The 57671-nt window shown below is 47.1% G+C and carries 50 protein-coding genes and 3 tRNA genes (2 of these 53 cut by a window edge); 27 read left to right on the forward strand and 26 right to left on the reverse strand.

All coding sequences use genetic code 11. From position 1 onward, the window contains the following. The 3 genes from BUB18_RS26735 to dnaE all read right to left on the reverse strand — a co-directional run. A protein-coding gene (locus BUB18_RS26735) for a M43 family zinc metalloprotease (RefSeq protein ID WP_083550853.1) crosses the window boundary here: on the reverse strand, positions 1-208 show its 5' end (the start). The gene continues 1922 nt to the left of window position 1, outside the view; the window shows 208 of its 2130 coding nt (coding positions 1-208); the start codon lies at positions 206-208; its stop codon lies off the left edge, out of view. A gap of 208 nt (positions 209-416) precedes the next feature. Next, positions 417-734, reverse strand: a complete 318-nt coding sequence (trxA, locus tag BUB18_RS26740) for a thioredoxin (protein ID WP_073087077.1) — start codon at positions 732-734, stop codon at positions 417-419. Between the two features lie 127 nt (positions 735-861). Continuing rightward, on the reverse strand, positions 862-4503 hold the full coding sequence (dnaE, locus tag BUB18_RS26745) for a DNA polymerase III subunit alpha (protein ID WP_073087079.1): 3642 nt from the start codon (positions 4501-4503) through the stop codon (positions 862-864). 141 nt (positions 4504-4644) lie between these two features. On the opposite strand from dnaE, the gene BUB18_RS26750 reads away from it, so the two are divergent. From BUB18_RS26750 to BUB18_RS26775, 6 genes are all read left to right on the forward strand, one after another. Further along, complete coding sequence (locus tag BUB18_RS26750) at positions 4645-5328, forward strand: C40 family peptidase (RefSeq protein WP_083550855.1); 684 nt, start codon at positions 4645-4647, stop codon at positions 5326-5328. Positions 5329-5483: 155 nt separating this feature from the next. Beyond that, the gene (locus tag BUB18_RS26755) at positions 5484-6422 is read left to right on the forward strand and encodes a hypothetical protein (RefSeq protein ID WP_073087081.1); all 939 of its coding nucleotides are present in this window, start codon (positions 5484-5486) and stop codon (positions 6420-6422) included. Continuing rightward, positions 6415-7113, forward strand: coding sequence for a methyltransferase domain-containing protein (locus tag BUB18_RS26760; RefSeq protein WP_073087083.1), 699 nt, complete (start codon positions 6415-6417; stop codon positions 7111-7113). Before BUB18_RS26755 ends, BUB18_RS26760 begins: the two co-directional genes overlap by 8 nt. After that, the gene (locus BUB18_RS26765) at positions 7100-8098 is read left to right on the forward strand and encodes a polysaccharide deacetylase family protein (RefSeq protein ID WP_073087085.1); all 999 of its coding nucleotides are present in this window, start codon (positions 7100-7102) and stop codon (positions 8096-8098) included. Before BUB18_RS26760 ends, BUB18_RS26765 begins: the two co-directional genes overlap by 14 nt. Before the next feature lie 3 nt (positions 8099-8101). Then, positions 8102-9346 carry a glycosyltransferase gene (locus BUB18_RS26770; protein ID WP_073087087.1) on the forward strand — a complete coding sequence of 415 codons (1245 nt, stop codon included), beginning with the start codon at positions 8102-8104 and terminating at the stop codon, positions 9344-9346. Between the two features lie 7 nt (positions 9347-9353). Then, positions 9354-10112, forward strand: a complete 759-nt coding sequence (locus tag BUB18_RS26775; RefSeq protein WP_083550858.1) for a glycosyltransferase family 2 protein — start codon at positions 9354-9356, stop codon at positions 10110-10112. Here BUB18_RS26775 and BUB18_RS26780 read toward each other — a convergent pair. Beyond that, positions 10109-11611 carry a lipopolysaccharide biosynthesis protein gene (locus tag BUB18_RS26780; RefSeq protein ID WP_073087089.1) on the reverse strand — a complete coding sequence of 501 codons (1503 nt, stop codon included), beginning with the start codon at positions 11609-11611 and terminating at the stop codon, positions 10109-10111. The two genes, BUB18_RS26775 and BUB18_RS26780, sit on opposite strands and share 4 nt — an antisense overlap. A 381-nt stretch (positions 11612-11992) precedes the next feature. Here BUB18_RS26780 and BUB18_RS26785 point away from each other — a divergent pair, with 381 nt between their 5' ends. Continuing rightward, positions 11993-12601, forward strand: a complete 609-nt coding sequence (locus tag BUB18_RS26785; RefSeq protein ID WP_178372220.1) for a class I SAM-dependent methyltransferase — start codon at positions 11993-11995, stop codon at positions 12599-12601. 72 nt (positions 12602-12673) lie between these two features. On the opposite strand, the gene BUB18_RS26790 is transcribed toward BUB18_RS26785, so the two are convergent. Further along, positions 12674-15220: a YfhO family protein gene (locus BUB18_RS26790; RefSeq protein WP_073087093.1), complete on the reverse strand. Its 2547-nt coding sequence runs from the start codon at positions 15218-15220 to the stop codon at positions 12674-12676. A 343-nt stretch (positions 15221-15563) separates the two neighbouring features. Between BUB18_RS26790 and BUB18_RS26800 the strand changes: the two genes are divergently transcribed. Continuing rightward, complete coding sequence (locus BUB18_RS26800; protein WP_073087098.1) at positions 15564-16361, forward strand: queuosine precursor transporter; 798 nt, start codon at positions 15564-15566, stop codon at positions 16359-16361. A gap of 21 nt (positions 16362-16382) precedes the next feature. Next, entirely contained in the window at positions 16383-17096 is a 714-nt protein-coding gene (locus BUB18_RS26805) for a hypothetical protein (protein ID WP_143160116.1), read from the forward strand. Between the two features lie 52 nt (positions 17097-17148). On the opposite strand, the gene BUB18_RS26810 is transcribed toward BUB18_RS26805, so the two are convergent. From BUB18_RS26810 to BUB18_RS26825, 4 genes are all read right to left on the reverse strand, one after another. Next, positions 17149-17601, reverse strand: coding sequence for an NUDIX domain-containing protein (locus BUB18_RS26810; protein WP_073087102.1), 453 nt, complete (start codon positions 17599-17601; stop codon positions 17149-17151). Between the two features lie 11 nt (positions 17602-17612). Continuing rightward, positions 17613-18551, reverse strand: a complete 939-nt coding sequence (locus BUB18_RS26815; RefSeq protein WP_073087104.1) for a magnesium transporter CorA family protein — start codon at positions 18549-18551, stop codon at positions 17613-17615. Positions 18552-18573: 22 nt separating this feature from the next. Next, positions 18574-19359 (reverse strand): diaminopimelate epimerase, encoded by a 786-nt coding sequence (gene dapF, locus BUB18_RS26820; protein ID WP_073087106.1) that lies wholly within the window; start codon positions 19357-19359, stop codon positions 18574-18576. 138 nt (positions 19360-19497) lie between these two features. Further along, positions 19498-20376 carry a nucleoside phosphorylase gene (locus BUB18_RS26825; protein WP_073087108.1) on the reverse strand — a complete coding sequence of 293 codons (879 nt, stop codon included), beginning with the start codon at positions 20374-20376 and terminating at the stop codon, positions 19498-19500. 201 nt (positions 20377-20577) lie between these two features. On the opposite strand from BUB18_RS26825, the gene BUB18_RS26830 reads away from it, so the two are divergent. Together BUB18_RS26830 and BUB18_RS26835 are read left to right on the forward strand one after the other, a co-directional pair. After that, positions 20578-20648, forward strand: a tRNA-Cys gene (locus BUB18_RS26830). 49 nt (positions 20649-20697) lie between these two features. Beyond that, positions 20698-20768: transfer RNA gene (locus BUB18_RS26835), tRNA-Cys, on the forward strand. Between the two features lie 145 nt (positions 20769-20913). Here BUB18_RS26835 and BUB18_RS29755 read toward each other — a convergent pair. Next, positions 20914-21171, reverse strand: coding sequence for a hypothetical protein (locus BUB18_RS29755; protein ID WP_178372221.1), 258 nt, complete (start codon positions 21169-21171; stop codon positions 20914-20916). Here BUB18_RS29755 and BUB18_RS26845 point away from each other — a divergent pair. From BUB18_RS26845 to BUB18_RS26870, 6 genes are all read left to right on the forward strand, one after another. Continuing rightward, positions 21150-21734: an RNA polymerase sigma factor gene (locus BUB18_RS26845; RefSeq protein ID WP_073087112.1), complete on the forward strand. Its 585-nt coding sequence runs from the start codon at positions 21150-21152 to the stop codon at positions 21732-21734. The genes BUB18_RS29755 and BUB18_RS26845 overlap by 22 nt on opposite strands. A gap of 72 nt (positions 21735-21806) precedes the next feature. After that, positions 21807-22958, forward strand: a complete 1152-nt coding sequence (locus BUB18_RS26850) for a FecR family protein (protein ID WP_083550861.1) — start codon at positions 21807-21809, stop codon at positions 22956-22958. A gap of 258 nt (positions 22959-23216) precedes the next feature. Beyond that, positions 23217-26669 (forward strand): SusC/RagA family TonB-linked outer membrane protein, encoded by a 3453-nt coding sequence (locus BUB18_RS26855; RefSeq protein WP_178372222.1) that lies wholly within the window; start codon positions 23217-23219, stop codon positions 26667-26669. Positions 26670-26683: 14 nt separating this feature from the next. Beyond that, complete coding sequence (locus tag BUB18_RS26860; protein ID WP_073087118.1) at positions 26684-28141, forward strand: RagB/SusD family nutrient uptake outer membrane protein; 1458 nt, start codon at positions 26684-26686, stop codon at positions 28139-28141. Between the two features lie 30 nt (positions 28142-28171). After that, positions 28172-29359 carry a thioredoxin family protein gene (locus BUB18_RS26865; protein ID WP_073087120.1) on the forward strand — a complete coding sequence of 396 codons (1188 nt, stop codon included), beginning with the start codon at positions 28172-28174 and terminating at the stop codon, positions 29357-29359. A gap of 153 nt (positions 29360-29512) precedes the next feature. After that, a complete protein-coding gene (locus BUB18_RS26870; RefSeq protein WP_083550867.1) occupies positions 29513-29986 on the forward strand; it encodes a GNAT family N-acetyltransferase in 474 nt (157 codons plus the stop codon). A 123-nt stretch (positions 29987-30109) separates the two neighbouring features. On the opposite strand, the gene BUB18_RS26875 is transcribed toward BUB18_RS26870, so the two are convergent. The 3 genes from BUB18_RS26875 to BUB18_RS26885 all read right to left on the reverse strand — a co-directional run bounded on the left by BUB18_RS26875 (position 30110) and on the right by BUB18_RS26885 (position 34273). Further along, complete coding sequence (locus BUB18_RS26875; protein ID WP_073087122.1) at positions 30110-31408, reverse strand: Gfo/Idh/MocA family protein; 1299 nt, start codon at positions 31406-31408, stop codon at positions 30110-30112. Between the two features lie 243 nt (positions 31409-31651). Continuing rightward, positions 31652-33148, reverse strand: a complete 1497-nt coding sequence (locus tag BUB18_RS26880; RefSeq protein WP_073087124.1) for a sigma 54-interacting transcriptional regulator — start codon at positions 33146-33148, stop codon at positions 31652-31654. Positions 33149-33181: 33 nt separating this feature from the next. Then, positions 33182-34273 carry a vWA domain-containing protein gene (locus tag BUB18_RS26885; protein ID WP_073087125.1) on the reverse strand — a complete coding sequence of 364 codons (1092 nt, stop codon included), beginning with the start codon at positions 34271-34273 and terminating at the stop codon, positions 33182-33184. A 122-nt stretch (positions 34274-34395) separates the two neighbouring features. On the opposite strand from BUB18_RS26885, the gene BUB18_RS26890 reads away from it, so the two are divergent. After that, complete coding sequence (locus tag BUB18_RS26890) at positions 34396-35241, forward strand: sugar phosphate isomerase/epimerase family protein (protein WP_073087221.1); 846 nt, start codon at positions 34396-34398, stop codon at positions 35239-35241. A gap of 109 nt (positions 35242-35350) precedes the next feature. Here BUB18_RS26890 and BUB18_RS26895 read toward each other — a convergent pair whose 3' ends face one another. The 5 genes from BUB18_RS26895 to BUB18_RS26920 all read right to left on the reverse strand — a co-directional run bounded on the left by BUB18_RS26895 (position 35351) and on the right by BUB18_RS26920 (position 43493). Continuing rightward, the gene (locus BUB18_RS26895; RefSeq protein WP_073087127.1) at positions 35351-37774 is read right to left on the reverse strand and encodes a TonB-dependent receptor; all 2424 of its coding nucleotides are present in this window, start codon (positions 37772-37774) and stop codon (positions 35351-35353) included. A 198-nt stretch (positions 37775-37972) separates the two neighbouring features. Beyond that, on the reverse strand, positions 37973-41185 hold the full coding sequence (locus BUB18_RS26905; protein ID WP_073087131.1) for a glycosyltransferase family 117 protein: 3213 nt from the start codon (positions 41183-41185) through the stop codon (positions 37973-37975). A gap of 139 nt (positions 41186-41324) precedes the next feature. Continuing rightward, positions 41325-41621, reverse strand: coding sequence for a putative quinol monooxygenase (locus tag BUB18_RS26910; protein WP_073087133.1), 297 nt, complete (start codon positions 41619-41621; stop codon positions 41325-41327). Continuing rightward, the gene (locus BUB18_RS26915; protein WP_073087136.1) at positions 41618-42445 is read right to left on the reverse strand and encodes an SAM hydrolase/SAM-dependent halogenase family protein; all 828 of its coding nucleotides are present in this window, start codon (positions 42443-42445) and stop codon (positions 41618-41620) included. Before BUB18_RS26915 ends, BUB18_RS26910 begins: the two co-directional genes overlap by 4 nt. 235 nt (positions 42446-42680) lie before the next feature. Continuing rightward, entirely contained in the window at positions 42681-43493 is an 813-nt protein-coding gene (locus tag BUB18_RS26920) for an SDR family oxidoreductase (protein WP_073087138.1), read from the reverse strand. A 143-nt stretch (positions 43494-43636) separates the two neighbouring features. Between BUB18_RS26920 and BUB18_RS26925 the strand changes: the two genes are divergently transcribed. From BUB18_RS26925 to BUB18_RS26935, 3 genes are all read left to right on the forward strand, one after another. Continuing rightward, positions 43637-43709, forward strand: a tRNA-Lys gene (locus BUB18_RS26925). Between the two features lie 115 nt (positions 43710-43824). Continuing rightward, on the forward strand, positions 43825-45171 hold the full coding sequence (locus BUB18_RS26930; protein WP_073087140.1) for an AAA family ATPase: 1347 nt from the start codon (positions 43825-43827) through the stop codon (positions 45169-45171). 6 nt (positions 45172-45177) lie between these two features. Then, positions 45178-45843 (forward strand): hypothetical protein, encoded by a 666-nt coding sequence (locus tag BUB18_RS26935; RefSeq protein WP_073087142.1) that lies wholly within the window; start codon positions 45178-45180, stop codon positions 45841-45843. 103 nt (positions 45844-45946) lie between these two features. Here BUB18_RS26935 and BUB18_RS26940 read toward each other — a convergent pair whose 3' ends face one another. Beyond that, positions 45947-46723, reverse strand: coding sequence for an SDR family oxidoreductase (locus BUB18_RS26940; protein WP_073087143.1), 777 nt, complete (start codon positions 46721-46723; stop codon positions 45947-45949). 73 nt (positions 46724-46796) lie between these two features. After that, on the reverse strand, positions 46797-47375 hold the full coding sequence (locus BUB18_RS26945; protein WP_073087145.1) for a TetR/AcrR family transcriptional regulator: 579 nt from the start codon (positions 47373-47375) through the stop codon (positions 46797-46799). A gap of 56 nt (positions 47376-47431) precedes the next feature. Here BUB18_RS26945 and BUB18_RS26950 point away from each other — a divergent pair, with 56 nt between their 5' ends. Together BUB18_RS26950 and BUB18_RS26955 are read left to right on the forward strand one after the other, a co-directional pair. Continuing rightward, positions 47432-48037: a Crp/Fnr family transcriptional regulator gene (locus tag BUB18_RS26950; protein WP_218588115.1), complete on the forward strand. Its 606-nt coding sequence runs from the start codon at positions 47432-47434 to the stop codon at positions 48035-48037. A 75-nt stretch (positions 48038-48112) separates the two neighbouring features. Then, a complete protein-coding gene (locus BUB18_RS26955; RefSeq protein WP_073087147.1) occupies positions 48113-48853 on the forward strand; it encodes an SDR family NAD(P)-dependent oxidoreductase in 741 nt (246 codons plus the stop codon). Between the two features lie 91 nt (positions 48854-48944). Here the strand turns inward: BUB18_RS26955 and BUB18_RS26960 are convergent, their stop codons facing one another. Both BUB18_RS26960 and BUB18_RS26965 read right to left on the reverse strand, forming a co-directional pair. Then, a complete protein-coding gene (locus tag BUB18_RS26960) occupies positions 48945-49337 on the reverse strand; it encodes a RidA family protein (RefSeq protein ID WP_073087149.1) in 393 nt (130 codons plus the stop codon). A 90-nt stretch (positions 49338-49427) separates the two neighbouring features. Continuing rightward, a complete protein-coding gene (locus BUB18_RS26965; RefSeq protein ID WP_073087151.1) occupies positions 49428-50117 on the reverse strand; it encodes a helix-turn-helix transcriptional regulator in 690 nt (229 codons plus the stop codon). Between the two features lie 136 nt (positions 50118-50253). Here BUB18_RS26965 and BUB18_RS26970 point away from each other — a divergent pair, with 136 nt between their 5' ends. Next, entirely contained in the window at positions 50254-50898 is a 645-nt protein-coding gene (locus BUB18_RS26970) for a nitroreductase family protein (RefSeq protein WP_073087153.1), read from the forward strand. A gap of 43 nt (positions 50899-50941) precedes the next feature. Then, positions 50942-51760, forward strand: coding sequence for a helix-turn-helix domain-containing protein (locus tag BUB18_RS26975; protein WP_073087155.1), 819 nt, complete (start codon positions 50942-50944; stop codon positions 51758-51760). Positions 51761-51800: 40 nt separating this feature from the next. Here the strand turns inward: BUB18_RS26975 and BUB18_RS26980 are convergent, their stop codons facing one another. The 3 genes from BUB18_RS26980 to BUB18_RS26990 all read right to left on the reverse strand — a co-directional run bounded on the left by BUB18_RS26980 (position 51801) and on the right by BUB18_RS26990 (position 53305). Continuing rightward, positions 51801-52307, reverse strand: a complete 507-nt coding sequence (locus tag BUB18_RS26980) for a cupin domain-containing protein (RefSeq protein WP_073087157.1) — start codon at positions 52305-52307, stop codon at positions 51801-51803. Between the two features lie 79 nt (positions 52308-52386). Beyond that, a complete protein-coding gene (locus tag BUB18_RS26985) occupies positions 52387-52959 on the reverse strand; it encodes a Crp/Fnr family transcriptional regulator (protein WP_083550873.1) in 573 nt (190 codons plus the stop codon). Between the two features lie 7 nt (positions 52960-52966). Further along, the gene (locus BUB18_RS26990) at positions 52967-53305 is read right to left on the reverse strand and encodes a winged helix-turn-helix transcriptional regulator (protein WP_073087159.1); all 339 of its coding nucleotides are present in this window, start codon (positions 53303-53305) and stop codon (positions 52967-52969) included. Positions 53306-53413: 108 nt separating this feature from the next. Here BUB18_RS26990 and BUB18_RS26995 point away from each other — a divergent pair, with 108 nt between their 5' ends. Continuing rightward, positions 53414-53788, forward strand: a complete 375-nt coding sequence (locus BUB18_RS26995; protein ID WP_073087161.1) for a DoxX family protein — start codon at positions 53414-53416, stop codon at positions 53786-53788. Between the two features lie 195 nt (positions 53789-53983). Next, complete coding sequence (locus BUB18_RS27000; protein ID WP_073087163.1) at positions 53984-55207, forward strand: OprO/OprP family phosphate-selective porin; 1224 nt, start codon at positions 53984-53986, stop codon at positions 55205-55207. A 48-nt stretch (positions 55208-55255) separates the two neighbouring features. Here BUB18_RS27000 and BUB18_RS27005 read toward each other — a convergent pair whose 3' ends face one another. Further along, positions 55256-57671, reverse strand: partial view of an arylsulfatase gene (locus BUB18_RS27005; RefSeq protein WP_083550876.1) — the 3' portion only. The gene runs 26 nt beyond the window's last position; the window shows 2416 of its 2442 coding nt (coding positions 27-2442); the start codon falls outside the window, past its right edge; its stop codon occupies positions 55256-55258.

Consider the following 57671-nt stretch of genomic DNA (forward strand, 5'->3'; position numbering starts at 1 on the left):
TGGTAACAGCCTGTGGAACGGCTTCTGTTTTAAGCTGCTGCTGAACCTGACCACGCAGCAGTTTTGTTTGCCAGGTCTGGATACGGGCAGCCATAACAGGGCTTTCGGCTGCCATTTGCTGCAGCACTTCGCTGGTTCCACATTTTCGCTGCGCCTGCAGCGTCGATACGGTTAGAAAGGTAAGGAGGATAAAAAAAAGTTTGCGCAACGGCTCGGGTATTTGGTTGTGAAATTGTCGACGTAAGATAACGTTTCTTTGTTATACTTATTTTGAAGGACAGGTTAAAAGGCTGGTTTTGCCTGTGTATCGACAGCTGCCGCCGCGTGGTGCGCTGTGCGCTGACAGCCTGTAAAACAAAACAGGCCTTCCGGTACCGGAAGGCCTGCCTTAGATATTTTACTTCAGTGCGTCCTGATTAGAGGTTTGCCTGGATTTTCTTTTCCAGTACAGATTTAGGAACTGCACCTACCTGTTTGTCAACTACTTTGCCGCCTTTTACAAAAAGAATAGCAGGGATGCTGGTGATACCGTAGTTTACAGATAACTGAGGATTGTGGTCCACGTTAACTTTACCGATGTTTACTTTACCTGCGTAGTCTTTAGACAGCTCTTCAATTACCGGACCGATTGCACGGCAAGGACCGCACCATTCAGCCCAAAAGTCGATAACAGTTAATTTATCGCTATTCAGAACTTCAGTTTCGAAGTTCGCATCTGTGAATTCTAAAGCCATATACTCTGATTTAAAATGATTTGTTATGATTGTTTTGATTTTCTGCTGCTTTGTGTTTTTCTGTTCAATCAGTGACTAATTACTGTCAAATCTTGATCCATGTGCAAATTACTGCATTTTTGACATCTTACTTATTGATTATGTCTATATACACATCGATATCCGGTTGTTTAGCCAGATACTGTGCCAACTCGTCATTCATTTCAATATTACGGTTGAACGTATGGAGTTTAGCCTGCAATTGTGTATCGATATCGGTGAGGTGTACATGCATGGTGCTGCTGCCGGGGTAGCGGTTGACGTTCTCTACCAGAAAATCCACCGTCTGCCGGGTGATGGATTTCGGAGAGGTCATCAGGAATACCTGCTTGGTATGGGTCTTTTTAACCTCCTGGAGCAGCTGGATGCTGTTTACCTTAAATTCATATTCATTGTCGTTAAAACGTTTGGATTTGAAGCCGCCATTGATAAACAGGCACAATCCCGGCTTGAGATAGGGAGCGAATCGGATGAAGTCCTCACTCCACAGGGCAAATTCGAATTTTCCGGTATAATCCTCAATGGTCATAATGCCGAACTGGCGGTTATTCCTGGAGATTCTTTCCTGGGCGTTGGTAATGAATACGGGCAGGCGGAAGTTCTTTTCCCTGGCGCGGCCACCGGTGCTACCGGGGGTACTGATGTCGGCCTGGTATTCAACGAGTTCCTGCACAGTGTTCATCTGGTAGTGCTTCATTTCGAAGCGGTAGTCGTCCAGCGGGTGGCCGGAGATATAGATACCTGTAACATCCCGTTCATTGTTGAGCTTCATGATCAGTGGCCATGGGTCGCAAGGGGGGATTTTAGGAGGTTCCACGTCCGGGAGTTCATCCGCACCAAAGAGGCTGCCGATGGAAGATGATCCTGCACTTACCTGCTGGCCGAATTTTACGATGCGGTCGAGGCCGGAGAGGGGATCATTTTCCGGTTTATGGAAATACTGTGCCCTGTGTAATTCAGGGAAGCAGTCGAAGGCGCCTGACATGGCCAGGGCCTCCAGCGATTTCTTATTTACAGCGCGTTGGTTAACGCGTTTAATAAAGTCGAATATAGTTTTGAAGTTGCCTTCTTTTTTACGCTCTTCAAGCAGGTTTTCCACGGCGGCTTCACCCACGCCTTTGAGGCCACCGAGGCCGAAGCGGATCTGGCCTTGTTTGTTTACGGCAAAGCCTTTGAATGATTCGTTTACGTCCGGCGGCAATACGTCGATGCCCATACGCTTACACTCTTCCATGAAGAAGGTGATTTTTTCAATATTGCTGGCGTTGTTCAGAACGGCAGCCATATATTCAGCAGGGTAGTGGGCTTTGAGGTATGCGGTTTGGTAGGCTACGAATGCATAGCAGGTAGCGTGGGATTTGTTGAACGCATAGGATGCGAAAGCTTCCCAGTCGGTCCATACTTTATCACAGATTTTGAGGTCATGCCCGTTTTTCTGGCAGCCTTCCATAAACTGTGATTTCATTTTATCCAGTACGGCCTTTTGTTTTTTACCCATGGCCTTACGGAGTACGTCGGCATCTCCTTTGGAGAAGCCGGCCAGTTTCTGGCTCAGCAACATCACCTGCTCCTGGTATACCGTGATACCGTAGGTATCGTTGAGGTATTCCTCCATTTCGGCGAGGTCGTAGGTGGTGGGCTCCAGTCCGTGCTTACGGCGGATAAACGCAGGGATGTACTCGAGTGGTCCCGGGCGGTAGAGGGCGTTCATGGCAATCAGATCGTCGAAACGGTCCGGCTTCAGTTCGCGGAGGTATTTTTGCATACCGGCCGACTCGAACTGGAACGTGGCGTTGGTTTCACCTTTCTGATAGAGCTCATACGTCTTTTCGTCGTCCAGCGGGATATAGTCGATATCAATTACTACACCGTGGTTCTGACGGATCAGTTCCAGGGCGTTTTTAATGATCGTAAGGGTTTTGAGCCCGAGGAAGTCCATTTTGATAACGCCGGCGTTCTCAATGATGCTACCTTCAAACTGGGTAACGAGGAGGTCGGAGTCTTTCGCGGTGGAAACGGGGATGAGGTCGTAGAGGTCCTGCGGGGCGATGATAATACCTGCCGCATGGATACCGGTGTTACGTACGGAGCCTTCGAGTACGCAGGCTTCGCGGAGTACTTCCCCTTGGAGGTCTTCCCCTTTGATGAGCTCACGGAGTTTTTTGATGTTCTCAATATCTTCACCGGCGAGGCCTTCTTTATCGGCCAGACTTTTATCACCTTCCAGTGGTGCGTTGAAGATACGGTCCAGCTGAATGCCTGGTTTATCGGGCACCAGTTTGGCCAGGGCATTGGAATCCGGCAGTGGGAGGTCCATTACACGGGCAACGTCCTTGATACTCATTTTAGCGGCCATGGTACCATAGGTGATGATTTGTGCCACCTGGTTACGGCCGTATTTCTGTACAACGTAGTCGATTACTTTCTGACGGCCTTCATCATCGAAGTCCGTATCAATATCGGGCATGCTCTTACGTTCCGGGTTAAGGAAACGCTCAAACAGGAGGTTGTATTTAATGGGGTCGATGTTGGTGATCCCGATGCAGTATGCTACTGCGGAACCGGCAGCCGATCCACGGCCAGGGCCGATGAATACACCCAGATCGCGGCCTGCTTTGATGAAGTCGGACACGATGAGGAAGTACCCGGCAAATCCCATGTTTTCAATTACCTGCAGTTCGAAGTTGAGGCGTTCCTCTACTTCAGCTGTCATTTCCGTGTATCGGGTGCGGGCACCTTCGAAGGTCAGGTGGCGCAGGTATTGGTCCTGCGTGAAAAACTCTTTAGGAATGGGGAAGTTAGGCAGCAGGATATCTCTTTTGAGGTCCAGCAGCTGTACTTTATCTACGATTTCGTTGGTATTGTCAATGGCCTGCGGAAGATCGTGGAACAGGGCCGACATTTCATCCGTGGTTTTGAAATAGAACTGATCGTTGTAGAAGGCGAAGCGTCTGTTTTTCATGGACACGTCGTCGTCTGAGAACTCCTTCATGGTAGGCGTACTTTTCTTTTCGCCGGTGTTGATACAAAGGAGGATGTCATGGGCATTGGCATCCGACTGATCCACATAGTGAGAGTCATTGGAAGCAATGACTTTTACATTATATTTCTGTGCGAAGCGCAGCAGCACTGCGTTTACCTGTTCCTGCTCGGGGATGCCGTGGCGCTGGAGTTCTACATAGAAGTCCTCACCAAAGAGGTCGAGCCACCATCTGAATTCCTTTTCACCTTCCTCTTCGCCTTTGCGGAGGATGGTTTTGGGTACGGAGGCACCGAGGCAGCAGGTGGTGGCTATCAGGCCTTTATGATACTGGAGTACCAGTTCTTTATCGATACGCGGGTATTTACCATACAGCCCTTCCATATAACCCAGGGAGCAGAGTTTGATGAGGTTGCGATAACCTTCATCATCTTTGGCAAGTAATACCTGGTGGTAGCGGATATCTTTTTCTTCACGGGTGAAAGCACGTTTATGGCGGTTTTCCACGAGATAAAATTCGCAGCCCACAATAGGTTTTACTTTCAGGCGTTTATCCTTTGGATCGGCGGGGTTCAGTTTGTTATTGTAAGCTTCTGCCACAAACTGAAATACACCGAACATATTTCCGTGGTCTGTAATAGCCAGTGCGGGCTGATTAGAAGCCATCGCTTTTTTATACAGCGATTTTATGTCGGCAGCACCATCCAGCAGGGAAAATTGCGTGTGTACGTGTAAGTGGGAGAAATTCATCTTGCTATCCTCTTTTGTCAGACAGCAAATGTCGTAAAATATTCCTTAAAGCGTTCTATGTGAGTAAATTTAGCAGGAGACTGCTCATGGAAATTCGAAAATCTTAAATATTTTAGCGAAAAATTAACCAGTCCAGAAATTATGAAGCGTGTAAAGAGGAATTTAATTGTGAAATTATCGGTTTGTGCACTGTCACTTAGTTCCTGTTCGACACTTCATAAAAGTACCTCCAAGAACACCGGAAAGGCGGCTTCGGCCACTGCCAGCAGGGGTTCATCATCCCAGGTACAATTTATTGAAGGCATTTCAACAAGACAAAAACCTAAAGAGGTTGTAAATCCCAATCACAATAAAAATGTAGCCATCAGCTCCAATGTGAGTGTGGGCAGCACTATCATTGAAAACGCCTCCAGCTGGCAGTTTAAGTATTCCCAGTTGCTGGATGTACCGGTTGAATCGGTGCTGAACGGCAGGCTGTATGGCTTTATTGAAGACTGGATGGGTACTCCTTATCGTATGGGGGGCAAAACCAAAGATGGTATTGATTGCAGCGGTTTTGTAAATATGTTGATGAATACGGTATTTCAGCTGAATCTTATCGGTAACTCCGTACAGTTATATAATCAGGTAACCCGCTTAGGCAAGCAGCAACTGCGCGAAGGGGACCTGGTGTTCTTCAAAATTCACCACAAAAGAATTTCGCACGTAGGCATCTACCTCAATAATGACAAATTCGTGCACGCCAGCACCAGTAATGGGGTGATGATCAGTGATCTGAAGGAGATGTACTGGAAAAAATACTACGCCGGCGGAGGCAGATTATAACGCATTACATTTTTCGTATAGCCTGATACGTTAGTGGATTGTGCTGCACAATCCACCCACGCAGCCTTTCCGGCCATGCCGGTATGGCTGCGTTTATTTGTTTAATTGTGGGTTTTGTGCTATTTTCACGGCTTTGTAATTATAGAATATCCTGGATGGAACTGGCTCCCGTAGTATTATTTGTTTATAATCGTCCTGAACTGACGCTCAGTACTTTAGAGCATTTAAGTCGCAATGAACTTGCTGCAGACAGCACTTTATATATCTTCTGTGATGGTCCCAAACCGGGATCGTCTGAAGCGCAACTCGCATTGATCGAGCAAACGCGGAAAATTGTGCGTAGCCGGCAGTGGTGTAAGGAGGTGATCATTGAAGAAGCGGCGCAAAACAAAGGCCTGGCAAATTCCATCATCTACGGTGTTACCAAGATCGTGAACCAGTTTGGTAAAATTATCGTGCTGGAAGATGACCTGGTGGTAGCGCCACATTTCCTGGCCTATATAAACGAGGCGCTGGTTAAATATGAGCATAATGATAAAATGCTCGCGGTACATGGATACATGTACCCGATTGAAATACCGGCTGATTACCCGGATGAAACTTTGACCATTCACGATCCGGGATGCTGGGGTTGGGGTACCTGGGCACGCGCCTGGAGTAAGTTTGAGCCGGATTCAGCCAAACTGATTCAACAGATCAAAGACCGTGGGCTGAAAGCGGAATTTGATTTCTGGGGAGGTTATCCTTTCTTCAGAATGCTGCACCAGCAGCAGCAGGGGAAGGTAAGCTCCTGGGCAATACGCTGGAGAGCAACAGCCTACCTGCACGACATGCTGACACTGTATCCTACGAAATCACTGGTGAGGCATGATGGGAACGTACCCAGCGCCACCCACCATTACACAGTGCATGATTATACCTACACTGAACTCTATCCCGGTGTGATTCCGGTGAAAGATATTCCCGTGGTGAATAACCTGGAAATTGAAAAGCGCTTCGGAGTTTTTCTGCGAAAGAATGCCGGGATGACGATCAAAGAAAAAGTAAGAGATAAGCTTATTAAAATCTGGCGCAAAATTGCAGGCAATGCTTAAAAAGATACTCAAGAAGTTTAAACGGGAAGTAGTAGCTCCTTTAAACTGGAATAACCTACGCAGTGTAAAACCTATTTCCACGACTTTCGGTTTTGATCGTGGCACTCCTGTGGACCGCTATTACATCGAAAGCTTCCTGCAAAAGAATTTACCGGCCATTAAGGGGCATGTACTGGAAATTGCTGAAAGTTCCTACTCTAAGCAATTCGGTCAGAACGTTACCAGGTATGAGGTATTGCATACGCAACCCGGTGCTCATGTAACGATACAAGGTGACCTGACGGATATTACATCTCTCCCTGAAAACCAGATAGACTGCTTTATCTGTACACAAACGTTCAACTTCATTTACGATTATAAAACAGCTATTGAAGGTGCGTATTACCTCCTGAAGCCAGGAGGTGTGCTGCTGGCAACGCTGGCCGGCGTATCGCAGATATCCGCTTACGATATGCAACGCTGGGGGGATTACTGGCGCTTTACCACCAAATCTGCCCAGCGAGTATTTGATGAAATTTTTGGAGAAGGCAATGTAACCGTTCAGGCATATGGAAATGTACTGGCAGCTACTGCGCTTTTCCATGGTATCTCCGCAGAGGAAGTAACGAGGGAGGAACTGGATTATCACGATCCGGTTTATCCTGTTATCATCAGCATTAGCGCAACGAAGAAAGCCAATGGGAAAGCTTAGTGACGCCATATTTTCAGCCGGCAACTTTGTGGCCAATAAGATACAGCCACCTGCCGTTATCCTGTTATACCACCGGGTCACCAGCCTGGCGCAGGATCCGCAGGAACTGGCGGTGAGTCCTGCCAATTTTGATGCACAATTGCAACATCTTCAGGCAGACTATAACGTTCTACATGCAGATCAGTTTTTGTACTACCTCAAAAGAGGCAAACCATTGCCGAAGCGTTCCGTGTTGGTTACCTTCGACGACGGCTACGCAGATAACTGCCTGGAAGCCTTGCCAATTATGACGGCGCAGGCTACACCGGCATTGTTTTATATCACAACTTCGAAACTTAATACCAATAAAGAGCAGTGGTGGGATGACCTGGAGCGGGTAATGCTCACGGGCAATACCCTGCCGGCAACGCTGGAAATCACCATTAACGGCGCGGCACATCAATTCAATACCGCCACTTCCAGCGCCATTACAGATACTTATTATGCTTTGCAGGCTATATTGCGTTTTTGTTCGCCGGATGTTATTGACCAGGCCATGCAATACCTGTATAGCTGGGCTGGCTGTGGAGCTGATGGCAGGCCTACGCATCGCATGATGACCTTTGATGAGCTGCGCGCAATGGCCGACAGTCCATATGTACACATCGGCTGCCATACACATCGCCATCCAGCTGTGGGCATGTTGCCATACACACAGCAGTTACAGGAAATTGGCCAGAGCAAAGAAATACTGGAATCACTTTTGCAAGAGCCCATGCAGCATTTTTCTTATCCTTTTGGTGGGAGGAAATTCCTGGGCAGCAAGCGGTATTACAATGCCGACAGCATCAAAGCCTGTAAGGAACTGGGTTTGCAGATGGTATGCGCCAATTACTACGGGCAGGTACATACGTGGAGTAATCGATTTGCGCTGCCACGGATACTGGTGCGCGACTGGCCGATTGCCGAATTCAAATCCAGGATGGAGCGCTTTTTTAAACTATAACAGGTGAAAGTACTTTTTATAAACAGGTATGAGAATAGTGGCGGAGCAGCCATTGCCGGGCAACGGATTGGTGCGGCCCTGCAAAAGTATTATCATACCCAAAATCATTTTATAGCGGGTACACATCATACCAATGCGGCTAACGTAACGGTTACCCGGAAAGGGCCTGTTATTAATTTTATTGAAAGAGGCTGGAATGTGGCCAGCAACCTGGTGGGGCTGCAGTACCTGTGGTTCCCGTTTTCATCGGCCGTAATCATGGACACGGTGAAGCGGTTTAAGCCGGATGTGATTAGTCTGCATAATATCCATGGAGGCTACTTTGATGCGGCGCTGCTCCCCAAACTATCACAGTACGCGCCTATTGTATGGACGCTGCACGATATGTGGGCAATCACTGCCAATGCTGCCCATACCTTTGGGGATACTTCCTGGAAGTCGGGTTTACCGGCGAAGGGAGAATATAAACACTCACCGAATACCGGTATAGATACGGGTAATTTCCTGATTCGCAGAAAGCAGCGGATCTACGCGGAAAGCGAGCTGTATATTGTGTCGCCGGCGGAGTGGTTGTATAACATGACTAAAGAAAGTCCGCTTACAAAAAACAAACCCCTCTATCATATTCCGAACCCCATAGATACCGATCAATACCAGCCGCAGGATAAACAGGCTGCCAGGGCTGCTTTGGGGCTCACAGAAAATTTTCCCGTTATCAGCTTTGTATCGGAGAGGCTTTTTGCCAGTGAGTTTAAGGGCGGCAAAGAATTGTTACAGGTACTAGCGCTGTTAGACGAGCAGCTGGACCGCGATGTATACCTGCTGATGATCGGGAAGGACAGGCTGCCGGTGGAATACAGGCACCTGAAAGGTGTGTACACCGGCTATGTGAGCGGGGTAGATAGGATGATGCAGTGCTATAGTGCCAGCGACCTTTTCATCTACCCAACAAAAGCGGATACCCTGCCGAATGTATTGATAGAGGCGGGCAGTTGTGCCACCCCCTGTATTACCTTTGATGTAGGAGGCTGCGCTGAAATTGTGGCGGACGGGCAATCGGGCTATGTGATTCCTCCTGGTGATTACAGGCATTTTGCCGCTGCAGTGCTGGATTTACTGGCAGATGGAGAGAAGCGTGCACGATTTTCTGCCCAGGCAAGAACATATATTATCAATCATTTTGGAATGGAAACGATCGCAGCACAGTACTATCAATTGTTTAGTGCGGTAGCGCGGCATCATAAATAGAAAAACAGTGGCTACAAATACAACGAATCCGGTTATCAGTATCATAACAGTTTGTTATAATGCAGAAAAGCATATTGAGAAAACGATCCAGAGTGTGTTATCTCAAACTTATCCGCATATTGAATTCATCATTGTGGATGGTGCGTCTAAAGATGGTACCATGGCGGTGGTGGAGAGGTACCGTGATCGTATTGCTACCGTGATATCAGAAAAGGACAAGGGGCTGTATGATGCCATGAATAAGGGTTTGCAGGCGGCCACCGGTGATTACGTGTATTTTTTGAATGCCGATGACCTGTTGCACGACAATGAGGTGCTTACCAGGGTATTTGCTACCTGTGCGGATGCGGATGTATATTATGGAGAAGCCATGTTTCTCACGGAAGAGGGCAAGCCTTTGGGACTGAGGTCGCAGCAAACGCCGCACCAGGTGCCGGAGCAGCTTACCTGGAAAAGCCTGCAACATGGGATGGTGGTATCACACCAGGCCTTTATTGTGAAGCGCGGCATGAGCCCGCTGTACGACCTCCAATACAAGGTATGTGCAGATATTGACTGGATGATACAGGTATTAAAACAAGCTAAAACCTGTTGTAATACGCACCTGGTAATAGCCGGATTCAGGGTGGGGGGCACTTCCAAGCAGCGGCAGCGCCTGGCCTGGAAGGAGCGCTATAAAATCCTGGATCATTATTATGGCAAGGTGACCAATTTCCTCCATCACCTGTATATTGTAGCCCGGTATATTGTTAAGAAAAAGTATTAAGACTTCTTCCTGATCTTTTCATATACCATTGTCCACATACCATTAATATCTTCCGATAGTTTCAAACCTATTACAGCCGGTACATAGAGCACTACAAATACGATGCTTCTGATGATGGTATCTGCGTACAGGTTCCATGCAAATGGGATTTGCAGCGTAATGCCTATGCAGGCTGCGCCCAGCAGCAGGGTGATACCTGTTTTATAACTCAGTGGCTGCATTCCGAATTTAATCCAGATAAATGCGAAGCGGACCAGATTGTTGAGTGAAACACCGATTAGTGTGGCGTATGCGGCGCCAACTATACCCATTTTTTTCTGCAGGATATAGGTCAGTACAATCGACACTAATACAAAGGAAATAGCACTGATAAAATCAAACCGCCAGAAGTTGGAGGTTTGGATAACAATGTTATTCACGCCTGTAACCAGGTCAATCAGTTTGGCGATGCAGAGCACCAGGATAATTTGAGGTATGATTGACTGCTGCTGCGGATTCAGGAAGTGATTGAGGAATAGCACCAGGTTATGCTGGCTGCACCAGATAACACCAAATATTCCGAGACCCAGTATAATAAGGGTGATAGAGCTTTTGGAATAAAGAGATTGGATTTTACTCATATCCCTGTCTTTCCAGGCTTGTGAAAGTATAGGAGTGGTGATGGAATACATGCTTCGTTGTGGCACCTCTATCAGGCTGGCTACGAAAGTGGCGATACTATAAACGCCTGCTGCTTCAAGGCCTATCACACTGGACATGATAAGCAGGTCGTTTGTACGTGCGATCAGGGAAAATACGTTCGCTGAAAATACATATCCGCTGAAAATGAGGATCCGCTTGCTCATGCGCCGGGTAACGCTGCTGAGCTGAGGTACGGTTTTCAGTTCTTTGGTTCTGTAGATGACCCACCAGAGCAGTACGGCGATTAACGCGTAGGGCAGGCAGAACAACCACATGAAAGTGCTGAAACTGAAGCTGCCTACCGCATAGATGATTAGTATCACGGTGGTGGCTACACGCAGCAGGTTTTCCTTCAGGAAGTTAGAAGCGATGGTTTTTTTTAGTCCCCAGGCAAAAGCTTCGAGGAGATTGAAAACCATGATAAAGAAAGTGAGCGGATATACGATATAGAAGTAGTCAACAAACAACATGGAGTTGCCGCTGAACTTCTGAATTATTAGTCCTTTGAACAACCAGGCGAATACGAGGAATAGCAGAAAGCCTATTGCTGCTACTATGCTGGTGATAAACGGAAGGTCATTATTTTTCCTGGTTAGATAATCCTTATAAAAGGGGAAGAATTTATTAATGGCAGGAACGGCGCCCAGTGATGCAACCGTGGCCATCAGGGTGGCTACATCGATGAGTACACCTTTTAGGCCATATTGCTCAGCATTGAGAAGACGGGGAAACAGTACCAATTGATTAAATGCACCAAATGCAAAACCAATATAAATGGAGATGGATGAATATAAACTCTGTTTTCTGACAATGCCCATTTAAAAGTCTGTGTTTATCGATTCGGGCAAAGATAAGCAGCCCCGGTGAAATTATAGGTAAGCCGGAACTGATTTGCGCTGGTTAAGGGTATTATTTTTGTCCAGATGGTATTTTTTTATAATTTCGTCGGATGTAGTATAGGCTGCGGAATCGGCGGTTATGATCGATTCAGGTACTGATATTACAGGAGTTCAGGCGTTTTACATAACTCTCTTATTAACCACACAATGATAAAAAACTTCCTGATAAGGAATAGTGTTGCGCTCTTTAATAAAAAATTAAGGAAGCAACCACTTCAACCATATCCGCTGACTTTTTGGGAAAACCGCAGGGCGCAGTTGAGTAAATACGCTGTGTTGCCGGATATTTTAAGGCCTTCCATGAGAACGTTGAAAACCGCTGGCGATGCCATTCCGATTCCGGAACTGCGTGGTTTTTTTGACGGCAGGGTATTGGGCGAATGGACGCTGGATGCTGACTCCATGCTGTTTTTGTGGCAGCGCCTTCAGGTGGAGAAACCAAAGGTGATTGTGGAATGTGGCTCCGGTGTAAGTACGTTGTTGTTTGCAAAGTACCTGTCCTTGTATCAGCCGGATGGTATATTATTAAGCCTCGAACAAAGCGCGGAAGAAACCAAAGTGGCACAGGATAGGTTGGAGAAGCATGGTTTAGCCAGGTTTGTAAAGATGTATCATGCGCCAATGATCAGCGCTGAGAGGGGGTATAACCTGAGCGGGGTAGAAACCTGGCCGGGAATGCAGCGGTTCGACTGGATACTGGTAGATGGTCCTGCGGGGACTGACCTGGTAAGATACTACACCATTGAAGACTTGCAAAAGCTCGCTAATCCGGGCGCACGCTGGTTCCTGGATGATAGTTTCCGCGATAATGAAATTGAAGTGCTGAAGAAATGGGCGGCATTGCCTGGTGTGCAGGTAGAAGGTATTTACCCGATTGGTAAAGGGTTGAGTACCGGCACGATTAACTAGCATTAAGTCTTTATATAAAAGCGAAGGGAGTTTCCATTTTGGAAACTCCCTTCGCTTTTATTGTGAGCAGGGTTATTTACCTGCCTGCGTTTGTTTCTTGTCGACCAGTGCCTGTGCCACAAAGCCGCCAATCACCAGCAGGATCACCAGGAAGGAGGAGATGCCGGCAATTTTTACACCTTTGAAGTAGGTAGGCGGAGCAAATTTCATTTCGATTTTATGCTGACCGGCAGGGATTTTCAGGCCGCGCAAACCATAGTTGGTGCGGATGATATCTGTTTCCTTGCCATCGATATAAGCATACCAGCCGGCAGGGTAGTAGATGTCGGAGAACACTGCAAATCCTTCCTGGCTGTTGCTGGAAGCGTATTCCAGGTTATTCAGGCCGTATTTGGTGAGCTTAATGCTGGCTGCCGAATCAGCCACTGGCTGGAATGCGCCGCCCAGTTTAGGCTGGAAGCGTTTATCAATCACCGCGCTGTCTTTCACATCGAGGGATTGCAGGGTGGTCATTTCGCTGTTGGCATCCGGTGCATATACGATACCTTTTACAAACCATGCGTTGCCGTAGGCATCCGGGTTGCGCTGTGGTACCAGTTGATTATTCTGACCAGGGTAGATCAGGTATTTGGTATTGAGCATATTCAGGATGCGCATATCCTGGGCCGTAGGTTTACCGGACGCAATGTGCTGGTAAGCTGGCACCAGCAGGTGATCCAGCATATCCTGGTAGATCCAGAGTTTCGCAGGACTGTAACCGCCGATGTTCTTATGGAAGTAAGAAGGAGCGGCATTGTCCAGCGGTGCGGTGAGGTTCCAAACGCGGTAGTATGGATCAGGATCTTTTTTGATTTCAAGGTCAGCGGCGCTTGGTTGTAACTCGGCCATAAAGGTGGATTCGTCTACAAAGCTGTCGCCGTTGAGGTATTTTTTATCCTGCTGCCAGAGGTCGATGGTGATGGCACCGATGAGCACAACGGCCAGTACTGTTACCTTGATTTTGCTCTTCAGGTAAGCCCAGAGTGCCCCTGCGGCGATGAGGATAAACACCAGGGAGCGGAAGGAATCTTTCATGATCAGGGCTGCCCTGTCTTTTTCCAGGCCTCTGATGATGGAGCGTGCGTTTTCTTCCCCACCAAAGTATTGGGTAAAGCTGGTGAGCAGTTGTGCATCGTGGTGGCTGGTCATGCTCATCATGGAGCTGCCTGCGATACCGAATACTACGATTACACCGGCGGTGGCGAGTGTGCCGTATTGCAGTTTCTTAAGCAATACCGGAGTAGACAGTGTACCGGATACTATTTCCTGCAATGCCAGTATGGCCATCACTACAAAGGAGAAGGATGGTATGATCAGCGCCATGGCAGGAGCGCGGAATTTATTGTAGTAGGGCAGGTGGTAGAACAGAAATTCGTTGATAACCATGAAGTGGTTACCCCAGGAGAGGATAAAGCCTATGATGGTGATAGGTATCAGCCACCACATGTGCCAGCTGCGTACGATTAGGAAGGAGATCATTACCAGGAGGCAGATGATTGCGCCTACGTAAACCGGACCGGAGGTACCTTTGGGCTGATCGCCATGGTACATGGGGAAAGGTGCCTGTTGCAGGATTTGTTCTGCCTGCGCTTCCGGCGCACCGATTTTCACGAGTGCTTCGTAGGTGTTGGAGCCGGGGCCTGGGCGGGCACTGGAAGAGTTACCGGCATAGCCAGGGATGAGGAAGGTGAAGGATTCACCTACGCCATAGCTCCAGTCGTATGCGTAGTCGATATCCAGGCCGGTAGATTTAGTATCTTTTTTAGTGGTGCCTGATTCTTCAGGAGAATGAATGGTTAATTCGGATTTACTGCCGCGCATGGTATAATCGGTATACTCATGTGTGATCAGCAATGAATTCATATTTGGCAGGACGCTGATGATGCCCATGGCTACCAGGATGGCAGATGCCTTGAAGAAGCCGGGGAGGTCCTGTTGTTTTTTTGCGTAGATAAATGCGGCGATGGCCAGTACCAGGATGCAGATCAGTGCGTAATAGATTACCTGCAGGTGGTTATTGTAAATAAAGAGGGAGGTGGCCAGCAGGGTGAGTGCCGCACCGCTGAGGTAGCGCTTTTTATAGGTGAGCAATATCCCTGCAAACACAGCCGGCATCAGTGCGATATCGTACATCTTGGTGATGTGGCCTACGTCGATGATGATCACGTTATAGGTACAGAAGGCGAAGGCGATGGCCCCGGCTATTCTGATCCAGTATTTAATATCTAACACACATGCCAGTACGTACATACACAGCATGGCCAGGAAGAGCATGTTGATAGGGTCCGGCAAAAAAAGGCATACGGCTCTGTTGAGTACCGAAATTTTATTCGGGTTAGGGCCGGTGTATACCACATAGGTGGGCATACCGCCGAACATGCTGTTGGACCACAGAGGAACGTCGCCAGTTTGCTGATAGTAGTCTTTTGCTTCTTTGGCCATTCCCTGCACGTTCATCATGTCGGACTGGTTTACCACTTTCCCTTCGAGGACGGGAGCGCAGTAAACGGTAGCCAGGATCAGGAAGATCCCGATTGCTGCCAGATGTGGAAGTATGGCTTTTAGCCAGTTTTGCTTCATCGGATATTTTGAATTTAGTTTTAAAGAAACAAAAATAACTGTAATTTATCCGAAATTTCAATATGCGCCTGATACGTTTTCTGTTAAAATTTGTGTTTATCTGTAATCTGTGCTTTATTATCGGTGAAATACTACGTATTACTGCGTATAACCATAACTGGGATGGTTTGGTAAAACATGTGCTGGTGCTAGGGGTGGGGATTGCTTTTCCAACGAACTTTTTACTGAGTATAATAGTTGGAGTTTTGTTGCTGATTCGAAAAATTGAGTGGAAATCACTCCCGCCGTGGGTATATTTGTCAAATCTTGCAATACTTATAGTTCAACTCATAGTTTCATTCTGATGATCAAGAAGATATTGGATGATAAGCCTACGAAGCTATTCATCGGATTTGCCTGTTTTTTTGTTGCCAATGCTTTACTGGCAGAATGTATCGGCGGTAAGCTTTTCTCACTGGAAAAGTTGCTGGGATTACCGGTCCATGAATTTACCATTTTCGGGCAGAGTGGTTTATCAGTAACGCTCACTGCGGGTGTGCTACTGTGGCCGCTGGAGTTTGTGATGACGGACATCGTCAATGAGTATTACGGTCCTAAGGCGGTGAAGCGCATTTCCTATACTGCGGTGATATTGATATCTTATGCTTTCCTAATGTTCCTGGTAGCGATGAAGGTACCGGCATCTGATTTCTGGAAGGGGAGTCATCAGGCGGAAGGTATTCCTGATATGCAGGTAGCGTTTGAAAGTATTTTCGGGCAGGGCATGTGGATTATTCTTGGTAGCCTGACGGCCTTCCTGGTAAGCCAGATTGTGGATGTGATGGTATTTCACAAGATAAAAAAGCGTACCGGCGAAAAGCATGTATGGTTGCGTGCGACCGGTTCCACACTGGTGTCGCAGCTGGTGGACAGCTTTATAGTGCTCTACATTGCCTTTAAGCTGGGCCAGGGATGGAGCTGGCAGCTGGTACTGGCCATTTGCGTAGTAAACTATACCTACAAAGCCGTAGTGGCGATAGCGTTAACTCCGTTGATTTATTTCCTGGAGCACCGGATTAATAAGTACCTGGGTGCTGAAACCACCGCACGGATGAAGGCGGAAGCGATGGGCAAGGAATATGTGCCTGTGGTGAATGATTGAGTTTTTAATTTTAATATACCTATGCTACAAAAAGTTTTATCCACTTGTGTGGTAACCTGTGCAATGGCGGTGAGTGCGCATGCGCAAGCCAAGTTTAATCTTGTAAATCTTGAAAATCTGCGTATGGATACGGCCATGGTTGCACCGGTACCCATGGGAATTCAATTTACTTCCGCTACATCTCCACAGCAGGCCGCACATCAGGCTACCGGATATGTAGGCTTACATCGCAGGAATTATATGACGAAGGCTTTTTCAGGCGATGATATAAATGATGAAGTAGGTATCTGGATTAAAGGTTATTACCAGGGTGTGGGTAGCTCTATGCCGATATTTCTTGGCGGTAATAGTTATTTAAGTGAAGATGCAAAGATGATGATTGCACAGGATGGAAAGGTAGGTATTGGAACCACTAAACCATTGTCGCTATTATCAGTAAATGGTGAAATCACTGCCCAAAAGGTTCGTGTAACCGGTACCGGATGGGCGGACTTTGTATTTGCTCCTGATTATGCATTGCCATCGCTACAGGGACTGGCAGCTTTTATTAAGGAGCATCAACATCTCCCTGAAATACCTTCCGCTGCAACTGTGGAAAAAGAGGGGATTGAATTAGGAGAGATGAATAAGAAATTGTTACAGAAGATTGAAGAGTTAACGCTGTATATCATTCGCCAGGATCAGCAATTGGAGGAAGTGCAGGCGAGACTGAAAAAGCTGGAGGAAAAGAAATAAAATAAAAACGGGCAATTATCACCAGATAATTGCCCGTAATATTTTGGTGCATTTAATATTTCGCTTTCACCATATCAGCCACTACCTTATCAATCGGCAGCGACACAGCTTCCGCTGAAAAATCTTCCCAGTTGATCCAGCGTGCTCTTTCCATTTCGTCGGTACCTTCCGGCACTTCAAAATCAAACGGTTTGGTAATTACGGGGGCAATAAAGGGAGATGTAGGTGTTACCAGGTAATAAATGCTGATGATCTGGGTAACGTTATCAAAAGCGGAGATCTGGAAGAAGTCGGTGGTATAGATATGCTCTACTACTTTCACATCCTGGCCCAGTTCTTCCTGCCATTCTCTTACCACGCATTCCAGCGTACCTTCTCCGAATTCGAGGCCGCCCCCCGGGAATTTAGTATAGTAGCCGCCTCTGATATATTCATCACTCACGAGCACTTGTTTCTGCTCATTGATCATGATGCCATAAACTCTAACGTTGAAACCTGTATTCATAAATTAATTTATCAGAACCATTTCTTTTTCATGAAGTACCAGCTGATGACCACTGATATTGCGATGGAGAGAATGATCGGGATGTAGAATGCGTGTAGGGTGTGTTGATAGGGAATATCCACGTTCATGCCGTAGATACTGGCCACCAGCATCGGGAAGGTGAGTACGATGGTGATGGAGGTCAGTCGTTTCATCACCACGTTGAGGTTGTTGGAGATGATACTGGCAAAGGCATCCATGGTACTGCTGAGGATGTTGGTGTAGATATTGGCCATCTCGAGTGCCTGTGAGGTGTCTACGATCAGGTCGTTGAGGAATTCTTTTTCGTCTTCATTGAGGGCGAGGAAGTTGGTGCGTTCCAGTTTCATGAGCAGCAGTTCGTTGCTGCGCAGGGCGGTGACGAAGTACACCAGACTTTTCTGTATCCGCATGATGGCGAGGAGTTCCTCGTTACGGTTGGAGTCGTAGAGTTTTTGTTCCAGCATATTTCTGCGCTGGTTGATTTCCTTGAGGTAATCGAGGAAGTTGACCACCACTTTTTCAAATACTTTGAGCACCATCATATTTCTCTTTTCGGGGGAGCGGTTATGGAAGGTGTTCAGGAATTTTTTGATAGCGGTATTATCGAAAGAGTTGACGGTGATTACCTGGTTATGTGTCAGAATGATAACGATCGGGATGGTGATGTAGTAGGCATCACTTTCGTTGATGGAGTTATTTTCTGCAGGTGTTTTGATTACGATCAGCTTGACTTTGTCTTCCAGTTCAAATCGGGAGCGCTCATCGATATCGAGGGAGTCGGTGAGGAAGTCCAGCGGGATGTCCAGTTCTTCAGACAGCTGTTCGAATTCGCTTTGTTTCAGTGGGGGGGTGATATTAATCCAGGCGCCTTCTTCGGGCGCCTGAACTGCCACTGTTTTAGCATCAATATTTTTAAAATACTGGATCATCAGGGAAATGGGGGGGTGGAGATTACCGGATATTCAACTGTCCTTCAAACACGAGGGTGGCGGGGCCACAGAGCCATACGTTTTCGAAGGTACGTTCACCGGTTTTATCGAATTTCACTTCGAGTTGTCCGCCGAGTGTTTGCACGGGGATTTCGTAGTGATCTTCTTCTTTGCCGGCGAAGGTGAGGGCGGCGGCGGTTACGCCGGTGCCACAGGAGTAGGTTTCGTCTTCCACACCTCTTTCGTAGGTACGTACGAAGATGCCGTTTTCGAAGGGCTGTACAAAGTTGACGTTGGTGCCAACGGCTGCAAATCTTTCATTGTAGCGGATTTTGCGTCCTTCTTCGAAAACGTCGGTGGCTTGTACATCGTCTACAAATTTAACGAAGTGAGGGGAGCCGGTATTGAGGAAGTAGTACAGGGAGCCATGTTCTACGTCATGAACGTCCTGCATTTTGAGGTTTACCCAGGCGTCGCCGTCCATGGTGGCTTCGTGTGGGCCATCCACAGCGATGAAGGAGTAATTACCGTTGCCTACACCCATTTTATGAGCAAAGGCTACGAGGCAGCGGCCACCGTTGCCGCACATGGTGCCTTCGCGGCCATCCGCGTTGTAATATTTCATGGCGAAGTCGTAATCTTCGCTTTTATTGAGCAGCATCAATCCATCGGCGCCGATACCGAAGCGGCGGTCGCACAATTCATGCACCTGTTCGTCTGTAAGCCAGTCGTACTGGCCTTCCCGGTTGTCCATGATGACAAAGTCATTACCGGTACCCTGATATTTATAGAAATTGATCTGCTTCATGGGTACAAATATAATTTAGTTATTCTGGACTCGCAAAATATCAAATGGTTATGGCCATTGTTAGGTTGGCTTGAAGGGGGCGGCCGAAGGCCGCCCCCTTCAAAGGTTTCCGCCGCCGAAGGTGGCGGAAACCCCGGATTATAAAGTGGCAATAATTTCCAACCCTTTCTTAATCAGCGCCTGCACGGCAGCCCCACCATCCTTACTAAACTCCTGGCGGATCCTGTTAGCCACAATGGCGCTGATGGACAGGCACTGGTGGCCCAGCACGCGGCCCAGGCCGTACATGGCGGAAGTTTCCATTTCGAAATTGGAAATACGGTGATGGTTATACGAAAATTTGGTCAGGTTATCGATCAGGTTGGGATTGGAGAGCGTTCCCCTGAGCACGCGGCCCTGTGGTGCATAGAAGCCCGGGCAGGTAACGGTGATGCCGTGATGGAAGCCGTCCTGAAATTTATCCACCAGCTGATCGCCGGCCGCAAAGATAGCAGGGAAGGCGCTTCCGGGGTAAAGGGCTACCTGGCCGCGGAAGGCTTCCAGCAGTTGCTTTTCTTCTTCGGTATTGTCGAAAGCGTAATAGTTCAGGAGATTGTCGAGCCCGAGGCCATGGGAAGATACCACGAAGCTATCCACGGGAATGCCTTCCTGCAGGGCGCCGGAAGTACCGAGGCGAATGATGTTGAGTGAGGAAAGATTTTCCTTTACCAGGCGGGTGTTAAAGTCAATATTGACGAGTGCATCCAGTTCATTGAAAACGATATCAATATTATCTGTACCGATGCCGGTTGACACCACAGATAAGCGTTTATTGCCGATGTAACCGGTATGTGTCACAAATTCCCTGTGCTGGAATCTGCCTTCAATTTTATCAAAGTGTTGACTTACCACGGCTACTCTGTCGGGGTCGCCTACGGTAATAATAGTATCTGCAAGTTCTTCAGGTCGTACGTCCAGGTGGTATACTGCACCACGGCTATTAATAATGAGTTCTGACTCAGCGATACGTTTATCCATGTTAGATATTTTATTATTCACAATACGTTTCTTACTCTGGTTCCGGGTTCAATATTCCTAAGTCCCGGTCTATTATCAAAATATTTTCTAAGATATTTTTTGAATAATATTTGGTGATTATCAGAATTTTACTACTTTTGCAATCCCAACAACGGAAGAGAGTTGCCAGATGGGTGAAAAATGGTAATATTGCAAATATACGGTTTCATGGCCGAGTGGCTAGGCAGAGCTCTGCAAAAGCTCGTACAGCGGTTCGAATCCGCTTGAAACCTCTGAAAAGGATCGCTGATAAAGCGGTCCTTTTTTATCTCTTAAAATAATGGTTCTATGGCCGAGTGGCTAGGCAGAGCTCTGCAAAAGCTCGTACAGCGGTTCGAATCCGCTTGGAACCTCTGAAAAGGCCGCTGTCACCAGCGGTCTTTTTTTATCCCGCGAAGATTTATTTTACGTTAGGCGCCTTCGGCGCCAGAGAGCGATCATTTTTTCTCGCAGAGCAGCAAAGCAGGTAAGCAACAAAGGATTGTGTTTTGTTGTTTGTCAGAAACAGAGGATCATGTTTTGTTTTATTGATAAGGCTTGCGTCCTTTCTCCCGCGTAAATTTTTTTCGCCGCAGGCGGAAAAAATTTGCCAATATAATACAGGCCTTTGCTGCTTACCTGCTTGGCTGCTTTGTGAGAAAAAATGATCGGACAGGCCGCCGAAGGCGGCCAACCGCTGCAAATATTCTTTTCTTGATTATCTTTGCCCCGCCAGCTATAAATATCAGTGAACAGTGAGTGCAGCAGATACATCATACCAAAATCAGCATATACTGGAACGTATAGCCGAAGGTGATGAACAGGCCTTTTCGGTATTGTTCCGCGACCTGGCGCCTCTGATAAGGGCTCACATCCGCTGCATACTCCGGGATGATGAAGAAACACTGGAAGTATTACAGGAAACATTTATCCGCGTATGGCTGCACCGCGACAAGCTTCCTTCCATAGAACATCTCACCGCATATATCAAGCAGATTGCAGGCCGGCAGTGTTTTACGCTGCTGCAGAAAAATGCACAATACCGTAATAAAATTAATACCACTGTAGCCGAAGAAGCTACCGATGCGGATGCGGAAGCCCTGCTATCCTATAAGGAAGCGCAGCAATTGTTGCAGCAGGCAGTGGGTGACTTACCACCTCAGCGTAAACAGATTTACCTGATGAGTCGCTCCCGCGGCATGACCAGCGCCGCCATCGCGGAAGAACTAGGACTATCGCACAGCTACGTACGCAATACTTTAAGCGCCGCACAACACAGTATCAGAGAGCATTTGCGCAAGGCAGGGAAGTACCTGCCCATCCTTATGTTGCTGTTGTAAAATTTTTTTTTCGTGACATGAGTACATTCATGCCCGTTATGCAGTTTAGTATATAGATCAGACCAGCCAGGTATGGACCAACTACGTATTCAGTACTTATTGCAACACTATTCCAACCATCGTTTAACTGCTGCCGAACGGCAGGAATGGGAGGTTATGCTGGCCGATCCGGCCAACCGTGAAGCGTTTGCGCAGGCCGTAGCTGCTATGGATACTGATGCTGCTATTATTCAGCCATATGACCAACAGCTGGAAGCAGTACTGCATGCTACGCTCCGCATAGATGCACCGTTGCCGGTACGCGTCCGCCCGTGGCGGCGATGGGCAGCCGCTGCCGCCGGACTGGCATTGCTGGTAAGTGCAGCCGGTATCTACTTTTATTCTTCTTCTCACCAAAATAAAAATATTAAACACACTGCCGAAAGGGTGATTGCCCCCGGCCATGATGGCGCTATACTTACGCTCGACGATGGTACGCAACTGGTGCTCGACAGCCTGCAAAACGGCGTGGTAGCCTCACAGGCAGGTGCACCGGTGCAATTGCACAACGGAACATTGCAATACTCGCAGCATGCCAGCAACGCACCGCTGCAATACAATACCATCAGCACACCTAACGGTCGACAGTTTGCACTGGTGCTCCCCGATGGTACAAAAGTATGGCTCAATGCCGCCAGCAGACTACGTTTTCCAACCTCCTTCTCCGGCAATGAACGCAAAGTGATGCTAACAGGAGAAGCCTATTTTGAAGTGGCCGCCAACAGCCACCAGCCTTTCATAGTAAAACTTGACAACGATAAATATATAGAGGTACTGGGTACTGCATTTAATGTGAACGCTTATGTAAATGAACCAGCCATGACCACCACTCTATTACAGGGTGCGGTACGTGTGGGCAATAACGACAGGAATTATATAATGCGGCCAGGAGAGCAGGCCGCCATGGAAACGGAGCGCATTAGTATTACCACCACTACCTCAGCAGAAAAAGTGCTTGCCTGGAAAAACGGCTACTTCCTGTTCGACGGGGTAAGCCTGGACGAGGCAATGCGACAACTGGAACGTTGGTACAACATCACTGTTGTGTACGAAAACGGTATGCCGCCGATCAAATTCGGAGGTAAGGTAAATCGTAACAGTACCCTGAATGAAGTACTGCGCATCCTCGCCAGGGCCGACCTGAAATGCCGGCTGGACGGGGATCGCCTGATCATCGCACGTTGATGGATCGTATCGTTTTTACAACATGTCAGTGGTAAAGCCACCGACCGGCTTTGTGCTGCCTTACATTAGAAATTTAAATAGCTGCCCGCTATAAAAACAAAACCGCTTCAGGGTGAGAGCTGAAGCGGCGGAGTCAGGGTCATTATGTGTTCTGAAACAGCATTTATTAACCAAAACCCAAACAAATCTATGAAATTAAGGCAAAGGGAGAGCAGATCTCCCGGAGTTGATTTGCTATCGCGCAAAAATCTACTGGTCATGAAATTCTTAGCCTTCTTTATGCTGGCCGCAGGCATGCAGGTATATGCCAAAGGACAGGCACAAACGGTGACGTTATCGTGTAAAAACATGCCCATTAAAAGGGTATTTGAAAATCTGGAAGCACAAACGGGATTGGTCCTGTTTTACAACCAGGACCTGATCGCGGGCAGCACCCCAGTAACCGCCGAGGTGAAAGATGTGCCTGTTACAGGTTTCCTGGACCTCCTGTTTGAGAAAACTTCCATCTCCTATGAAATCATCGGGAAAACAGTGTCCCTCACCAGGAAACCTATTATCCTGCAGAAACCCATTGCCGATACACTGCTCCGCTGCGCCGGCCAGGTGCTGGATGAAAATGGTGAGCCGATTCCGGCAGTCACCATCCGCGAAAAAGCCAGCGGCAAAACTTATTTCAGTGATGCGGAAGGTAAATTTGCCTTCGACTACAAACATCCACAGGTATTTGTATTCAGCTCCGTAGGCTTCGAACCTACTGAACTGAAAGCCGCCAGTGGTAAGCTGCTCCGGGTAACCATGCAACGTCAGGTAAACCAGCTGAACTCCGTGGCAGTAGTATCTACCGGTTATCAAACCATTCAGAAAGAACGCGCTGCCGGCTCCTTTGCCACCGTATCAGCAGACGATTTGCGGGGCAAACTGCAAACCAATATCATGGACCGCCTCGAAGGGATGGCCGCCGGCTTTACTTCCTACCGGGGTACCATACAGGTACGTGGCGTATCCACCGTGAACGGAAATCAGGCGCCACTCTACGTAGTGGATGGGGTGCCGTTTGAAGGCAATATCGAAGCACTTAATCCCGCCGATCTCGAAAATATCAATATTCTCAAAGACGCCAGCGCTGCCTCCATCTATGGTGCCCGCGCGGCCAACGGGGTAATCGTAATCACCACCCGCAAAGGAAAACAGGGACCTGCTACGGTGAATTATAGCGGCACCATGAAAATGATTCCGCTGCCGAGCAGGAGTTATGCCAACCGTATGTCCAGCGCCGAGCTGGTGGACTTCCAACGTGAAATGTTCAATTACTCCTCCGGTGATCCTAACGCGGTTGATCCACGCAAATCCATGAACGATGTGTTTGCGCTGCTGTATAAACACAAGGGGGGTGAAATCACGGATGCAGAGCTGGAAACCCAGCTGGACCTGTTTCGTAACCGCGATCGCTATGATCAGATGCTGGATGAAGTGCTGCGAAAAGATAGTTTGATACAGCAACATAACCTTTCCATTTCCGGTGGTTCGGATAAATACCGGTTTAACCTGGCAGGTAACTATACCGGCGCTACGCCATACGCCAAAAGCGGCGGCAGCCCTGTGCGCTACGGTTATAACCTGCGCAATATGTTTAACCTCACCAGCTGGCTCAAGCTGGACGTAGGATTGCTGGGTAGCTATACCAAAGAAGACTACGATAACGGCTTTGCCCCGATGAACAGCTATCTCACCGGAAAAGCCTCCTACTATATGTTACGCGATGCCAATGGCAAACCGGCACAATGGCTGAACAATAAATCGCAGTACGAAATTGACCGCCTCAAAGCGCTGGGCCTTCAGGATGAAACTTATTATCCATTAAATGAAATATCAAACGCGCACCGCCTTATCACTACCAGGTACAATAACCTGAATATTGGGATGAACTTCAAGCTGTTTCGTGGCCTTACACTCGACCTCCGTTATCAAACGGAAAGAACGGATAGTTCGTTTAAACAAAATTATACTAAGAACGCCTGGTCGGTGAATACCCAAATCAATGATGCGACTGTAATTGATAACAGCGGCAAGATCATCAACTACATTCCAAAAGGTGGACAGATCAGGGACCGGCACTTCGACCGCAACTCCTATACCATGCGTGCCCAGTTGAATTACGAAAACTGGTTTGGTAACAAGCACCAGGTAAATGTAATTGCAGGTGCGGAAAGAAGGAAAATTGTGGGCACCAGCACGGAAATGTATAAATATGGCTACGACGATTATAACCTCAACTACAAGCCGGTAGATGAATTGCTGCTGAGTAACTATATCTATAATACCCAGGCGCTTTTTAACCAGTTTATGCTGAAGCGCGCTGAGGGTGGTTTTAAGTATGCGGATGACCGTTATTTGTCGCTGTACGGCAATGGCTCCTATACCTTTGATCATAAGCTGACCGCTACCGCCAGCGTAAGAATGGATCAGTCGAACCTGTTTGGTACCGATCCTAAATATCAATACAAGCCTTTGTGGTCCGCAGGTTTATTGTACGTGATCCTGGAAGATGCACATAACTGGATTGATCGCCTGGCCGTTCGTACCACTTATGGCATCAATGGTAATATTCCCAAAGATGCAGGTCCTTACCTGATTTCAAAGGATGAAACTTCTACTAACTACTGGACTAACGAGTTTCAGTCATATGTTTCCAGTCCGCCGAACTCCGGCCTGAGATGGGAGAAAACAAAGGTTACCAACCTGGGTATTGACTTTAGTTTATTTAAGAAAAGACTGTCAGGTTCCATCGATTTGTATAACAAACAAACCAACGACCTGCTGGGTAACCGCAATTCCGATCCTACCATTGGCTGGTCGAGGGTGATGGTGAACTATGGCAGCATGTACAACCGTGGCGTGGAGTTATCACTTACCAGTCGCAATATTGACAGGGAGGATTTTTACTGGAACAGTACCGTGAATTTTTCCTATAACAAGAACCAGCTGACCAACCTGGAAAACAGTAGTAATACGGTGGCAAGCTATATCTACGAAGTGCAGAACAGGGTAGGTGTACCAATGGGTTCCCTGTACAGTATCCGTTATGCGGGCCTTGATGCTACCGGTAAACCACAGGCATATACGGCGGATGGGAAAGTGGTGAAATCCACCCAGCAACTGACTGTAGCTGACCTGGTGTATTCCGGTACCAGCGTGCCTCCTTATGCCGCGTCTGTATTAAATACCGTGGGGTATAAAGGCTTTGAATTATTTTTCATGTTTGCCTATTATGGTGGGCATGTGTTGAGAGATGTGAAGTCGCCCTACCTGAATAAATTCCCTGAACTGAATTACACCAGCAATTTAGACCGTAACGCGCTGAACTACTGGAAGCAGCCTGGTGACGAAAAGGATTTCAACAAAGCTCCTGGCTACGAGCAGGCGGTAAGCTCAGTGATTACTGAGATTTGGGATGCAGCAGATAAGCATGTAAAAAAAGCGGATTACATCAAGCTGCGTGATGTAACGCTCAGTTACCGCCTGCCTTATAAACTGATCAATAAAGCGGCGTTCAAAAATGTAAAAGTGAGTATGCAGGTGCAGAATGCCTGGCGTTGGTCAGCTAATCCGCAAAAGCTGGATCCGGAAGTCTGGAACGGGCTCACCTTCACGCCGAGCCGTGGATACCTGCCACCGACTATGTTCACTTTTGGCTTATCTGCTAACATTTAAACCTGACTACAACGATGAAAAAGATACTAGTAATTTGTTTTGCAGCTGCTGTGCTTACAACGGGTTTTACCTCCTGTAACAAATACCTCGATGTGAAGCCGAAGGGCTATACCATTCCGCAGTTCTACGAAGATTATGAAAAGCTGATGAATAATATGTCGCTGATCAGGCTATCTGCGGCTTATCCGGACTACCTTTCTGATGACGTGCAGGTAGGTGATCCAACGGATGTATCCAAACTGGCCAGCTATAGTGGGCTTTCTGATTTTAAGAAGGCGCTCTATACTTTTCAGCCGGGGGCGGTATTTGTGCCGGGGTCTTCAGATCCTTTCTGGGAGACGGCTTACAGCCATATATATACCTATAATGTGGTGATCAACAACATCCTGAATGTACCGGATGGAACAGAGCAGGACAGAAAGCAGCTGAAGGCGGAAGCGTTGTTTGGCCGCGCCTATGAGTACCTGACGCTGGTGAATGCCTATGCCAATCATTATGACGCAGCTACTGCGGCTACTGATTACGGAGTGCCGGTGGTATTAACGGAAGATATTAATCAGCCGTATAAACGTGGTACGGTGGCGGAAGTATATGCACTTATCAAGAGTGACATGGAAACTGCGCTGAAAGATCTGCCGGCGAAATCTACCAATATCTTTCATCCCACGCAATCTGTAGGTTATTCTTTCCTGAGTCGCATGCATTTGTACATGGGGAATTATGCAGAGGCGCTTACGAATGCCAAAGCTGCGCTGGCATTGAATAATACATTACTGGATTATAAACTTTACACTACCAAAAAAGGCGTGACATTTGGCCGTGTATGCCTGGCTTCAGATAATTCTGTGCGTTTTCCGGAGGCACATCTGAATGCAGAAAGCATCTGGGTGCGTTATGGCAACTCCAGTTCTTCATCTTTGAATGCGGAAGTGTATGTGTCCGCAGACCTGCTGAATTTATTCACAAAGCGTTTGCCTGATGGGGCAGTGGACCAGCGTCGCGCGCTGTTTTTCTGCGACGGGGAAAGCAACTTTGGGGTGAAGCCGGTGTATTTTCCGGGGAGAGTATTATATGCCCCGTATAATGATCCCAACTTCGGATTAAGTAATGCGGAAGTATACCTGATTGCTGCGGAAAGCGAGGCCCGCGCCGGCGATAAGCAGGAGGCGATGAAATACCTGAATGCATTGCGTAACATGCGCATCAAAAATAACCAGGCCCTGGTGGCTGCTACCAACGATGAAGCGCTGGAAATGGTGCTGGAAGAGCGCCGCCGGGAAATGTGCTTCCTCGGCCCTAACAGGCTGACGGACCTGAAACGCCTTAACAGAGATGCGCGTTTTGCAAAAACAATTACGCATAAACGGGGAAGTGAAGTGTACACGCTGCCGGCCAACGACCAGCGTTATATCCTGCCCGTGCCACCGAAAGTATTAGAGTTTAACGGCAGCATGCCTGTTTACGAAAGATAATAATATCTACCTGTAAATTTTTTTTGTGAGATGAAAAACATACGTGGAAAAATACTACTGTTTTGCTGCGTGTTATTTGCTGGTAAAGCATTGGCACAACATGGCATCCGGTTCGACAGCCTCTCCTTTAACGCTTTAAAAGCTAAAGCGGCACAGGAGAAAAAGCTGATTTTTATTGACTGCTATACCTCCTGGTGCGCTCCCTGCAAGTGGATGGACATGAACGTGTTTACCCTGCCGGCGGTGGCGGAGCAATATAACCAGCATTTTATCAATGCCCGGTTCGACATGGAAAAGGGCGAGGGTATTGCCTTACGTAAGGAATATAATGTGAGTTCATTCCCTACCTACCTGTTTATTGACAGCAAGGGCAAGCTGGTGTATCGTTCCGGTTCGCGTATGACTGCGGAGGAATTTATGGCAGTAGGGGAGAATGCAAACAACCCGGCGAAAAGTGTTGCAGCCCTGCAGCAGCAGTACGATAACGGCAAGCGGGACATGCAGTTTATGCTGGACTTTTACAATGTTTTGCAGGATAATGACCGCAACAAGGCGGAGCAGTTGGGGCAGGAGATTGTGGCTACCTTTCCGGAGCAACATATGCAGAGTGAGCTGGGCTGGAAAACCATCAAAACGCTCGCCAGAACGGAGAACGACCGGTTAGGCGCATACTTTATGCAGCACCAGCAGGCTTTCCGTTCCTATGCCAGAGCAGGAGAAATTGATACGCTGGCCACCCGCATGGTGACTGGTTTGCTGTATGGATATATCCGTGAAGGGAAGGATGAAGCGTTGATGAAGCGCCTGGACTTTTTCCGCAAATCCCCGCTGGAGGCCCGCCGCCGCGAGGGAGTGCTGATTGAAACAGAATACTATCTCCATAACAAAAGGTATAGCGACTTTAACAAACTGGCTAACAGTGCATTGAAAGGTGTATTGAAAAATGATGCGGACAAGCTGAGTTTTATTGCCCGCAGGTCAGGTTACCGGGGAGATGTAGTGGCCGAGGTATTGCCGGTGTCGTATGCCATGGCAAAGCGTGCGGTAGCATTGCAGCCGGAGGAATACAGTACCCAGAGTACTTTGGCGCAACTGTGTTTGTCCATGAAGAAGAAGGAAGAAGGGCTGGCAGCGGCGCGTAAGGCGTATACGCTGGCTGGTACTACTAAAATAGAAGGTATTGTAAATAAGCTGATAGCACAACTGGAGCAGTTGTAATCATCCATTGGATGTGTGCCGGGGGCGGGAGCGTTGCTTCCCGCCCCTTTTTATATTATTTAAGTGAAACTTTTTAAAAAAATTGCTTGGAAATTGCTGGAAAATAATTAAGTTGTACGTCCCAAAATTATTTGGTGCTAAAACAGTGTGGTTATGATTGAAATAATACGAATAACCGCCGATGACACCGCGAACCTGGACGCTGTTAGGTCCCTGTTTCGTGAATATGCCAATTGGTTGAGCGTAGATCTTAGTTTCCAGCAATTTGAAGATGAGATGGCTCATCTGCCTGGCGCCTACGCTGCGCCTACCGGTGCATTATTCCTGGCTAAATCGGACGGTCAGATAGCAGGATGTGTGGCAGTCAGAGAATTTGACAACAGCACTGCCGAAATGAAAAGATTGTTTGTAAGAGATGCCTTTAAAAAGCAAGGATTAGGTAAAATGCTTGCATCTACGGCGATAGAAGAAAGTAAAAAATTAGGGTATAAACGGATTTTATTAGATACCCTGGCCCATATGCGACCCGCTATTGAGTTATATACTTCTCTTGGTTTCCAGCCTATTGCAGCGTATTACGACAATCCACTTTCCAGTGCGGTATACCTGTCACTGAATATTGAATAGGAATTATCGTGGGGCATCTGTTTATTTATTTGCCGGCATGGTACAATGCCGGTGGGCAGATGTGTTGCGTGTTATCAGCAAAGCAACAACACCACGCAGGGCGCGGTGTTGTTGATAGTTTTCTTATCCGATTTTCGGAATTTTATATCCGTTATGATAAGCAGCTGCCAGTAATTTGTTGGCATCGCTGTCGGTGAAGTTTTGTTTCCCTTCGTTCCAGTATATTTTCTTACCAGTGCGGAAGGCGATGTTGCCCATCTGTGCGAAGCTGGCGATATGCGCGCCTGCGGTGATAGGGCAGTTGAGGTCACTCATTTTCCTGGACTTGATAACCTCTACAAAGTTTTTGGCGTGCAGGTTCAAACCATTATCTACTGAAGGTTTGCGGGCTATTGCTTCCATTTTACCTTTTTCAGGGATAACCTCCCATCCGCCACGATCCAGCACCAGTGTGCCGTTGTTGCCGATGAAGGCGATACCGTGCGTGCGGCCGTAAGGGCCTCCGTCGATACCGGTTGCCTGTTCCCACTGGATATTGTAATTATCGAATTCATAAACGGTGGTGAGGGTATCCGGTGTTTGTGCGGCATCATCAGGGTAGGCGAATTTACCGCCTGCCGCCATAATGGATTTAGGGTTGCTGGACTTCATACCGATCAGGGCATAGTCGAGCAGGTGCACGCCCCAGTCGGTCATTAACCCACCTGCATAATCCCAGTACCAGCGGAAGTTGAAGTGGAACCTGTTGGCGTTGAACGGACGTGTTTCCGCAGGGCCGAGCCATGATTTATAGTCAACCCCGGCAGGTACCGGGCTATCGGGCACTACCGGTATGGATTTCATCCAACCCATGTATGCCCATGCTTTTACGAGGCGTACCTGGCCTAACTGTCCTGAATGTACGAAGTTGATGGCATCGCGGAAGTGCTGCTGGCTGCGTTGCCACTGGCCTACCTGTACTACGCGGTTGTAGCGTTGCTGGGCGGCCACCATGGTAGCACACTCGATGATGGAGTTACCTACCGGTTTTTCCACGTATACATCTTTGCCGGCGGAGCAGGCGTCTGTCATCATCAGGCAATGCCAATGGTCAGGAGACCCAATCACTACCGCATCGATGGATTTATCTTCCAGCAGTTTGCGGTAGTCGGCATAGCCTTTCACGTTAATGTTTTGTTTTGCCAGTTCGGCGATGCGTTTATCCAGCACATTCTTATCTACATCGCAGAGGGCTACTACTTCCACTTCCGGATTTTTAAGCAGGGCGGTAAGGTCGGACCAACCCATGCCGTTGATACCGATGGCGCCTATACGAATTTTGTCGCTCGGGGCGATGGCGCGCAGGGGTAGCGTATGGAGCAGACTTGCGCCAGCAACCAACGCGGACGCAGACCGGATAAAGGATCTTCTTGAATTATTCATGTGATTTGCACTTTTGTAGGAATCGTGGAATTTTTATGTCGCAAACAAAATAGTGAAAAAGTTTTTTTTGTTTGGATTTTTGGGAAGAATGAAACATTTGATACCCTTATTGCAAAAAAATGATCCCCTGAGGGGGACTTGATATCGTGTTAACCCATTGACGTGGAAGTGTTTGACGTGGATTTTATAAACGAGGTCCCGCCAGCGGCGGGACCTCGTTTATTGTTAATTATGGTGATGCTGTTATTCTACATCATCTTCACTGCTGAGGTTGAAATTCATCATGGTGCCCAGCAGGTCGGAGAAGCGGGTTTCGTTTTCCAGCACTTTTTTGCTGATAAGCGAGTAAGCGCTGAGTCCGTGCAGTACGAATTCCATGAGCAGGAGGGCTTCGCGGCCGTTGGCTTTAGGGAATTTTTCCCCTACCAGTTCCCGGAGGCCTTCTACTGACAGGAGGCGGGATTCGTATTGTTTATCGGTGAGGTCGCCGAGGAGTTGCAGCTGATTGCCCTGGTCGAACCATTGGATAACGGTACGGTAGGGGTTTTCGGCTGGGGAGGCCTGCTTACGTTTTTTATAGTTCTCCGGGTTAGGGAAGTAGGTGGCGAACACGGTGCGGATGGATTTATCCAGCAGGTTGTGTGCTACCTGTAGCGGCCCTTCCTGTTCCCCTTCGTACACCAGTTCAATTTTACCGGTGATAGCGGGGATGATGCCCTGCAGGTCGCCGATACGTACCTGTGTTTCTTTTTCTTTGTTGATGATGGCTCTTCTTTCGCCGGCGCTGACAGCATTTTCGAAGGCAGCGATGGTAAGGCGGGCGGATACACCGCTTTTTTTGTCTACGTATTCGCTGTTGCGGGCTTCGAAGGCTACCTGTTCAATGAGGCGTTTGACCATGTCAGAGATCTGCACCTTTTTGAGCTGGTCTGTGTGCACATCGGCTTCCTGTTCGGTGATGAGCAGGGAGTTTTCGATGTTTTTAGGGTAGTGGGTAATGATCTGGCTTTCGATCCTGTCTTTGAGCGGTGTCACGATGGAGCCGCGGTTCGTATAGTCTTCCGGGTTAGCGGTAAACACAAAGAGGATATCCAGTGGCATTCTGATTTTGAAGCCACGGATCTGGATATCGCCTTCCTGGAGGATGTTGAACAGCGACACCTGGATACGAGCCTGCAGGTCCGGCAGTTCATTGATGACGAAAATGCCTCTGTTGGAGCGCGGGATGATACCGAAGTGGATCACGCGTTCGTCGGCGAAGCTGAGTTTAAGGTTGGCGGCTTTGATCGGGTCGATATCGCCGATCAGGTCGGCCACGGAAACGTCGGGCGTGGCGAGCTTTTCACCGTAGCGCTGGCTGCGGTGCAGCCAGGAGATGGGTGTTTTATCGCCTTTTTCGGCGATCAGGTCGCGTGCATAACGAGAGAGGGGCATGAATGGATCATCGTTTACTTCAGATCCTTCTATTACTGGTATATATTCGTCGAGTAAGTCTACCATTTGCCTGGCCATCCTGGTTTTTGCCTGGCCGCGGAGGCCGAGGAAGAGGATGTTATGGCGGGAGAGCAGGGCTCTTTCTGTATCAGGGATCACGGTATCTTCATAGCCGATAATTCCGGGAAAGGCCGAATCTTTTTCTTTGAGTTTGGTAATCAGGTTTTGTCTGATCTCTTCTTTTACTGACTTAGGCTTATAGCCGCTTTTTTTCAGTTCGCCCAGCGTTTTAATGTTAGTGTCCATGCTCAAATTTTGCTGATTACTAGTAGAATAAGTTTAAAACAATTTACGTTTACCATTTTCGAAGTCGTGGAACAAGAATTGGCCGAGATTGTCGGTGCCGCTGAAAAAGGCTTTACCATTATTGGTTTCGGTGAATTCCTGCACAAATTGCTGTAACCACGGGTCGGTGGCTACCATGAAAGTGGTGATGGGGATTTTCAGTTTTTTGCATTGGGCGGCGAGGTTGAGCGTCCGGTTAAGGATTTTTCTGTCGAGCCCGAAGCTGTTTTTATAATACTGTTTTCCCTGTTTGAGGCAGGTAGGCTTCCCATCGGTGATCATGAAGATCTGCTTGTTCGGATTGCGTCGTCTGCGAAGCAGGTCCATGGCCAATTCCAGCCCGGCTACCGTATTGGTATGGTAGGGGCCTACCTGGAGGTAGGGCAGGTCTTTGATTTCAATCTGCCAGGCGTCATTTCCAAACACGATGATGTCGAGGGTATCTTTAGGATACCTGGTGGTGATGAGTTCGCTCAGGGCCATGGCCACTTTTTTGGCGGGCGTGATGCGGTCTTCCCCGTAGAGGATCATGGAGTGGGAGATATCGATCATCAGGGCGGTAGACGTTTGGGTTTTAAAGTCTGTTTCCTTGATGACGAGGTCGTCCTGGTCGATGTTAAAGCTGTCGATACCGTGATTGACCTGTGCATTGTGGATGGAAGCGGTAATATCGAGGTGGTCTACATTATCGCCAAACTGGTAGGGGCGGCTTTCAGCGTTCAGCTCATCGCCCATGCCTGATTTGCGGATGTTATGGTTGCCGGTGCCTGATTTTTTTAGTTTACCGAATATTTCTTCCAGCGCACTTTTGCGGATGGTTTGTTCTGTTTTGGAGGTGATGGATATTTCGCCGGCTTCATTTTCGCGGAGATATCCTTTTTCCTGCAGGTCGTTCAGAAAATCACCTATGCCATAATCTTCATCAGTGAGGCCGTACTCGTTATCCAGCTGGGTGAGCCATTGCAGGGCTTCATTTACATCGCCGCTGGTATATGTCAGGAGTTGTGTGAAGAGATCCAGTAGTTTCTGGAAAGGTGGCTTGGTACTGTCGCCAGGGTTAAACCTGGAAAATGTAATTCCTCTCATAGCACTAGTTCTACTTCTAAAAGTAACGAAAAATAACCGGAATACTAAAATGGAATAATAGGGGCAGAGATTTGCATTTTATCATGAAAGCTATTACTTTCAATTATCAAAAAAATATCTATATGAAAAAACTGAGACATGCATTAATGCTGGCCGGTGGCCTTACAGCCGCTCTATTTGCACAAAGCGCGAAGTCCCAGGCCAGGGCTGATGCATTGGGCTGGAAACTGGGGGCACAGGCGTACACCTTCCATAAGTTTACTTTTGCAGAGGCGCTGGACAAAATGGACAGCTGCGGCATTCAGTACGTAGAGGCGTTCCCGGGGCAACAGCTCGGCGGCGGCCTGGAAGGTACATTTGATTATCATATGTCGCCCGATAAGCAGGAACAATTGAAACAACTGATTAAAAAGAAGCACAAAGTGCTCCTGGCATTTGGTGTGGTAGTACCTAAATCTGCCGCTGAATGGAGAATGCTGTTTGATTTTGCCAATCGCATGGGGATTCAGAGCATTACCACAGAACCGCAGGCCGAGTTCCTGGATCTGATCTCTTCTCTCTGTGATCAATATAATATTAAAGTAGCGATACACGATCATCCTAAGCCTAGTCATTACTGGCATCCTGACAGCGTGCTGGCGGCTATCAAAGGCAGAAGTAAGCTCATGGGCGCCTGTGCGGACATCGGTCACTGGGTGCGTAGCGGTCTTGATCCGGTAGAGTGCCTGAAGAAGCTGAATGGCCGTGTGGTGAGTCTGCATTTCAAAGACCTGAACGAAAAATCAGCGCAGGCGCATGATGTGGTTTGGGGAAATGGTGTTTCAGAAATTCCTGCGGTACTGGAAGAGCTGAAAAATCAGAAGTTCAAAGGACTGTTTTCGGTAGAATATGAGTATCACTGGGATAACAGTGTGCCGGAAGTGAAGGAGAGTGTGAAGTATTGGAGGACTATGGTGAGTAATTTGTAATTATAATTATAGATTGTTTATTAACGAAGAAGAGAGGGCCTGCGGCCCTCTCTTCTTCGTTAAAGCCCGGCACCAGCGGTGCCGGGCTTTAACTTGATATAGATGCAGATTAAAATCTGTAGGTCACGTTGGCAGAGAATCTGCGTGGCATTTGCTGTTCAATGGTAGTCCAACCGGTATAGTATTCCTTGTTGGTCAGATTGTCCAGTTTCAGGCCGATTCTGTATTTCTTCACATCATAGAACACAGATGCGTTCAGGATAGTGTAAGATGGCAGTATGAACTGTCCGGTAGTTACGGTGTTGGTGATGATGTTTTCACCGGCATAGTTACCGCCGAAGCCAGCGCCGAGGCCGTGGAGAACACCGCTTTTCACGGTATAGCTTACCCAAAGGTTAGCCTGGTCAACCGGACCGGAACCTACAGGGCGCAGCCCTTTCGTATTGGCAGGTGCTTCAGGCAGGTTGCTGATATTGTGTGCGTAACCTGCGATGATGTTTAAGCCTGGCAGTGGGTTAGCGCCAACTTCCAGTTCAAAACCGCGGCTGGTTTGCACACCACCCTGGGAGTTGTAGTTATAACTCTGGCCATCAGGCGCCACATAGGTGGCTGGCAGCAGGATGTTATTTACTTTAATATCATAGTAGCTGGCAGTGAGGTTCAGTTTACCGTTAGCCAGTTCTGTTTTCACACCACCTTCCCACTGGTTGGCCTGTTGCGGCTTTATGGTGTATTGGAGTTCAGGCAGTGGGAATGTTTGCGGTGCTACGTTTTTGAAACCGTTCATGTAGTTGGCAAACAGGCTTACTCTGTCTTTCACTACCTGGTAGATCAGCCCAAACTTAGGGGACAGCGCTACCTGGTTGTAGCCGGTGCCGGTGGTTTGGTTGATATAGTCTTTATAACCTTTCAGGTCGTAGTAGTCCACACGCAAGCTGGCCATTGCGAGTAACCTGTCTGTTACATTCAGTACATCGGAGATATAGGCGCTGTAGGTATAGTTGTTACGTTGCCCTCTGGTGGCGCCTTTGTTCTCAGAAGCTGCAATTTTTGCATCCGCAGCCTGTCTGTTCAGTTTATTGTAATTAGGATCATTTTTGAATGCATCCAGCCTGTCAAACATCACATAAGGAGAGTTGTCATCTGTTTGCTGGAGGTGCAGGAAGTCCAGTCCAAACACCAGTCTGTTACGCATGTTACCGATTTTGAAATCACCGGTAAAGTTTTGCTGGATGTTGGTGGAGATGGTGGTGGAGTTCTGCTGGTATACGTATCTGTTCAGGGTATCATCTTTGGCACCGAGGAACATTACATAAGAGTAATAGCCTTTGGAGGTAGCGCTGTTGCGACCAACTACCGTCTGGGAAGTCCATTTATCTGATATCTTATAATCTGCCGTTGCCTGGAGGCTGATAGTAGGCGTTTTATAAGTAATATCGTTCATGGTGTAGGATTTATTGAAATTGAAACCAGCTTTCACCATTTGTTCCGGGGTGTTGTATTGCAGTTTATGGGAGCGGCTCAGGAATATCATTGGCACGTTGGTGGACTCCATGGTATTGAAGATAGTACTGAAGTTCATCGTGAGCTTGTCGTTTACTCTGTATTTCAGGCTGGGAGCGAAGAACATGCTTTTGCGAAGGCCAGCGTCCTGCCAGGTACTTTCAGTGGTGTAAGCCGCGATGGTGCGGAGTACTGCAGATTTATCTCCGTTTAAAGGAACGTTGATGTCACCGGAAACGCGGTTAAGGCCATAGCCACCGGCAGTATAGGAGATTTCACCGCCGAAGTTGTCGTATGGTTTTTTGGTCACGAGATTGATCAGACCACCAAAGGAGATGAGGCTGGAGCCATAGAGCGTACCGGATGGGCCTTTGATCACTTCCAGGTTTTCGATGTAGGCGGGATCATTTACACCGTTGGTAACACCGGCGATACCATTGATCATGGTAGGCTGCACGGTGAATCCGCGCAGTGCGAAATAGCCGGCGCCATCGGCCGGGCGGCCGGTAGAGGACCATACTTTGGAGATACCCGGAACATTTTTGATGGCATCATCAAAGTTGGTAATTACCTGTTCTTTCATCAGGGCGGTGCCTACAACAGCGTATGCCTGCGGGTTTTCCAGGTTTTTGATTGGCAGTTTCGCGATGTATTGGGAGTTTTTTGGATCTTTTTTCTGTGTACCCACTACGGTTACTTCATCCAGTTGTTTATCCGTTACATTCAGGCGGATGGAAACGGTAGTGGTTTTGTTGGCATCTACCTGTACCGCCTGTTCGGTAGTTTCATAGCCCATCATGGAGATGTAAAGGGTATAAGTGCCCGGTTCCAGTTTGCGGAGGGAGAATTCCCCTTTTTCGTTGGATACCGTACCGCGGTCGGTGGGCTTTATTTGAACACTTACGAATGGGCCGGGCTGGCCGTCGTTGGTAACGATGGTGCCTTTGATACTACCTGTATGAGTCTGAGCGGAGGCCACTGCGCAAAAAGCGATCAGTAGTGTGAGAATGCCTGTTAATTTTCTTAGCATATTTAGCGTATATGTTGCTTCCTTAAATATGGCAGTGCGTTGGTATTACAGTGCCTTTGAGGCCGCAAAGTTGGGGCAATGGCATCTCCCTGAGTACTCCAATCGGGAAAATGAGTTACGCGATGCGGAAAAACTGCAAATAAAAAGCCCGGTAACTTTGGTTACCGGGCTTTTATATATCAGGTATTTCTGAATATATTATTTCTTGGTCGAATCAGGAACGGTGTGTACTTCTACCCCTTGTTCCTGGTTTGCGCCGGGAGTTTGCGGGTGACCGAAGTCTACTTTCATACGTTCCATCCAGGCGATCATTTGCTGGGCGGCCTGACCGTCGCGTTTCAGGTCTTCTGTCATTCTGTTGTCCGGCAGTTGGTTGTAGTAGCGCAGCTGCTGGTTACAGTCTTTGATGATCTTATCGGCGATGGCGTCTCCTTTTTTGGTATCGCCGGCCTGGTAGTAAGCGTAGGCTACCTGCAGGGAGGTATAGTTATGCATGTTACCAGGGGAGGTCATTGCGTAAGGGTAGTTTTCGTCCAGGATGTTGGAGTCCATGTAGTTCAGGGCTTTGAGGCCTTCGGCTTTTTTGCCGTCGGCAGCCATGGCTACACCCAGTTTAGCGAATGCCTGGCGGAGATACAGCAGCATTTTCCTGTTAGGCTCATCGAAGTAAGTACCAGGTGTTTGCGCACCACCGAAGGAGAATTTAGTCATCATGTTATTATACATCACATCCCTGTTGATGTTGATGTCCATACCAATCGGATCGTTGTTTGGCTCTTTCGCCAGTGGCACGAGGCGGTAGGTCAGACCATCAGGACGGAGGTAGTCGTTGAGACCGAGATCCGTAGGGCTGGTGAAGTAGATAGGACGTTTCCAGTTGTTGGTAGCGATGATATCGTATACGGCGAGGTCGTTTTTAACCAGGTAGTTTTTGCTGATTTTGAAAGGAACCTGTGGCAGGATACGGGCGCTGTCGGCAGCGGACACAACGCCATCTTTAATCACCTGTTCTTTATCGACAGGGATAAACAGCTGGCGGGTAGGGAGGAAGTTCTCGGAGCCACCGTCCTGTGTATTTACTTTAGCGTTAGCGTCATCGTTGCCCATGAAGGCAATGATTTCTTTCAGGTTAAAGTATTTATCCTGAGGAATATTACCCGGATCGAAGAAGCGGATAAAGTTGCGGGTTTCGCCGCGGTATTTATCAGGTGTCCAGCTCATTGGAACGCCCGGGCTGTTATTCACTTTTACGCGTTGCTGATCGATGTACCAGTCTACACCCAGGAGGGAGAGGTTGATCACGCGAACGTCTGTACGAATTCCTTCTACTTCCTGGGCGTACCAGAGTGGGTAGGTATCGTTATCTCCTACGGTGAAGAGGATGGCGTTAGGAGCGCAGGACTCGAGGTAATCTTTGGCTACGTCTCTGGCGATGGTTTTGGTAGAGCGGTCGTGGTCGTCCCATTCCTGGAAGCCCATGAGCACGGGTACTGCCAGTAAGCAGATCACGGTAGCAACGGCAGGGCCGGTGGTACCTTTGAGTGATTTTTTGAGCCAGTAGTATACCTGGAGTACACCTAAACCGATCCAGACAGCGAAAGCGTAGAAGGAGCCTACATAGGCGTAGTCACGTTCACGTGGCTGGTTACCAGGCTGGTTGAGGTATAATACGATCGCAAAGCCTGTAAAGAAGAACAGGAGGGATACGATCAGGGTATCTTTACGATGGTATTTGTATTGGAAGAAGAAACCGATGATACCGAGGATCAGTGGCAGCAGGAACAGGCGGTTATGTGCTTTGTTCTGGGTAAGACTGTCGGGCATAGCGGATTGGTCGCCATAGAGGAAATTATCTATGAACGGAATACCGGAGATCCAGTTACCATCGCGTACGTTGCCATAGCCCTGGGTATCGTTTTGTTTACCGGCGAAGTTCCAGAGGAAGTAGCGGAAGTACATGAAGTTTACCTGGTATTGCAGGAAGAATTTCACGTTATCGCCGAAGGAAGGTCTTTCACCTTGCTGGAGGCCTAACCAGGAGCGGTAGTAGTCGGCATGGCCCTGATCGTTGCTGGCGTCCCAAACGCGAGGGAACAGCATCATATCTTCAGGCGCATATACCGGGTCCATTTTTTTACCGGAAACTTCGTATTTTTTTTCGCCGCGGGCGTAGATGTTGCCACCTTCTTTGTATTCAGTAGGGCGTGCGGTAAACACCTGACCATAGATCAGGGGGAAGTCGCCATATTGTTCACGACCGAGGTAACCTACCAGGGAGATTGGGTTATCTACGTTGTACATATCTACGGAAGGGTTGGCGGTAGAGCGCACCATGGTAGTTACGTAGGTAGAGTAGCCGAGGAGCATGAACAGGATAACAGCGATAGAGAGTTTGCTGAAATGGACAACTTTCCCTGTATTGAGTTTTACACCAAATGATTTGAGGATGTAAGGGATGGCCAGGAATACTGCAGCCAGGAAGAATTTGGCGGCGATGGTGGTACCTGAAACATCGTTGAAAGCAGGGATTACGATCAGGCTGGCGATCACGATCAGCGGGGCGTAGATACCGAATTTAGGTTTTCTGTAGCCGATGATAAGGATGGCGGTGATGGCCAGGAAGTAGAAGGTAAAACCTGTGAAGAAGCCTAAGCCGAGTTTATTGACGAAGAATACGTCCATATAGCCGGAGGCTCTTATGGTATCCTGGATAATGAATTTCTGCACGATACCGGTGATTGCGCAACCGAGGAGGAATGCCCAGAAGGTACCCCAGGCAGTAACCTTATATTTCCTGAAGTAGTACACCATTACCATGGCTGGGATGGTGAGGAGGTTGAGCAGGTGGACACCGATAGAGAGGCCGAGCAGGTAGGCGATGAGGACGATCCAGCGGTCGGCATAAGGTTCGTCGGCTTCGTGTTCCCATTTGAGGATGGCCCAGAATACGATGGCGGTGAAGAAGGAGGACATAGCGTATACCTCACCTTCGACAGCGGAGAACCAGAATGAATCAGAAAAGGTATAGGCCAGGGCACCTACGGCGCCTGCGCCCATAATAGCGATCATTTTTTCACGGGAGATCTCTTCACCGGCTTTAACCATCAGACGACGGGCGAAGTGAGTGATGGTCCAGAAGAGGAACAGGATGGTGAAACCAGAAGCGAGGGCTGACATGGTGTTTACACCGAGGGCGGCCTGTGATGGTTTCAGGAAAAAGCTGAACAGTCTTCCGAGCAGCACAAACAGTGGCGCTCCTGGCGGGTGGGGGACTTGTACCTTGTACGCACTTGAGATAAACTCGCCGCAGTCCCACAAGCTGCCGGTTGCCTCCATAGTCTTAATGTAAACAAAGCAGGCAATGATACAAACGATCCAGCCTACAATGTTGTTGGTCCTTTTAAAATTCATAAGGTTGTTTTAAGGTCCGACAAAAATAGAAAAAGTAGCAAATTATGCTAATCTGCCGGATAGTTTTAACTTTTTGTAAATATATTTTTATTTGTGACTAATTGGTATACAGCGTGGTAGATTAGAAAGCTGCCTGTTATTATTCTAATATGGCGGCGGGTATAACGCTCCATGCTGCTGGTTTTGCGGCGAACAGTACCTTGGTTTGTGCCCATGTTTGGCGGAAGAGGTCTGATTTCCGGTAGATTTCCAGTGCTTCTTCTGATTCCCATTTGCTGAAAGTGAAGAAGGTGTTACCGGAGGCCGGGTGTTCCCAGAGTTCCAGGTGGAGGCATCCGGGGAAGTTACGGATTTGTTGTTGCTGGCGGGCGAATAGTTCCCGGAAGGAGTGTACCTGATCGGGCAGGAACTCCATTTTAACTAAACGGTTGATCATTGAAAGATGATTCTTACAGTTTGGTAGTATGATAGTTGTTGGAATCCGGCGGGCTGTGTGAGCTGCTCGCGGCGGAAGCCCTGCAGGCCGAATAGGCCGGCTGCGTTGCCTTTGTTGATGGCGATTTCGAGATAACCTGCCGCGTTGAAGAGGGCCAGTTTGGTACCTTCCGGTACATCGGCGTAGGTTTCGCTGATCTGGCTGATGACTTCATCGCGTCGGAAGAAGATTCGAAAGCGTCTGTTTTTGCGTTGTGCGGCAAATTGTTCGCGGGTGATGTTGACTACTACGTTTTCGAAGGCGTCGATATGAATGATCTGGCCTTCGATGAAGTCGTCGCCCACGAGAGGTTGCAGGTTATGTTTGACTACTATTTGCTGGGTGAGGGGAGCCAGTTCGCCGAGTGCGGCGCCTCTGCTTAATTCGCGGGCGGCGGCGGCGAGTAGTTTGATGATGGCGAAGGTGTTTCTTGGTTCATCTTTGGCCAGTGGTATTTTGATTACTTTTTCGGGCATACCGCCGGCGATCATGGTGAGCAGGCCGTTGTCGGCGCAGCCGATGTACTGTCCGTTATGTTCTGCGACGAGCACGTGATCGGGCCGTCGGTCGAACAGGTTGATGAGTACGAAGTGGAAGGTGCCTAACGGGAAGTAGGCGAAAGCGCTTTTGCAGATATAGGTAGCCTGTGGCAGGTTGAATGGGCTGATGTGGTGGGTAATGTCAGTAACATGACATTCCGGGCAGTATTGCCAGAGCTGCCCTTTGATGGCACCTACCAGGTAATCCTGCAAACCAATGTCTGATGTTAATGTAATAATGGACATGCCCTAATATCTAAATCCCAATCCCTTTAAATCGTAACCACACGCCGGTCCTCACTGCATGATGGCAACCTTTACTGCGTCGCTTTCCTGTCAAAAAGAATGCCACCGGTGTAAGATGCAACCTGAGTGCAAAGAAAGTTAAAATAATAATGCAATGTTAAATTAACCGCAATAATAAGTATTTGTACGTACTAACGTTAACGGCTAAAGCAGACAATTGTTTATTTCGTATGTTTTATTGCAGGGGGGACCCTGGTTCTTTTCTGAAGTGATTGAACACGATACCATCGAGTACACCGGGAATGAGTTTGCTGAGCAGTACGGTCAGTTTGCCCTGGGTGGTGAGTACGAGGGTACGTTTGCGTTTAGCGATGGCGGTGCCGATTCGTGCGGCCACTTCTTCGGCGCTCATAAGTTTATCTTCGTTGAGGGGTGTTTCGCTTTGGGCCTGGCCTTGTGGATTGAGGGCGGTGTTGCGGATATTGGAGGCGGTGAATCCCGGGCATACCCACATTACGTTAACGCCTGTACGAAGATTTTCGGTGCGCAGTGCTTCGAGGAAGCCCTGCATGGCGAATTTGGAGGCGGAGTATCCGGTACGGGCGGGGAGGCCGCGGTAGCCGGCGATGGAGGATACTCCTACGATGGTACCTTTATTGGCGAGTATGGAAGGGTAGGCGTATTTAGTGCAATACACGGTACCCCAGAAATTGATATCCATGAGTGATTTGAGTACGTTCAAATCGAGGTCTTTGAACAGGGCGCGCATGGATATGCCTGCGTTGTTGATCAGCACATCGATTTTTCCAAAGCGTGCGATGACGGCTTCGATAAAAGCTTTACAATCGTTTTCCACGCTCACGTCGGCCACGAAGGTAAACACGTCTTTGGCGTTCAGTTCATTTTTCATGGCTTCGAGGGCGGCTTGTTTACGGCCACATACGGCTACGTTGGCGCCCTGCTTTACCATTTCGGCAACGAGGGCTTTACCGATACCAGAAGAACCACCGGTGATAACAATTGTTTTGTGCTGATAGAAATTATTCATGGGTACAATTTAGCGCCACAAAAATAGGAGAGAATTATCTGGAATGAAAATAATTACATGAAACAATTTTTTATATAGTGCGAAAAAAAATTTGGTAGTTATGAATAATTTTCTACTTTTGCACTCCCGAAACAAACGGGAATGATTCCGTAGCTCAGTTGGTAGAGCAATACACTTTTAATGTATGGGCCCTGGGTTCGAGTCCCAGCGGGATCACTGAAGAAGGGCTAGGTAGTAAAACTACTTAGCCTTTTTTTATTTCCCCAAATATTTATTTTGTGTAATTACATTCTAGTGCAGAATAGTTATTTTACAGATAGAAACATACGCCATGAAAGTATCCAGGATTACTATCAAAGATTTTCATCAGTTTAAGGATCTCGATCTTGATTTAACGTATCCGGCTGGCCATCCAAAAGCGGGAAAGCCTTTGGATAAAGTGTGTTTTATTGGGCAGAGTGGGACTGGCAAGACGACATTGCTGGAGATGATACCGTTGTTTACGAGTAGATATCATACAAAATCATTTCCGGAGGATAGCGACGATTATCTTGACAAAATTTCTGTTAGTATATCATACGGACATAATTCAGAGTTTAATACCACGGTTGTTGATAAGCTTCTCGATTTTAGAATATGGTCTTGGGATGAATCCCATACTCCAAAGTACGCAGATCAAACCAGAGAATACGATCCCATAGAATACTATAATTTAGAATGGACCAAGAAAATTGCAAGTAAAATTGTCTACCTACCTGCAAATTTAAACTTTGAGATTGATGATATTGAGGATCCAAATTATAGTTATGGGAAAATTGTAGACTTCAGCAAAAGTAATGTGTCTGCAGTTTGGAATCTAATCCTTGATTCAATTCAAAAGTACCATGAGCAGGAATTGCAAATTAGGCAGGATATTTCAAAAGCAGTAGAGCAGGCTCCAAATGATCTGGACGGTATTAGATTGGCTGTAAATAAGCTGGAGCAATGGAAAAAAAGCCAGTTTAATCCAATCGCGGATGTAGCTGACAATTGTTTGGATGCGTTGTTGGCAAATTTCAAGTTAAGAGTAAAAAGAGAGTTTAATTTCAATACTAAAGGAGATATCGGTTTTATTAAAATTGAGGATTTTAATAAAAATGAAATACCGCATCATTTATGGAGTACTGGCACAAAGCAAATTGTACTAAGTTCGCTGCCTTTATATTTGCTTAAACCGCAACATACAATCATTCTAATTGACGAACCCGAGCGCTCTCTGTACCCTGATTTGCAACGGTTAATAATAAACTATTATGCCTCACTTACTAAAGGGTGTCAATTTTTTTATTCAACACATTCCCCAATTATAGCTGCTAGTTTTGAACCCTGGGAAATTGTAGAACTAAAGTTCAATGAGGCTGGTCAAGTATATCGTGACGCCTATTATGAAGGCGAAAACCACGTCGATAACTACTTCATCGATCCACGTTACCTCGACTACGACCTGATTCTTAAAAAAGTATTTGATATGAAAGATACCAATGCTGATCTGAGAACAGAGGCCATTGTCGAAATCACCATGCTGAAGAACCAAATAGATCAATTAAAGGCCGAAGGAAAATTAAAAACCAAAGAAGCAAAGGACATCATCATACGTTATAAAAACCTGGCAAACAAGCTGGCCTGGAAAACCGAATAGGCTTTAATGAAATATATTGATAAGAGTATCATACTCGCCTCAAAATATAAGCAGTGGCTGGATGGCCTGACTGCTAAGGGACAGCAGCATAACAGCTACACATCCTCAAAAGGTAAATATTATTATGATATTATTGCTAACCTGATATGGGTGCAGCAAGGACTTTGTGCATACTCAGAAAGGAGGATGCAGGATCATGGCTTGTGTGCACCTAGCAAATGGTCAGAAGGTAAGTTTGCAAAATTCGAATTTGCGGGTCATCTCGATCATTATGATTGTACATTGAAGAAGGATTATGGTTGGTTGTGGGCAAATTTCTTTTTGATTGATGCTGATATCAATACAAAGTTAAAACGTGATAAAAAGCCTTCAGGATTGCAAAAGCCGGATGCCCCTGATTATGATCCCGCACATTACCTGGAGTATAAATTACCTGAGCACATTTTTGTTCCAAGTCGAATCTTAGCGTTTGATACCCAGGAGCTGATCAATAAAGATATATCTTGCCTCGGCCTGAATTTCCAACCTATAATTGACATCGGGAGGGAGTACTTAGCACCCTATTTATTTGATGTCGAATTTGAAATTCTGTCAATTGATGCGGCAAGAAGAAAGCTTACACAGTTTTTTACAGCTTTTGAGTTGTCCTTACCTATGATTAGGGCATTGTAAATAAAGAATATTTTAGGTTGATGGATGTAAGACATAACCGGACCAACAGCTTCTATGGCCGGTTATGCCTAAGCATAATTTTACTGCCCAGGAATGCAGTCTGCTATATAGCCGCACTCAATCCCCCATCAATTAAATAATTCGCACCCGCAATAAACGTAGCTTCCGGAGAAACAAGAAAGGCCACCAGGTTGGCAATTTCTTCCGGCTCACCCATCCTGCCCAGTGGTACTTCCCCGGAGCGACTCATCACATTTTTAAAGGCTTCACCTACGGTGATATTGGCCGATTCGGCAATGCCCGTAAGGAAGTCCTCCATTAATGGTGTTTTTATGATGCCAGGGGAAACAGCGTTGACCCTGATTCCCTTTGACCCTACTTCAGCGGCTAATGCTTTGCTGTACGCATTCAAGGCTGCTTTAGCGGCGGAATAGGTCATGGTTAACTCCCAAATCGGCTGCCTGGAGGCAATAGTGGAAATATTGACAATGGACCCGCTTTTTTGCGCAATCATTCCCGGTAAAAATGCCTTATTCATCCGTACCGCGGCCATTAAGTTCAATTCAAATTCATTGTGCCAGTGCTCTTCGGTGAGGGTGCTGAAGCTGCCGCCCATACTGAGGTTTGCGCCGGCGTTGTTGATGAGGATGTCTATCTTCCCAAATTTTTCCAATACCTCTTTTGCTATGTTGTCCGCGCTTTCCGGTTTTGCGATGTCCGCCCCAACGAAATAATAACCATTCGGATTTTCTTCCGGTGCAGTTCTGGCAGTTACAATTACGGTAGCCCCGGTACTATGTAATTTGTCTGCAATCGCTTTTCCAATTCCTTTTGTTCCGCCCGTCACCAGGGCAATCTGACCTTTAAGTGAATAACTCATACCTGTTGATTCTTTAAATTTAAAATTTGGATTTAATGTGAAACGATCGTTTCAAAATTGGACAAAAAAATATTTATCGCTTTAACTGGCGTTTTACAAGGTCCGCCATACGTACAATTTTACTTTTATCCTTATGCAGTACCAAGGAATTATACCAACCAACAAAAATACTACCCAGGTAATCGGCGATCACTTCCGGCTTTTCATCATCCGGGATTTCGCCGAGGTCCTGCGCGCTCTTCAACAGGTGGGTGAGCAGCCGATGCCGGTAGTGATCATAGCTGTTTATTACTGCCTGTATCTCCGGTACATCTCCTTCTATTTCAAAGGTAGCTTTCAAACAAAGGCAGCTGTTAGGGTCGGTGGTAATGATATGCACGGCATCATTTATATACAATTCCAGCGCTTTGAGCGGCGATTTGGGACTTTTATAGCGGACCTCCATTTCTTCCATCCGCTCATTGGTATAACGGTGGAGGCAACGTTTAAATAACTCCTGTTTATCGCCAATGGTATTATAAAGACTACTGCTATTGATTTGCATCGCATCCGTCAAATCACGCATAGAAGTAGCTGTATAGCCCTTCCTCCAGAAAACTTCCATTGCTTTCTGCACCGCCTGTTCCTCATTAAATGCAACTAATCTTGCCATGATCCAACAAATGTATAAAAAATTTTGAAACAAGTGTTTTAAAAAGAAATATTTTTGTGGAGACATTGATTTTACGGATTCAGTATTATTCCGGTATGGAAGAGTTCATCAGCTATATAATGCACTTTGGAAACCCTGATAAGCAGGCCATAGATATTATTGCCAGTAAAGCCACGGAGTTAACATTGCGTAAAGGCGAGCACTTTTCAGAAGCAGGGCGTATTCCCAAGCAGGTCGGATTTGTGGTAGAAGGGGTAATACGTGGTTACTATTATGATGATAAAGGAGATGAGATCACCCGTTGCTTTATTAGCGAAGGTAGCCTGGTAGCGGATTATGTAAACTTCGAGGCCAATACACCCACCTCTGAATTTTTGCAGGCCTGTACAGATTGCCGGCTCCTGCTGTTTTCAAAACACAACTGGGAAGACTTATCGCGGGAAATTGAAGGCTGGGATACTATCAAAAATAAAATGGTTCAGCGCTGTATGTACCAGAAATCGCGGAAAGGGCCGGTGATTTCCCAGGATGCCACTACCCGGTATATGACCTTTATGAAAAATTACCCCGCCGTTATCAACCGCGTTCAGCTTGCCCACATTGCCTCGTACCTCGGCGTTACCCAGCAGTCGCTCAGCAGAATCAGAAAAAATATCCGTTAACCCGTTTTTTACCAAATGGTAAATGCTTCCTGCCGAACATCATGCAATTTTACTTCGTCTATTAAACGAATTAAAATGAAAAAAGTATTGATCACAGGAGCTAACAAAGGAATAGGTTTTGAAACAGCGAAACAGCTGTTACAAAAAGGGTTTTATGTCTACCTGGGTAGTCGTGATATTGATAAAGGCATACGTGCAACGGATCAGTTGAAGTCCGCCGGCTTTACCCATCTGGAAGCCATACCGCTGGACGTTACGGACGAACAATCCGTAAAAAACGCCGCTGCGGCTATTAGTCAAAAGACCGGGGTATTGGATGTATTAATCAATAATGCGGGCATCAATGGCGGGCAGGCACCCTATGATGCGCTCCATGCAAATTCCGCACAGTTTTTTGCTGCATTTGCCACCAATGTTGTTGGTGTAGCAAGTGTAACCAATGCCTTTATGAACCTGCTTTCCAAATCCCCGGAGCCAAGAATCGTCAATGTAAGTACCAGCGTAGGCTCGCTTACCTTACAAAGCGACCCTGAGTGGCCTGCGTATAGCTATGCCAGGTATGCTGTTTACGCAGTCTCCAAAGCCGCATTAAATATGTATACCATTCAGCTGGCTTACGAAATGCGTCATACCGCTTTTAAAATAAATGCGGTTTGCCCCGGCTATACAAATACAGACTTCACTTTTAACAACGGGGGACCAGTGGCCACTGCAGCCAGCAGGATTGTTAAATATGCAATGATAGGCCAGGATGGCCCTACCGGTAAATTCTTTAGTGAAGAAACAAATCCTGACACAGGCATAATTCCCTGGTAAAGCATCACGTCACAAGCAGCAAACAACAAGCCTTACCATCTTTCCCCATTGGGTAAGGCTTGTTTAATAAAGAATGGCCGTTTAACTACAATTACTTTACTACCGTAGCTTCCAGCTCAATTGTAAGGGTGGCGAAAAGCTCCTTCACACCAAGCAGGGTAGTAGCTTGTTTAATTCCGTATTGCTGGATGAAGGGAATATATACATCCATACAGGTGGTGAAAAACTCCTGGGTGGAGGTGGTGAATACATTGAGTCTGACAATGTTCTTACATTCATAACCCGCACTGGTGATCAGGTGTTCCAGGTTCTGAATGGTTTGAATGAGTTGTGAACGCATATCTTCATTACTGGGTACGCCATTGGCATCGATAGCAACCTGTCCGGAACAATATAGCGTTCCTTCAATATTTTTTACTTCCACGGCCTGGGCCGAATTCGTTTGTTCGCCCCATTTCCAGGGGTCAATTGTTCTTTTTTCCATTATTAATTCGTTTTGCATATTGAATAGGGCAAAACTACTATGGGGTAATGACAGCCTTATGTCAGGGGTGCTAATCGGACACAAAAAAAATTAATGGTACCTGTCAAAAAATTCCTGCAACTTCATTCCATGGGGTTTAAAGGTCTCTGTTTGTACTTCCAACTTTCTAATCCTGTCTAACCGAAAGTAGCGAAATGACTGCCTTAGCCGGCAGTAAGCGATCAATAGCCAATTTTCCGTACTAAGCAACGCAAAAGGTTCAATCAATCGCGTTGTAAGTTCATTTTGATCATTGATATATTCGATTTTTGTTAGCCGGAAGTTTGTCAGGGCAAATTGCAGATCAGACAGGTTGTTGCTGTTACGTTCCCTTTGCAGATTTTGGTTAAAGCGCGTTCTTTCGGTAAGTAAATTGGCTTTATCTTTCAGCCCATGGCGCAATACTGCCTTTATTTTTTCGATGGCTTCCGTATAATCCCTGATGAGCGAAACGTCTGTGGTTTTTAATACCAGCTGTTCTGCCAATATTAAGGCATAGGCCTGGGCTTCCGTAAACATCACGGGCGGAAGGTTATAGCCTTCCATCAGCGAATAGCCTTTGCCGTCTTCTGTAATAACAGGAACGCCTGCCTGCTCTAATGCCCTGATGTCCCGATAAATAGTGCGGACACTCACCGAATACCTTGCCGCCAGCTCTGTAGCGGTAAGGATACGCTTTGTTTGCAGCTGTAATAAAATGGCAGTAAGCCGAGAAAGCCTGGAGGTATCATTATCATTCATGCGTTTGCACCCGGTATTTTAATACCTTAAAATTAGCAGGTAATTTGGACTTTCCACGAAACTAAGTTTGGACTTTTTAAGCAAGCAGGCCCTGATTTTTATGTTGACCTTTACAACATAAAATATTAATTTCCGTATGGCTTTATTAAGTGACCTGCAATGGCGTTATGCCACGAAGCACATGAACAAAGGAACCGTTCCGCAGGAAAAAGTAGATTATATCTTAGAGGTTGCCAGAGCGGCTCCATCATCTTCCGGATTACAACCCTATAAAATTTTTGTAATCCGCAATGGATCAGCACTTCAACGGCTGAAGGAAGAGGTGTTCCAGGATTATCCCTTTAACCACCAGCAAATTGAAGGCTGTTCCCATTTGCTGGTTTGGGCCGCATGGGATAAATATTCAGAGGAAAGGGTGGGCCGGGTTTTGAGAGAAACGACAGCAGCACGAGGTTTGCCCGATTCATCCGAACCCTATAAACAGCGGCTGCTAAATTTATATGAATCACGGGGTAAGCAATGGCAGGAAAATCATTGTGCCAAACAAGCCTACCTGTCGTTTGGCCTGGCTATTGCGGCAGCGGCAGAATTAAGAGTAGACGCAACACCCATGGAAGGCTTCGACAACACAAAAATGGATGAATTCCTGGGCCTCGGCGATTCCGCATTTAAAAGTGTAGTAGTACTGCCAATTGGATACAGGGATGAACCTTCGGACTGGTTAGTCGGTCTCAAAAAATGGAGAACTGCAAAAGAAGAATTTATCACTGCAATAGATTAAACAGATAAATAGAGAAAACTTGTTTCTTATAAATGACAATGGCATGCGCAATATAGTAAGTCAACCTGATCAGGAATGCTCTGTTATTTCCGGAGAAGAATTTATTCGGGAGCATACTTTCTTTGCCATTAAACGAGGAACTACAAAATGCTTTGATGGGATTACCACCTATATTTTTAATCAAGGCGATTGCGGACTTGTCAGAAAGAACCGCTTATCCAAATACTGTAAGGGAAAAGGGGGGCCAGCGGTGGAAACTACCTTCATTACCTTTGACGAACAATTTCTTAAAAAATTCCAGGCGAGATACCAGCCGGCGCTGTTTGATCTCACATCAAAGGATACATTTTTGCACATCCCCCCGAGCGCTTTGCTATCCAATTTCGTTCATTCGTTTGCCCCCTATTACAAGGCAGACAGAAATATCATCAGCAGTTTTGCCGACGTAAAACGCGAAGAACTATTACTTATCCTGCTAAAGTTTCAGCCGGAATTATCAGGTCTGTTTTTTGATTTTGGCATGCCTGAAAAGCTAAACTTAGAGGCGTTTATGAATCAAAACTTCGTATTTAATGTACATATGGATCATTTTGCGCGACTTACAGGAAGAAGTTTATCGGCTTTTAAGCGGGATTTTAAAGCGATCTTTAATGAAACACCCAGCCGCTGGTTGTTAAAAAAGCGGTTGCAGGAGGCACACTTTCTTATTGAAAAGAAACGGCGAAAGCCTGCTGATATTTACCTTGAACTGGGCTTTGAAACGTTGTCTCATTTTTCCTACGCATTTAAGAAGTACTTTGGACTGGCCCCTACCGCAATTAGCAAAGCGGGGCAATCAACCCCTAAAGCTACTTTAAAGTGACGAAAGCCGCAGGGACCGCCCTGCGGCTTTTTGTTTTCCCTCACTTCACCGGTAGCATGTTCTCCAGATTCACCGGGAAACTATCATACTTATTGTACAACTGCAGGTACTTCGCAGGGTCCACAGGCTGCTCACTCAGAATATCCACCAACCCGCGAAAGAAACCTTCCCTTTTTTCAGCGGGATTAAACAGCAGTGTGAGCACCACCGGCTCATCGGTATCATTGGCAAAGCCGTGGGGCGTAAACCGTGGTGCGTATGCCACTGAGCCGGGCGACAGCTGATGTTTATCGTTGCCGGTAAAAAGGGTGAGTATGCCTTTGTTTACTATAAAGGTTTCATCCATGAAGCGGTGGTAATGCAGCTGCGCTCCAACAGTACGTGGGGCAAGCGTGATTTCGTATACGCCGAGGTGACTGTTGGACATCTCCGTGGTTACCTTAAAAACAAAAGAGGAGCCGCCGAGTTCCAGTCGCTCTCCCTCTCCGGGGTGTAATATGGTGGCGTTGTTAGCGAGTTGATCTTCCAGGTAGTTTATCGTTTTCATAATTGCTGTGTTTTATGAAAACAAAATTCAGGTATGCGCCACTCAAAAACATTTACATATGTTGAGACTTTTGAAAAAACTATAATTCGGCGCGTATGCGGCTCAGCTGTGTAGGGGTGATGCCCAGATAGGAGGCAATTTCATGCTGTTTCAGTCGGTTTTGCAGGGTAGGGAACTGCTGAATGAACGCCATGTAACGACTCTTAGCCGTATCGTAGCGTAGCGATATTTCCTGTGGCTCCTTTTCCAGTACCCAGTGGATTTCCAGGTAGCGGATGTACAAGGCGGCCACGTCAGGATAAAGAGTGGTCAACTTTTTAAACTCATGGAAATTATATTCCAGTACAGTGGTGTTTTCCAGGGCGCGGATGGTAAACTGGCTGGGGCTTTGCGTTAGCAATGCACTCACGGATGCTGCCAGATAGGTTTCCGGAAAGAAACGCTTGATCACTATATCACCATTGGGGGCGGTATAGTATTGCGAGAACAGCCCTTTTACTACAAAGGCTACTTGTCGCGGCACCTGGCCTTCCGCTACCAGCGTTTCATTACGTCTGTAGGTGCGGCTGCTAATGATCTCACCCCATGCCTGCCGGCTTTCGGCCGACAACGGATGGTATTTGGTTACTTTATCCCAGAAATCAGTCATCATGTACGCCTTATTTTCCAATTACTTTTTTGCGGTGCTGCAGGCCCCAGAAATGCAGCTCATCCAGTACCTTCTCCAGCGATAAGCCATGTGGAGTAATGGAATACTCCACCGTTGGCGGAAAGGTATCATACACTTCCCTGGTCACCAGTTTATTGGCTTCCAGGCTTTTCAGCTCCTTTGATAATGTTTTGTCTGTAATCCCGCTGACCTCCCTGGCAATTTGCCGGAAGCGTTTCGGCTTTTCAGACAATGCAAACAAGATAAGCACTTTCCATCTGCCTTCAATTGCTTCTACTGCATCCTTTATGGAGAGCATCGTTTTCGGGCATCCACATTTAGATAACATGAGCAGTTGTTTTACGTTACTATCTATCCGGATAGTGCTTTCCTAAGGGGAAGTAATATCCAATGGATAGTAAAGGTAGGTAATTTTGCTCCATCAAAAACAACAGCAATGACTACTACACCCAAAGTATTAAACGTGCTCCTTTGGATGGCACAGGGAATTTTAGCTGCCACTTTATTATGGGCAGGTTTTATGAAGATATTAGCGCCGCAGGGCCTGCCATTCCCGTGGGTAAAGGAACACCCGCTGCTGGTGGTACTGACCGGTATAACGGACCTCCTGGGAGGGGCAGGCGTGGTATTGCCCGGGTTGCTGCGAATCCTTCCGAAACTGGTGGTGACCGCGGCATATGGGATCATTGCCTTAATGATATCGGCTATTATCTTCCATATCAGCAGAGGTGAAGCCAGCGATATAGGTTTTAATATAGGCATGATCGTTATAGCACTGTTTGTAGCCTGGGGGAGGAGGAGGTACCTGTAATTGAAATTCATCATGTACGCATTGCTCATTAACTAAAGAGAAGCTACATCCGTTACATCTGTGCGAGACCTGCATATATAAATATTTTCAACTTTTTGCCACTATCTGCGTTATAATATTGACACCTGGTAATGTGACCCTGGCTTTCGGCATGCATTCCTTTGCAGTTGTTCCACCTAAAGAAAAAGAAATAATATGAGCCACTATTTCTGTGCGCGGAAAGCTTTGACCATATTGAGCTTACCTGTATGTTGCCTGCTTACAAACAAAGCCTTCGGGCAATACATCTTATCGGATACAACAAATAAAGTATCTGTTCAATACGGAGAAAAAGGTTTTGAATTCCGTACGAGAGATGACAAGTTTCTTCTACAGATTCAGAGCCGGTTTCAGTTTCGTTTCGCTACACCTGAGGATCAGGACCCGGTTACGTACGATGATTTTATGGGAGATAACAAGACTTCTTTCAAAATTAACCGGGCCAGGTTAAAAGTGGGAGGTCACGCATTTAAGCCCTGGATTAAATATTACTGGGAATATGAGTTGAGCCAGTCCAATCTGCTCAACTTTACACTTTCGGTGGAGAAGTGGGAATGGCTCAAATTCCAGGTGGGGCAGTTCAAAGTGGAGTATTCCCGCGAACGCAGGATCAGCAGTGGGGAGCAACAAATGGTGGACAGATCGGTGATTAACCGCCCATTTACCGTTGACCGGCAGCAGGGGGCTGAAATTTATGGCAGACTCAAAGGGAGGGGTGTGGCAGACTTCAATTACTGGTTAGGAGTTTTCACTGGTACCGGTCGTGGCTCTACGCAAAATGATGATAATCACCTGATGTACTTTACTCGTTTACAATGGAATTTTACCGGCGACTACCTGGACTTTGAAGGTAGTGATATCGAAATTCATGAGCGGCCTGCCGGTGTGCTGGCGGTGAATAGTGTAACCAACCGCAGCCCTTATACGCGTTTTTCCCAGGCAGGAGGAGGTTCATTAGAGGGCTATGAAAACGGACTACCGGGGCAATACCGGGTAAACCAGGCAAATGTGGAAACAGCCTTCATGTACAAAGGATTTAGCTGGCAGATGGAGTACCACTGGAAAGAGATTGTGGACAAGCTAAATAACGATGAAACCAATACATTGCATGGTTATTATGTACAGGCTGGTTATTTCTTTCACCAGGCTATCGACTGGTGGCCTGCGCCTTTGGAAGTGGCAGCGCGCAATGCTGGCTATTTTCCTAACAGGGAAGAAGATCAAACAAAGAAAAGGGAAACATCATTGGCATTTAACTGGTTTTTTCACAAGCATAAGAATAAACTCACGATGGAAACCAGCTACTTTAACTACGATAAAACCGGGGATATTCCAGCCAGTGAATGGCGATTCAGACTGCAATGGGATATTTCGCTGTAAGGATAAAAAAGAACGGTGATTCAACTGAATCACCGTTCTTTTTTTAGGTTAATCTTTCTGGAATGCCCGCTGGGCTTCTTTTTGTAAATCATTATATTCCTGTTTACCTACGGAAACACCTACACCGAGTATTGTTCCGCCGGTAAATTTACCCGGACTTTTGTATTCCTGACTTACCGCATCTCCACTGTCAAAACCTACACAAAGCCCATCTCCGGCAAGCGTGAATTTACCTGGTTGTGTTTTCATTGGTCCTTCGGCTACCACTTTATCGTTGATATACAGCTTAGCCTTACCTATCTGTTCACCATGTTCGCCGGTGCTTTCACGGATGAACTCCATACCTAGAGTGTACTTGCCAGGTTTCAGTGCCACACTGGACATGAACTTCTGTTCCGGCTTAATGCCGAGGAAATTGTATACATAATACAACCTGTTATTCTTGATAAACAGGGTATGGCCACCAAAGCGGGAACCGTGCGCAAAGATTACTCCAGATGCATTGGCGTTTTTAATATCCACATCAGCAAGGATCTTATAGGATCTGCCACGGACATTCACGGCCACCCCTTCCGGAACAGGTGCGGTGCCAGGGTAATAAACATAAGTTTCGCGCGGTGCTTCTTCAGATGGTCTTTCAATTGTCAGCACCTCAACCGCGGTCCTATCATCCAATGGCAATACTAGATTTTTTTCGGCTTCCTCCATCCAGTCATTAATGAGCTCCTTTAACTTTTGTGGGTTTTCTTTGGCGAGGTTCTTTGACTCTGAGCGATCTAGATCTACATGATAGAGTTCCCATTCATCCTGGTCAAATTTCCCTTTTCCCGTTAATGGTGCATGCAGCGCTACGGCTTTCCAGCCATCTTTCCATAAGGCTCTTGTTCCAAGCATGGAGTAATATTGTATATGCTTTTTAGTGGGGTCATTTGGTTTGGCATCGAACGTATAACGCATTGATACTCCGGATAACGGATACTGCCCTATGCCATTGAAGGTTGTTGGCATTTCCACGCCACAAACATCCAGAATAGTAGGCATAATATCCGTAGAGTGGTGGTACTGGTTACGAATTTCACCATGTACCTTGATTCCTTTAGGCCAACATATGACCAATGGATCTGCAGTGCCGCCTGCGTATTCACTATAGCGTTTGAACATTTTGTTAGGCGAGGAGAATGCAGCTGCCCATCCTGTTGGATAATGTTCATAGGTATCGGGGCTACCCAGTTTATCCAAATATTTCAGATTTTCAGATAGCTCGTCAGGATAACCATTGAAGAACTTATTTTCGTTTACAGAACCGTTAGGGGAACCTTCTCCAGAGGCACCGTTATCAGCAGCATACAGAATCAAGGTATTATCCAACTGCCCTGTTTTTTCTAAATAATCAATGACACGGCCAACCTGGGCATCCGTATATTCAGAAAATCCTGCATATACTTCTGCCAGGCGGGAGAAGAGTTTTTTCTCGTCTGGTTTCAACTGATCCCATGGTTTCACATAGTCGCCAGGGTTTGCAATATTGGGTGGCAGCGGATTAAAATCGGTAAGCACTGTTCCTGCCGGAATGATACCCTTGGCAATCATGCGAGGTACTACCCATTTTCTGTAAGCATCATATCCATCGTCGAATTTTCCTTTGTATTTGGCAATGTATTCTGCCGGCGCATGATGTGGTGCGTGGTTGGCACCAGGGCAATACCACAGAAACCATGGTTTGGATGGATTGGTGGCTTTTTGATCACGGATAAATTCCATGGCTTTGTCAGCAAGGTCCTTGGAGAGATGATAGCCTTCCTCAGGAGAATAGGGTTGATCCACGAAATGATTATCCTCCGTTAAATCGGGATACCATTGGTTAGTTTCACCGCCGAGGAATCCGTAGTATCGGTCAAAACCCATTTGTACAGGCCATTGTTTCCTGCTGGCGCCAGAAGCAACATCCTGCTCTGGCACGTTGTGGTCTTTACCAATCCAGAATGTACTCCAACCATTTTGCTGCAAAATCTGTCCAATGGTGGCGCATTGCGCGGGGATACGACCGTGTGCTCCAGGAAACCCATCTGCAGCTTCGGTAATAGCAGCATTCCCGGTAAGATGTTGGTTCCGCCCGGTGAGCAGGGTGGCGCGGGTAGGGGAGCAAAGCGCAGTAGTATGCCATTGGGTGTACAACAACCCGCGGTCAGCAAGTTTCTGCAGGGTAGGCATTTGAATTCTTCCACCATAGGGCGACCACGCGGCAATGCCGGTATCATCATATAAGATAAAAAGCACATTCGGTGAGCCGGCAGGCGCTTTCTTCGGTGTGTATGACGCCCAGTCCGCTTTGGAGTCACGCACATCCAGTTTTATAACGCCTTTAAATTGTTCTTTTGTTACTTTTTGGGGATCAGCCTGTGCATTTATTCGCTGGGGTAGTTGCAGGCTGCATAACAACAGCCCTGATGCCGCTACCCGTTTG

It is taken from the genome of Chitinophaga jiangningensis, from assembly GCF_900142605.1.
GTDB classification, from domain to species: Bacteria; Bacteroidota; Bacteroidia; order Chitinophagales; family Chitinophagaceae; genus Chitinophaga; species Chitinophaga jiangningensis.

Bases quoted from the DNA above. Each gene is read 5' to 3' on its own strand.
- trxA (WP_073087077.1), bottom strand. From the start codon at position 734: ATGGCTTTAGAATTCACAGATGCGAACTTCGAAACTGAAGTTCTGAAT.
- dnaE (WP_073087079.1), bottom strand. From the start codon at position 4,503: ATGAATTTCTCCCACTTACACGTACACACGCAATTTTCCCTGCTGGAT.
- BUB18_RS26750 (WP_083550855.1), top strand. From the start codon at position 4,645: ATGAAGCGTGTAAAGAGGAATTTAATTGTGAAATTATCGGTTTGTGCA.
- BUB18_RS26755 (WP_073087081.1), top strand. From the start codon at position 5,484: ATGGAACTGGCTCCCGTAGTATTATTTGTTTATAATCGTCCTGAACTG.
- BUB18_RS26760 (WP_073087083.1), top strand. From the start codon at position 6,415: ATGCTTAAAAAGATACTCAAGAAGTTTAAACGGGAAGTAGTAGCTCCT.
- BUB18_RS26765 (WP_073087085.1), top strand. From the start codon at position 7,100: ATGGGAAAGCTTAGTGACGCCATATTTTCAGCCGGCAACTTTGTGGCC.
- BUB18_RS26780 (WP_073087089.1), bottom strand. From the start codon at position 11,611: ATGGGCATTGTCAGAAAACAGAGTTTATATTCATCCATCTCCATTTAT.
- BUB18_RS26785 (WP_178372220.1), top strand. From the start codon at position 11,993: ATGAGAACGTTGAAAACCGCTGGCGATGCCATTCCGATTCCGGAACTG.
- BUB18_RS26790 (WP_073087093.1), bottom strand. From the start codon at position 15,220: ATGAAGCAAAACTGGCTAAAAGCCATACTTCCACATCTGGCAGCAATC.
- BUB18_RS26800 (WP_073087098.1), top strand. From the start codon at position 15,564: ATGATCAAGAAGATATTGGATGATAAGCCTACGAAGCTATTCATCGGA.
- BUB18_RS26805 (WP_143160116.1), top strand. From the start codon at position 16,383: ATGCTACAAAAAGTTTTATCCACTTGTGTGGTAACCTGTGCAATGGCG.
- BUB18_RS26810 (WP_073087102.1), bottom strand. From the start codon at position 17,601: ATGAATACAGGTTTCAACGTTAGAGTTTATGGCATCATGATCAATGAG.
- BUB18_RS26815 (WP_073087104.1), bottom strand. From the start codon at position 18,551: ATGATCCAGTATTTTAAAAATATTGATGCTAAAACAGTGGCAGTTCAG.
- dapF (WP_073087106.1), bottom strand. From the start codon at position 19,359: ATGAAGCAGATCAATTTCTATAAATATCAGGGTACCGGTAATGACTTT.
- BUB18_RS26825 (WP_073087108.1), bottom strand. From the start codon at position 20,376: ATGGATAAACGTATCGCTGAGTCAGAACTCATTATTAATAGCCGTGGT.
- BUB18_RS29755 (WP_178372221.1), bottom strand. From the start codon at position 21,171: ATGATGTATCTGCTGCACTCACTGTTCACTGATATTTATAGCTGGCGG.
- BUB18_RS26850 (WP_083550861.1), top strand. From the start codon at position 21,807: ATGGACCAACTACGTATTCAGTACTTATTGCAACACTATTCCAACCAT.
- BUB18_RS26855 (WP_178372222.1), top strand. From the start codon at position 23,217: ATGAAATTCTTAGCCTTCTTTATGCTGGCCGCAGGCATGCAGGTATAT.
- BUB18_RS26860 (WP_073087118.1), top strand. From the start codon at position 26,684: ATGAAAAAGATACTAGTAATTTGTTTTGCAGCTGCTGTGCTTACAACG.
- BUB18_RS26865 (WP_073087120.1), top strand. From the start codon at position 28,172: ATGAAAAACATACGTGGAAAAATACTACTGTTTTGCTGCGTGTTATTT.
- BUB18_RS26870 (WP_083550867.1), top strand. From the start codon at position 29,513: ATGATTGAAATAATACGAATAACCGCCGATGACACCGCGAACCTGGAC.
- BUB18_RS26875 (WP_073087122.1), bottom strand. From the start codon at position 31,408: ATGAATAATTCAAGAAGATCCTTTATCCGGTCTGCGTCCGCGTTGGTT.
- BUB18_RS26880 (WP_073087124.1), bottom strand. From the start codon at position 33,148: ATGGACACTAACATTAAAACGCTGGGCGAACTGAAAAAAAGCGGCTAT.
- BUB18_RS26885 (WP_073087125.1), bottom strand. From the start codon at position 34,273: ATGAGAGGAATTACATTTTCCAGGTTTAACCCTGGCGACAGTACCAAG.
- BUB18_RS26890 (WP_073087221.1), top strand. From the start codon at position 34,396: ATGAAAAAACTGAGACATGCATTAATGCTGGCCGGTGGCCTTACAGCC.
- BUB18_RS26895 (WP_073087127.1), bottom strand. From the start codon at position 37,774: ATGCTAAGAAAATTAACAGGCATTCTCACACTACTGATCGCTTTTTGC.
- BUB18_RS26905 (WP_073087131.1), bottom strand. From the start codon at position 41,185: ATGAATTTTAAAAGGACCAACAACATTGTAGGCTGGATCGTTTGTATC.
- BUB18_RS26910 (WP_073087133.1), bottom strand. From the start codon at position 41,621: ATGATCAACCGTTTAGTTAAAATGGAGTTCCTGCCCGATCAGGTACAC.
- BUB18_RS26915 (WP_073087136.1), bottom strand. From the start codon at position 42,445: ATGTCCATTATTACATTAACATCAGACATTGGTTTGCAGGATTACCTG.
- BUB18_RS26920 (WP_073087138.1), bottom strand. From the start codon at position 43,493: ATGAATAATTTCTATCAGCACAAAACAATTGTTATCACCGGTGGTTCT.
- BUB18_RS26930 (WP_073087140.1), top strand. From the start codon at position 43,825: ATGAAAGTATCCAGGATTACTATCAAAGATTTTCATCAGTTTAAGGAT.
- BUB18_RS26935 (WP_073087142.1), top strand. From the start codon at position 45,178: ATGAAATATATTGATAAGAGTATCATACTCGCCTCAAAATATAAGCAG.
- BUB18_RS26940 (WP_073087143.1), bottom strand. From the start codon at position 46,723: ATGAGTTATTCACTTAAAGGTCAGATTGCCCTGGTGACGGGCGGAACA.
- BUB18_RS26945 (WP_073087145.1), bottom strand. From the start codon at position 47,375: ATGGCAAGATTAGTTGCATTTAATGAGGAACAGGCGGTGCAGAAAGCA.
- BUB18_RS26955 (WP_073087147.1), top strand. From the start codon at position 48,113: ATGAAAAAAGTATTGATCACAGGAGCTAACAAAGGAATAGGTTTTGAA.
- BUB18_RS26960 (WP_073087149.1), bottom strand. From the start codon at position 49,337: ATGGAAAAAAGAACAATTGACCCCTGGAAATGGGGCGAACAAACGAAT.
- BUB18_RS26965 (WP_073087151.1), bottom strand. From the start codon at position 50,117: ATGAATGATAATGATACCTCCAGGCTTTCTCGGCTTACTGCCATTTTA.
- BUB18_RS26970 (WP_073087153.1), top strand. From the start codon at position 50,254: ATGGCTTTATTAAGTGACCTGCAATGGCGTTATGCCACGAAGCACATG.
- BUB18_RS26975 (WP_073087155.1), top strand. From the start codon at position 50,942: ATGCGCAATATAGTAAGTCAACCTGATCAGGAATGCTCTGTTATTTCC.
- BUB18_RS26980 (WP_073087157.1), bottom strand. From the start codon at position 52,307: ATGAAAACGATAAACTACCTGGAAGATCAACTCGCTAACAACGCCACC.
- BUB18_RS26985 (WP_083550873.1), bottom strand. From the start codon at position 52,959: ATGATGACTGATTTCTGGGATAAAGTAACCAAATACCATCCGTTGTCG.
- BUB18_RS26990 (WP_073087159.1), bottom strand. From the start codon at position 53,305: ATGTTATCTAAATGTGGATGCCCGAAAACGATGCTCTCCATAAAGGAT.
- BUB18_RS26995 (WP_073087161.1), top strand. From the start codon at position 53,414: ATGACTACTACACCCAAAGTATTAAACGTGCTCCTTTGGATGGCACAG.
- BUB18_RS27000 (WP_073087163.1), top strand. From the start codon at position 53,984: ATGAGCCACTATTTCTGTGCGCGGAAAGCTTTGACCATATTGAGCTTA.